Genomic DNA, 56,402 nt, shown 5'->3' on the forward strand with positions numbered 1-56,402 from the left:
CGCTCCGACGCCTTCAGCGCGCCGAGGACGCAGATCCGAGCGCGTTCGCCTGAGGACCACCCCTTGACCCGCGTACCCCAAGGGGGTACACCTGGATCCAACAACTACCCCCTAGGGGTATCACTATCAGCGAAGGAGCGCACCATGGCGACCACCGAGTTCAACGTCACCGGCATGACCTGCGGGCACTGCGAGATGTCCGTGCGCGAAGAGGTCGAGGAGATCCCCGGCGCCTCCGTGAGCCAGGTCAGCCACGAGACCGGCCGCCTCGTCGTCGAGAGCGACCAGCCCGTCGACGACGCCGCAGTGAAGGCCGCCGTCGAGGAGGCCGGCTACTCGGCCGAGCGCGCAGCGTGAGCGCCGCCGCCCGCCTCGGGGCCTACCTCGCGGCGCTGGCGGCGGTCTTCGCCGCCGCCTTCTTCATCGGCGGCGCCGTCGTGCCTCAGAGCACCGTGGATTCCTGGACCCAGCAGGCCGAGGAATCCTCGCACTCGCAGACCCCTGACGAGTTCGAGAGCCCCGCCGATCCCGATCACTGACCCCCGGTCCGCCGCACCGGGCCGGGGAGAGCACCGACTTCCAGGAAGAAGCACCCATGACCACCTCCGCGCCCACGGACTCCAGCGCCCAGCCGCAGTCGCCGGGTCCCGACGTCGAGCTGCTGCTCGGCGGGATGACCTGCGCGTCGTGCGCCAACCGCATCGAGCGCAAGCTGAACAAGCTCGACGGCGTGAGCGCCTCGGTCAACTATGCGACCGAGAAGGCGCGCGTCTCCGTGCCGGAGGGCTATGACAGCCAGCAGCTGATCAGCACGGTCGAGCAGGCGGGCTACACGGCCGAGCTGCCCAAGCCCAAGGGTGCGGACACCCAGAAGGACGACGACGAGGGCGAGGACCCCGAGCTGACGTCGCTGCGCCACCGGCTCATCGGCGCGGGCGTGCTGGGCGTTCCGGTCATTATCCTGGCGATGATCCCCGCACTGCAGTTCACCTACTGGCAGTGGCTCTCGCTCACCCTGGCCGCCCCCGTGATCGTGTGGGCCGGCTGGCCCTTCCACAAGGCCGCCTGGACCAACCTGCGCCACGGCTCGGCCACCATGGACACGCTGATCTCCATGGGCACGATCGCCGCGTTCCTGTGGTCGCTCTACGCCCTGTTCTTCGGCACCGCCGGAGTCCCCGGGATGACGCACGCCTTCGAGCTGTCGGTCGAGCCCACGGACGGCGCCAGCGCGATCTACCTGGAGGTCGCCGCCGGCGTCATCTTCTTCATCCTGGGCGGGCGCTACTTCGAGAAGCGCTCCAAGCGCCAGGCCGGCGCTGCGCTGCGCTCGCTCATGGAGCTGGGCTCCAAGGAGGTCGCCGTCCTGCGCGACGGCGCCGAGACCCTCATCTCGATCGATGATCTCGCCGAGGGCGACGAGTTCGTCGTGCGCCCCGGCGAGAAGATCGCCACCGACGGCACCGTGGTCTCCGGCTCCTCCGCCGTGGACGCCTCCATGCTGACCGGCGAGTCCGTCCCGGTCGAGGTCTCCGAGGGCGACGACGTCACCGGCGCGACCGTCAACACCGGCGGGCGCCTGGTCGTGCGCGCCACCCGCGTGGGCTCGGATACCCAGCTGGCGCAGATGGCCCAGATGGTCGAGGACGCGCAGTCCGGCAAGGCCGAGGTGCAGCGCCTGGCCGATCGGATCTCCGGCATCTTCGTGCCGATCGTCATCGCGATCGCCGTGGCGACCCTGGGCGTGTGGCTGGGTGCGGGCTTCCCGATCACCGCCGCCTTCACCGCCTCGGTGGCCGTGCTGATCATCGCCTGCCCCTGCGCCCTGGGACTGGCGACCCCCACCGCGCTGCTCGTCGGCACCGGCCGCGGCGCGCAGCTGGGCATCCTCATCAAGGGCCCCGAGGTCCTGGAGTCCACCCGCAAGGTCGACACCGTCGTGCTCGACAAGACGGGCACTGTCACCACCGGACGCATGACGCTGAAGAGCGCATATGTCGACGATGGAATGGATGAGCAGGAGCTGCTGCGCATCGCCGGCGCCCTGGAGGACTCCTCCGAGCACCCCATCGCCCGGGCCATCACCCGCGGCGCCCGCGAGCGCGTCGGAGAGCTGCCTGCCGTGGAGAGCTTCCAGAACCTCGAGGGACGCGGCGTGCAGGGCGTCGTCGACGGCCGCCTGGCGGTCATCGGCCGCGAGACCATGCTCGAGGAGTGGTCCCTGCAGATGCCCGAGGCCCTCGCCCGCGCCAAGGAGCAGGCGGAGTCGGACGGTGAGACCGCCGTCGTCGTGGCCTGGGACGGTGCCGTGGGCGGCGTCCTGACGGTCGCCGATGCGGCCAAGGAGACCAGCGCCGAGGCCATCCGCCAGTTCCGCGACCAGGGTCTGACGCCCGTGCTGCTGACCGGCGACAACCAGGCCGTGGCCGAGACGGTGGCCGCGGAGGTCGGGATCGAGAAGGTCATCGCCGGCGTCCTGCCGCAGGACAAGGTCACGACCATCCAGCAGCTGCAGGACGAGGGCCGCGTGGTCGCCATGGTCGGCGACGGCGTCAACGACTCCGCCGCCCTCGCCCAGGCCGATCTGGGCATGGCCATGGGCACCGGCACGGATGCCGCCATCCAGGCCGCCGACATCACCCTAGTGCGCGGGGATCTGCGCGCGGCCTCGGATGCCGTGCGCCTGTCGCGCAAGACCCTGGGCGTGATCAAGTCCAACCTGTTCTGGGCCTTCGCCTACAACATGGCCGCGATCCCGCTGGCCGCCTTCGGACTGCTGAACCCCATGCTCGCCGGCGCGGCCATGGCATTCTCTTCCGTGTCGGTGGTGGCCAACAGCCTGCGGCTGCGCGGGTTCCGCAGCCGCTCCGGGGCCGCACCTGCCGCCGCGACGGCCGACGAGCGGGAGTCCGCCGCCGCATGAGCATCCCGAACGACCAGGAGACCAGCACCATGAGCACCGATCAGGACGCCGCCGACGAGGCCCTCGTGGAGCAGACGGCGGAAGCCACCGCGGGCATGGCCCCGGACAGCGAGCTCGATCAGGACGGCCATGCCCACCACGGGTACATGTCGGACAAGCAGCGCTACCTGGCCCGCCTCAAGCGGATCGAGGGTCAGGCCCGCGGCATCCACCGCATGATCGACGAGGAGAAGTACTGCATCGACATCCTCACGCAGATCTCCGCGCTGAACTCGGCCCTGCGCAATGTGGGCCTGGGCCTGCTCGACGACCACATGCGCCACTGCGTCCTCGACGCCGCCCAGGCAGGCGGCGAGGAGGCCGACGCCAAGATGCAGGAGGCCTCCCAGGCCATCGCGCGACTGATGAAGGGCTGAGACCGGGCTCAGGCGCCCCCGAGGGGTCGCGCCCTGCCCGCGAGCGCACGGACATCACGACGGCCCCGGCAGATGCCAGGGCCGTCGTCGTCGGTGCTGTCGTGTTCAGTAGTTGGCAGGCGGGTCAGAGGCGGGGAAGGACTCCCGCTCCTCCTCTTCCAACAGCTGCTCCTCGCGCTCGGACTCCGTCTGGGCGGGATGCTCCTGCTCGACGGGTTCCTGCGGGTTCTGCGATGCACTGGTCTCGCTCATGACCTGCTCCTTCTGTTCGACGATCACCTCTCCATTATCGGGCCTCCGCCCAAACGCGCGATCCGTCAGTGACCCGGCAGATCGGCACCGACCTTCTCCGCCTTCTTCAAGTGCTGGCCTGGGATAGCCTCAGCGCATTCGGCCTCCTGTGTCTGCGCCGGACCAACCGCACGACGAAAGCGACCCCGCCTTGTCTCGCACCACCCTCTTCCACGGCGCCACGGTCTTCACCGGAGAGGCCGCCTCCCCCACCGCCCGCTCGTTCGCGGTGCAGGACGGCCGCTTCCTGGCGGTCGGGACGCAGGAGGAGGTGCGCGCAGTCGTCGGGCCCGACGCCGTGGAGGAGGACCTGCACGGGGCCTTCGTGCTGCCGGGGTTCTGGGAGTCCCACGTGCACATGACCATGCTGGGCGAGGCCCTGGACAAGGTCTCCCTGCGCGAGTGCGCCACCCTGGACGAGATCCAGCAGCGCATCGCCGAGGCGCGAGCCGTCGACCCGCAGGCCACGCAGATCCTCGGCGCCAGCTGGTACCCGCATGCCTTTGCGCCGGGTCAGCAGCCCACGGCCGCCATGCTGGACGCGGTCGTCGCCGACATCCCCGTGATCCTGGACGCCAACAGCCTCCACGCCGCATGGGTGAACACCGCCGGCCTGGCCGCGCTGGGCATCACCCGGGACACCCCGGATCCGCTGGGCGGTCAGATCGTGCGCGATGCCGCCGGCGAGCCCACCGGCCTGCTGCTGGAGAACGCCGCGATCGAGTACGCCTGGGGGTACCAGGCCGCGCACTCCACCGAGGCGGATCAGGACCGCTTCCTGGACAACGCCTTCCGCTCCTACCTGGCCAGCGGCACCACGGGCGCCACGGACATGGGCCTCAGCGACTCGGACCTGGCGGTCTTCCGTCGTCGGCTGGAGCGCGACGGCCGCCTGCCCTTCCCCGTCGACGCCCACTGGATGCTGCGCCCCACCGGCGACCCGGAGGCGGATCTCGCGGAGGTCGAGCGGGTGGCCGCGATCCGCGACGAGATGGCCGCCGAGTTCGGCACCCAGTGGCTGCGGATCGTGGGCGTCAAACTCATCCTGGACGGAGTGATCGACGCCTGCACCGCAGCCATGCGCGCCCCGTACGTGGGCGGCGAACTCCCCGACCCCCTCTGGGAGCGAGAGGCGGCCCTGCTGGTGGCCACCGCCGCCGACGCCCGCGGCCTGCAGCTGGCGCTGCACGCGATCGGCGACCAGGCCAGCACCCTGGCGCTCGATCTGGTCGAGGAGTGCGTGCGCGTCATTGGGCCCCGGGAGGGACGACGCCCCCGCGTGGAGCACCTGGAGTCGGTGGCTCAGGACACCATCGAGCGGATGGCGGAACTCGGGGTCACCGCCTCCATGCAGCCGGTGCACTGCGACCCCGCCGTCCTGGACAACTGGAGGGCCATGCTCGGCGACGACCGCGCCGTGCAGGGCTTCCCCTGGCACCGCTTCCGCGAGGCCGGCGTGCCGATCGCCCTGGGCACCGACGCCCCCACCGCTCCGCATCAGGCCGCGCGCAATCTGTTCATCGCCCTGACAGCCCGCTCCGCGTTCGACGCCGGCCGGGATCCGTATCAGCCGGAGAGGGTCTTCGCCCCGGCCGACGCCCTGGAGGCGCTGACCTCAGCCGGCGCCCGGGCCTCCGGGCGCGACGGCACCGGCCGGATCGCCCGGGGACTGGCGGCCGACTTCTGCGTGCTGGATCACAACCCCCTGACCGATGACCCCGATGAGCTGCTGAAGCTGCAGGTGCAGCGCACGGTCACCGGCTGATCCGGCTGTCAGCCCTGCTGCTCGGGCTCGGACGGCATCCACACCTCGGACTGCGAGTCCTCGGGGTAGTAGTGGCCGCCCGGGATGGTCTGCAGCTCGATGAGCATCCCCCACGGAGCCTTCACGTAGACGCTGCCGTTGCCCGGGGTGTCCTCGTGACGGCTGTTGCCGTGGATCTCCGAGAGCGCTTCACCGCCGGCTGCGACCAGGCGGTCGCGGGAGCCCTCGAGGTCGTCGCAGTACAGGGAGATGTGGTTCAGCCCGAAGTCGGCCAGACCCGCAGCCTCGCGCTGCTCCCCGGAGATCTCGAACATCTCCAGGCCGGGGCCCTCGCCGATGACGATGAAGCGCTGACGCCGGATCGCAGCCCCCGACGGCAGACCGAGCTGACGCTCGACCTCCGCTCCCTGACGGGGTTCGTCGTCCGGGGTGAGGCCGTCATAGGCGACCTTCGCCCCGAGCCCCTGGACCAGGAAGTCGGTGGCAGCGTCCAGATCCGGGACCGTGACGCCGATGTGCTGGATGCCGCGCGGAAGCGGCTGCTTGCTGCTTGTCATGCTCACCAGCCTACTGAGCACCGTTCACGCACTTCCGACACGGGTCTCACCGTCGAGCCGGGTCTAAGCTTCAGCTCACACAGGCACGGCACGACGTCGGCCTCCATCGGGAGCCGCAGCCGCCTTGAGCCTAGGAGTCTCCATGTCCCTCACCGACGCCCAGACCGCGCGCACAAGTCAGGACCTGCGCCGCCATCTCGAGGTCTCGGACCTGACGCGTCAGCAGCTGTGCGAGTGGCTCGACCTGTCACCGTCCGAGCTCGAGCACGTCCTGCAGATGGACGGCCACGCCCACCCCGTGACGACCTGGCTGGTCCGCGATGCGCTCGACCAGGCGGTCGCCGAGTCGGGTGCCGACGCCCGCGGCTGGTCGGTGCTCACGGCAGCCCGGCGCCGTGAGGCCCGCCTGTGGTTCCGCCTGCAGGACGTGCCGCCTCGCGGGTGACTCCGGGCAGCCGCCCCCCCCTCACCGACCCCATGCGATCCACAGCAGCAGGAGCGTCAGCAGGAACCCCGTGACCATGTTCAGCCACAGGAAGCGCCGCCATCCGCGGCGAGTCAGCTCGCAGCGCTCATCGGGCACGTCATGGAACGGGAGGATGCTCACCAGATACGGCACGGCCAGCAGCCCAGCCAGCGCCGCGGGCCAGTCCGCCGCGGCCATCACGAGCCCGGCTGCGGCATAGAGCCCGATCGCCACCCGGACGGTTCTGCGAGCGCCGAGAGCGCTGGCGATCGAGCCAATCCCCGCCTCCCGGTCGGCGGCAACATCTTGCACGGCCCCGAAGGCCTGGGAGGCCATGCCCCACAGGAAGAACGCGAGCAGGCAGACGGCGGCCGTCGTCGTCAGGGGCGCGCCCGTGAGTGCCAGACCGAACGCCGCCGGGCCCACGAAATGGGCGGACGACGTCATGGAGTCCAGCACCGGACGCTCCTTGAACCGCATGCCTGGAGCGGAATATGCGACGACGGCCGCCAGAGTCACCGCGAGCACGGCTGCGGAGACCCAGGACCCCCACCAGAGCAGCGCGAGCACGAACGGGATCGGCAGCAGGCAGGCCCACCACAGCGTCAGCCGGTGCCAGCGGGAGGCGAGCACGATGCCCTCGACCCCGCCCTTGCGGGGATTGCGCAGGTCCGATTCGTAGTCGAAGACGTCGTTGATGCCGTACATCAGCAGGTTGTAGGGGATCAGGAAGAAGACCGTGCCCACCACCAGCTCAGCAGTGAATCCCCCACCGGCCATCAAGTAGGCGGCCGCGAACGGATACGCGGTGTTGACCCAGCTCAGCGGGCGGGAGGCGCCCACGAGCTGCCGGGCGGCTGCCGCCGTTCCATCGGTGCGCGTCATCGGCTGCTCCTCTCCCGTTCGCCGTCATCCGCCGGCCGAGCGAGAAGCTCCCACAGGGAGGGCAGCAGCAGACCCGCGGCGACCGGCCAGGCCAGGTCCTCGATCGGGGCCAGCCCCACGGACCAGCCGAGCAGCTGCGCCTCGTCGTATCGGAAGAGATCCACCGCGATCATGAGGCTGTCGAACACGACGGTCAGCAGCAGCAGGCCGAGGATCGTCAGGGCCGTCGTCGCCCACCAGGCAGCCCCGAGGCGTCGCCGCCAGGAGACCAGACCCGCCACGACGGCCGTCGCGGCCACGAACAGCGCGGCGAGGGCGGCATAGGTCATGAAGCACCTCCGCGCGTCGTCGCGGCCCTCTCGAGGGCCAGCGCCACCAGCCCCCGCAGCACGAGCGTGAGGTAGCAGAGGAAGGTGATGAAGACGATCTCCTCCAGAGGCAGCTCGGGCGCCAGCATGACCCCGGTCATCGGCCCCTGCCCCTTGCCGTAGTGCCCCGAGGCGATGGCCGCGAGATCCCAAAGCAGGAAGACCGCGATCCCTGCGATGACGGTGAGCGCGCCGGCTCGCGGCGCCCGCCACAGCACCAGATGGAAACGGCGGTCGAGCAGTGCCATGCAGCCGGTCGAGATCAGCAGGGCGCCCAGGTAGATCAGACCCGTCAAGGCAGCTCCCGCGCGATCCGGTCTGCGACGATCTCGGCGCTGATCAGGCACATGGGCAGCCCGATCCCCGGGATCGTGCTCGACCCGGCGTAGTAGAGCCCGTCCACCTTCCGGGAGCGGTTGCCGGCGCGGAACATGGCGCTCTGGCCGAGGGTGTGCGCCGGACCGAGCATGCTGCCTCGCCAGGCCCCCAGGTCCTCGGAGAAGTCCGCGGGGCCCACGGTGCGCCGCACCACGATGCGCTGGGCCAGGTCCTCGTGGCCGGACCAGCGAGCCACCTGGTCGATCGCGGCATCGGCGATGGCCTCGATCCGCGGATCACCGCCGCCGTCGACGCCTCCGCGTCCCAGCTGCGGGTCGGCGGGCATGGGCACGAGCACGAACAGGTTCTCCTGACCCGCCGGCGCAGCCGACGGGTCGGTGGCCGAGGGCCTGCACACGTAGACCGAGGCAGGTTCCGGCACGCGACCGTCCGCGATGGCGGCGAAGTTGCTCCGCCAGTCCCGGGTGAAGAACAGGCTGTGGTGCGGCATCCGCTCCAGCGCACCGTCCACACCCAGCATCACGAGCACCGCGCCCGGACCGCTGGTGCGCCGGGCCCACCAGGACTCGGGGTAGGTCTGCAGGTGCCGGGGCAGCATCGTGGTCTCCGTGCGGTGCAGATCCGCCGTGGACACGACGACGTCCGCCTCCAGAACCCGCTCGAGACCCTCGGCATCGCGGAAGCGCACCCCCGTCGCCTGTGCACGTGTCCCGCGACGGCCCCCTGCGCCCGTGCGGATCTCCGTGACCTCCGCCCCGGTGTGCAACCGGGCTCCGGCAGCCCGAGCCAGTCGCTGCAGGACGGCCATGAGCTCGCCGAAGCCGCCCTGCGGGTAGAGCACCCCGCCCGTGAGGTCCATGGCGCTCATCAGGTGGTACAGCGCAGGCGTCCTGTCCGGCGATGAGCCCAGGAAGACGGCGGGATAGCCCAGGACCTGACGCAGCCTCGGGTCCCGGAATCGTCGTGCCGTGAAGCGCTCGAGCGACTGCAGCAGCAGCGGGCCGAGCCGGTGCGCCGATCCCAGGACGCGGCGGTCCATGAAGGGCCGCAGCGAGTCGAAGGATGTGTAGAGGAAGCGGGCCAGCGCCAGCTCGTAGGTGGACCGGGCGGAGTCCAAGTAGCGCTCCAGGACCCGGCCGGCACCGGGCTCGATCTCCTCGAACCGCTCGATGTTGGTCCGGACATCGGCCGCGATGTCCAGAGGCTCGTCGTGGCCCTCGAAGAACACTCGGTACCCGGGATCGAGCTGCTGCAGATCCAGCTGCTCGTCGACGCTCGTGCCCATCAGCTCGAAGAACCGCTCGAAGACCTCCGGCATCAGGTACCACGAGGGCCCGGTGTCGAAGCGGAAGCCGTCAGCCTCCCACGTTCCGGCTCGGCCGCCGAGGCTCTCCCCTGCCTCCAGCAGATCCACGGACCAGCCGCGCCGGGCCAGCAGCGCGGCCGTGGCCAGCCCCGAGATGCCCCCGCCGACGACCACAGCCCGACGTTCCCGGCTCATGGGCGGCCTCCCAGCGCACGCAGGATGATGACCGCCTTGCGCGCATCGGGCACCCGGATCCTGGTGCGCCGGATCTGCGCGGCAGGGGTGCGGCGCAGGCGCCGTGAGAGCTCGGCGAACAGCCCGTGGGCGGCACGGACCGCTCGACGGCTGTCGGGCGGCAGCTGGTCGATCGCCTCTGCTGCCACCGCCAGGTCGGCATCGATGTCATCCAGCAGCTCGTCGCGCCGGCTGTCGGTGAATGCCTCCGGATCCAGGCCGGGGAAGTACGTCCGCCCCAGCAGGTCGTGATCATCGGCCAGATCCCGCAGGAAGTTGATCTTCTGGAAGGCAGCGCCCAGTCGCTGCGCCCCGGGGGCCAGCCGCTCGTAGGCACCGCCGTCCTCGCCCAGGAAGCAGTGCAGGCACATCAGCCCGATCACCTCGGCGGAGCCGTGGACGTAGTCGCCCAGGCTCTCGTCGTCGTGGGTCCGCAGTCCCAGATCGGCACGCATGGAGGCGAAGAACGGGCCGGTCAGCTCCGGACCGATGCCCCGCCGTCGTGCCACGGAGGCGAAGGCCTGGACCACCAGATTGGCGCTGCGCCCGTGCCGCAGGGCACGGAGGGTGTCGGCCTCGAGCTCCTCCAGCAGCTCGGAGCGCAGCTGCGGACTCAGATGCGGATCCGGGTCATCGACGATCTCATCGGCCACGCGCACCAGTGCGTAGAGGCTGCGGATCTCGGAGCGAGTCGGCTCGGCGAGCAACCGGACAGCCCACCCGAAGGACGTCGAATAGCGGCCGATCACCTCTGCGGCACTCGCCGCGGCCACCCGGTCGTAGCGCGACACCGGCCTCACCGCCGTCATGACGCCTGCTCCCGGAGCGGAGCCGCACCGAACTGACCTTCAGCGCTGTGCGTCGTCATGGCCGAGGCAGCCGATGCCCTGACCCGCTCGATCAGCTGCGCCACGACTGCCTCCAGCTCTGCCGGCGCGGAGGCCCGGGCGGCCAGTTCGAGGGCCTCGTCGAACTGCTGCTCGGCCAGATTCTGGACGGCAGACCTCGCCCCGCACTCGGTCAGCAGGTCACGGGCTCGCGCTGCCTGATGCTCGCCCAGGTCCGGGTCCCCGATCAGCGCGCTGAGCTCCGCCCAGCACGACGTGCCTCGAGCCAGGGCCAGCAGCGCAGTGGGCTTGGCCTCGCGCAGGTCCGAGACGACGGTCTTGCCGGTGAGCTCCTGGCGGCCGAAGACCCCCAGCAGGTCGTCCAGCAGTTGGAAGCCGATGCCGACCAGTCGGCCGATCGCGCTCAGCTGCTCCAGCAGCTCCGACGGGGCGTCGGCCAGCACGGCCCCGACCTGCATGGGCAGCTGGAAGGAGTAGGCGCTGGTCTTGAGCTCACTCACGCGCAGGGCGTCCTGGAGCTGCAGCGCGTGCCCCTCGCCGACGCGGCTCAAGCACACGTCGGCGAGCTCGCCGGAGGCCGTGGCGTGGACCGCCTCCTCCAGCAGCTCGAGCAGGTGCTCGGTCTGGGCGACCGAGACACCGCTGCGGGTCATCAGGCGCATGGCCGAGACCAGCGCCAGATCGCCGGCCAGGATCCCTGCTGCAGAGCCCTGCCGCTGCACCGCGGCCGCGCTCGCACCCGCCCTGCGGGCATGGACTGCGAAGGCTCCGGAGACGTTGGGGCGCCCGCGGCGGGTGTCGTCGCCGTCGATGACGTCGTCATGGACCACGAACGCGGTGTGCAGCAGCTCGACCGCCGCCGCAGCCCGGGCCGCCGACTCGCTCTGGGATCCTCCCAGGGCCGCGTGGACAGACAGGACGAGGTCCGGACGCAGGCCCTTCCCGCCCCAGGCTGCGTCACGGAGCTGTGCCCACAGCAGACGGTGCTCGGGTCCTAGCCGTGCGGAGCGCTCCTCGCCGCGGCTCCAAGCCTCCTGCAGTTCGCGCCGCACAGGCGCCGACTTCTGATGACTCATCACGGACGTCAGCATCGCATGAAATACCTAGCTTGCCTAGGTAAATACTGGGATACCCTTCTGCTCATGACCCGGCCCCCAGAGCAGGGATCATCGAGCGACTCCTACTGGTACGACGACTCTGCCCCCGAGCGCGAGCTCCTGCGCGCCATGCGCCGCCTTCAGCGCGCCCGTCGCCATATGCACCACCGAGTCACCTGCGAGATGGAGCTCAATCCCACGGACGTGAAGGCCCTGCAGCTGATCATCGCCGGCGAGCGCGCTGACGACCCGCTCACCGCCTCCGCCCTGGCGACCGAACTGGGGATCTCCACCGCCTCCACCGCCAAGCTGCTCAACCGCCTCACCAGCACGGGGCACCTCCGGCGCGAGCGCCACCCTCGCGATGGGCGATCCGTGACCGTGGTCGCCCAGCCGCTGGCTCACGAACGAGTCCGGGCCGTCATGACAGAGCCCCACGATCGGATGCTCGAGGCGGCACGACGGGTCCCGCAGGAGTCCAGGCAGGCGGTGCTCGACTTCCTGGAGGACATGGCCCAGGCCTTCGAGGGATCCGCAGAGCCGCCGCACCAGGGTGTCGATCGCGGAAACTGAGGGTCTGGGCTGAGCACAGGGCAGCCCCTGACCACGGATGACATCAGGGGCTGCCAGGAGGCGCCGTCCGTGTCAGAACCCCTCGTTCGCCATGTTGGCGAAGCGGGAGTAGTGCCCCTGGAACGCCACCACGATGGTCTTGGTGGGGCCGTTACGGTGCTTGGCCACGATCACATCCGCCTCGCCAGCGCGCGGCGACTCCTTGTCGTAGACGTCATCGCGATGCAGAAGGATGACCATGTCGGCATCCTGCTCGATCGAGCCCGATTCGCGAAGATCCGAGACCATCGGCCGCTTGTCGGTGCGCTGCTCGGAACCACGGTTCAGCTGCGACAGGGCAATCACGGGGACGTCGAGCTCCTTGGCCAGCAGCTTCAGCGCACGCGAGAACTCCGAGACCTCCTGCTGGCGCGACTCGACCTTCTTGCCCGAGCTCATCAGCTGCAAGTAGTCGAGCACCACGAGCTTGAGGTCGTGCTTCTGCTTCAGGCGACGGCACTTGGCGCGGATCTCCATCAGCGACATGTTCGGGGAGTCGTCGATGAACAGCGGAGCAGAGTCGAGTTTGCCCATGGTGGAGGCGATCTTGCCCCACTGCTCGTCCTGGAGAGTGCCCTTGCGCAGATCCTGCAGGCTGAGGGTGGCCTCGGCCGAGAGGATCTTCAGCGCGATCTCATTGCGCGCCATCTCGAGCGAGAAGATCGCGGTGGTCATGTTGTTCTTGATCGCCGCCGAGCGCGCGATATCGATGGCGAAGGTCGAATTGTGCGTGGGGATGAAGCCGCGTCCCGCGAGGAACAAGTGCTCGGGGTGATCCACCTGCAGGCACCGGACCGGCACCGAGGCCACTGGCTCCACAGCGACGATCGCCCGATCGACTCCCGGCTCTATGCCGCCGTCATGGCACAGCGGCAGTCGAGCATCAGCCGGGACGCGCACGGCATGGCGCTGCGCCGAGGCTGCGATCTGCCCCGTGGTCACCACTCCGGCCGACTCCGCGTCAGCCGCATCGGCCCCGACAAGCACGGCAGCACGCGTGTGCGTCAGCCACTGATGCTCCTCGTCGGCAATGATCTCGCTGCCGTCGTCGAAACGGACCCGGTAGCAGGGCCGATCGAGCATCACGTCGGTGGCGGCCGTGACCGTGGTGGGTGCGCCATCTGCGGCGAGCACCTGGTCGCCCACGGAGACCTCTCCCATGGTCGTCCACCCGGTGGGCGTGGGGATGGGGGTGTCGAGGGCCAGCGCCTTGCCCATAGCAGGCCTGGCCGCGATCACGATCATCTGCCCGCCCTGCAGCCCGTGGGTCAGCTCGTCGAACTCCACGAACCCGGTGGGCACGCCGTGCATGCCGGAGCGCCCGCCGGCGTCCTCGATCTCCTGGACGGTGGACTCCACGACGTCCTTGAGGACCACGTAGTCCTCCGAGTTGCGCCGCTCCGCCACGGTCATGATCTCGGACTGGGCCTCGTTGACCAGGACCTCGACCTCGCCATCCTGCGAGTAGCCGAGCTGCACGATCTTGGTGCCGGCCGTGACCAGGCGGCGCAGCACGGCGCGCTCCTGCACGATCTCGGCGTAGAACCCGGCGTTGGCCGCGGTGGGCACCGAGGAGATCAGCGAGTGCAGGTAGGCCGGCCCGCCGGTGCGCTCGAGCTCGCCGCGCTTGGTCAGTTCGTCGGCCACGGTGATGGCATCGGCGGGTTCGCCCTTGCCGTAGAGGCTCATGATGGCCTCGTAGATGGACTCGTGCGCCGGCTTGTAGAAGTCGTTGCCGCGCAGCACCTCCACGACGTCCGCGATGGCGTCCTTGGACAGCATCATGCCGCCGAGCACGGACTGCTCGGCGACGTTGTCGTAGGGGGGAGTGCGGATCTCTTCGGACACGGCAGGGCCTTTCCAGCGTGGACTGCGGCCAGGACGACGACGGCCGCCCGGCCCGCCCATTCTGGCCCACGGCGCAGACGTCACAGGCCGCCGTCCGAGAACATCTGAAGTTACATGAGTGGGCTTTATCCACTGACTGTGGACAACTTGTGGACACCCTGTGGGGCGCGCCGTGCACGACTGTGCGCAACCCGTGCAGATCTGCCCCTCCACCTGTGGATATCCACAAGCTGAGGCTTCATGAACGAACGGTGAATCCCCAGGTCAGAGGGATATTTACCGGGTTCTCCACGGCGTGTGCACAACTCTCCACAGGTCCTGTCCACACCGGACGTGGACATTCCCACAGAGCTGTGACGTCGGGCGCCATGTGGAGCAGCAGTGGTGCTCAGGACCCCATGGCCAGCTGCAGCAGCAGGATCAGGGTGGCCGGGCTGATCAGCACGGAGAGGATCATCACGATCACGTTCCACGGCCGATGCCGCCGATACGAGATCACGCTGGCCAGTGCGGTCAGGAACGCCCCCACCTCCGCGATCGTGGCCACGATCAGCCCCCCGAAGAACGTGAGGGTCATGGCCGCACCGGAACCGGTGTTGCCCAGGCCGAAGCCGGCCAGGAAGGCCGCGAGCCCCACGATCCACAGGATGACGGCGATCGGCAGCAGCCGCGGCTCGGCCCGCCCCTTGCGGCGCGTTTGAGAGACAGGAGCCGTAAAGGCGCGAGCGGCTGCGGTCTGCGATCGTGCACTGCGGGAGCTGGGGGCCATGGCGGACATGGTGCCATCCCGTGCTGGACGCCCGCGCCCGGGAACGTGAGCGACAACCCGCAGGCAACCACTGATGACGCGTCACCTTTGTCGCTATCCTGGAGACATGACGACGCCCTCCGACACCGACCCCCGCAGCCTCCCCGCAGATCCTGACCACTCCGGAGGCTCCCCCTCGAGCGCGGGTGCGGCCGGAACGGGCAAGGACGTCGACTGGCTCTCCGAGCATGAGGAGACCGTCTGGCGCCGCTGGCTCGCCGTGAGCAGCCGCATCCCCGCCACCCTGTCCTCGCAGCTGCAGTCAGACTCCGGGCTCTCCCTGCAGGACTACGACGTCCTGGTCATGCTCAACGACAGCGACAGCTCCTCCTGCCGCATCACCGAGCTCGCCGGACTGCTGGACTGGGAGCGCTCGCGCATGTCCCACCACCTCACGCGGATGGAGAAGCGCGGTCTGATCGCCCGCTGCGCGGCTCCGGACGACGGCCGGGCGCAGCTCGCCCAGCTCACCGAGACCGGCCGCCAGGCCCTCGCCAACGCCGCCCCGGGCCACCTGGGCGCAGTGCGCAGGTCGTTCTTCGACGCCCTCGACGCGCAGGACATCGATGACCTGGACCGCATCACCTCCCGGATCGCCCGCAAGCTCGACATCCGCCGCCCGGACTGCGCACCGATCGACTGACCCGCGCAGGCCGGCTGCCGCCCTGCGCGGACACGGCCTGGCGCGTCACGACGACAGCGCGTTCGTCGTTCCCGCCGTCCCTCAAGCACAGCGGACCTAATGGTTGACATGTCACCTATATAGACGCATACTGTTCCGTGAAACGTCACGCGATCACCAGACATCTGCCGGTAATCGCGATGCGCACCCAAAGAGCGAGCACCATGCAGTTCGGCATCTTCACCATCGGCGACGTCACCCCGGATCCCACCACCGGCAAGGCGCCGTCCGAGGCCCAGCGCATCCGGTCGATGACCAAGTACGCCCTCAAGGCGGAAGAGGTGGGACTGGACGTCTTCGCGACCGGCGAGCACCACAACCCGCCGTTCGTGCCCTCCTCACCCACCACGCACCTGGCCTATATCGCCGCCCAGACCGAGCGCCTGCGCTTCTCCACGGCCACCACGCTGATCACCACGAACGACCCCCTGAAGATCGCGGAGGACTACGCCTTTCTCCAGCACCTCTCCGGCGGCCGCATCGACCTGACCATGGGCCGCGGCAACACCGGCCCGGTCTACCCGTGGTTCGGCAAGGACATCCGCCAGGGCATCCCGCTGGCCATCGAGAACTACCACCTGCTGCGCAAGCTGTGGCGCGAGGAGGTCGTGAACTGGCAGGGCAAGTTCCGTACCCCGCTCAGCAGCTACACCTCCACCCCGTGGCCGCTGGATGACACCCCGCCGTTCGTGTGGCACGGCTCGATCCGCTCCCCCGAGATCGCCGAGCAGGCCGCCTATTACGGTGACGGGTTCTTCCACAACCACATCTTCTGGAACATCGAGCACACCGCCTCGATGGTGAATCTCTACCGCCAGCGCTTCGAGCACTACGGCCACGGCGCCCCCGACCAGGCGATCGTGGGCCTGGGCGGGCAGATCTTCGCCGCCGAGACCGAGGCGGAGGCCAAGCGGGTCTTCCGCCCGTACTTCGACAATGCCCCCGTCTACGGCCACGGCCCGTCGCTGGAGGACTTCTCCCGCATGACCCCGCTGAGGGTCGGCACTCCGGATCAGATCGTGGAGCGCTACCTGGGCTACGCCGATCAGGTGGGCGACTACCAGCGCCAGATGTTCCTGTTGGACCACGCCGGCCTGCCCGAGGAGATCGTGCTGGAGCAGATCGAGATCCTGGGTCGTGAGATCGTCCCCCGCCTGCGTGAGGGCTTCGAGGCCCGCCGTCCGGCACACGTGCCGTCGGATCCGCCCACCCACGAGGCCCTGCGTGCTCAGGGACCGGAGTCCAAGCACCGTCAGGTGATCAACGCGCAGCCACAGGATGAGGAGGAGTCGGACTGATGCCGCGCCAGCTCATCGTCGTCTCGGCGGGACTGTCCTCGCCGTCGTCCACGCGCCTTCTCGCAGATCGGATCGCCCAGGCCATCGAGTCCCAGGTGGGCGCCCGTGGAGAGGCTCTGGAAGTCCACCACGTGGAGCTGCGGGACCTCGCCCTGCCCCTGGCCCAGACCATGACCACCGGAGGGCTGCCCGCTCCGCAGCTCGATGAGGTCAAGCGGCTGGTCGCCGGGGCGGACGGCCTGGTGGCCGTCACGCCGATCTTCCGGGCCTCCTATTCGGGGCTTTTCAAGATGTTCTTCGACGTCCTGGACGACGAGGCCCTGATCGATCTGCCGGTGCTCATCGCCGCCACGGCAGGCACCCCGCGCCACAGCCTGGTCCTGGACCATGCGCTGCGCCCGCTGTTCTCCTACTCGAGGGCGGTCGTGCTGCCCACGGGCGTGTTCGCCGCGACCGATGACTTCGGCGCCGGCGACACCGCCGGCCTGGAGTCGCGGATCGCCCGAGCGGCCGCCGAGATGGCGACGGCACTGGTGGCCGACCCCGCGGGGGTGGCGGGCTTCCTGCCCACCGAACCCGCCCAGGCTCCGCGTCGCAGCGGTGTGGACCTGGGTCCGGTCACGGACTTCGCGAGCCTCCTCAAGGGCCACGACGGCTCCTGACGGACTCACCGCGCACCTAGAGGCCCTCTGAACTGCCCATATGTCGACTGTGACATATGGGCAGGTCTTGTCTCGAGGGACGGAGCGGACCGCCGCCCTGTCGGCATCCGGCCCTGCCGCCTACAGTGGACGACGGACACGGGGTGCGCCGCCGGCGCTGAGATCAGACCCGTGGAACCTGCTCCAGATCGCACTGGCGAAGGGATGTCCCTGATGAGCTCCACCATGAACAACCAGCCCCAGCCCGCTGTCGAACCTGCCGGCCCGTGGACCCAAGCGCTGTGGGCGGCCGGCGGGCAGACAGCAGCCGCGATCCAGGACTCGCCGTTCGTGCGCGCCCTGCTGGAAGGCACCCTCAGCGACACCCGGTTCACGTTCTACCTGGCTCAGGATGCGCTCTACCTGGCCGGCTACGCCCGTGCGCTGGCCGCCCTGTCGGCGCGCTGCGACCACACCCCCGACCAGCTCGCCTGGGCGCAGGCCTCGGTCGGCTGTCTGACGGAGGAGGCGCAGCTGCACCGCACCTGGATGGCCTCCCGGCCGGGAGCCGCTCACGAGCCCGCCAGCACCGTCACCGCCGCGTACACGGACTTCCTGCTGGCGGCGACCATGGGTCAGGACCGCGCCGTGGGCGCCGCCGCGGTGCTCCCCTGCTTCTGGCTCTACGCCCAGGTGGGGGCCACCCTGCCGGACGTGGAACCCGATCACCCGTATGCCGCGTGGCTGGAGACCTACCGCGATCCCGAGTTCGTGGCGGCCACGGCTGCGGCCCTGGAGCGCGTCGAGCGGGAGCTCGCCCAGAGCTCGGACTCAGGCCGCGCGGCGGCGCAGCGGGCCTACCTGGCGGGCTGCCGCCACGAGCTGGCGTTCTTCGACCAGGCGCTGACCCAGGACGAGCCGATGACCGACCGCCGCTGAACGCCGGCGCGGTCCGAGCGCCTCACCACGGACCCTCCGGTGCCGCGGCGCGGATTCGGTCACGTGGCGGCCGCGGCGTCGTCGGGCCGACGGCGGCGTGATGTGGTCCCGTACTCCTCCGGCTGCCACTGCGTCAGGGGGCCCGTGTGCGGGTCCTCCGGGGCCTCGGCCAGCCAGATCCAGTCGTGGATCCACCGCGGCGGGGCCGGCGCCCACCCGTTGGCCCGTCCTGTCGATCCGCATGAACGCCGGCACCGGGACACCGCGCACCAGGGTGGCGTCGAGCAGGATCGCGAACGCGGTGCCCAGCCCGAACAACTGCATGAAGCTCACCTGTGAATGCGCCCGATCAGGAACAGCTCGTAGTCCATCGACGGCCCGAAGGCGATGGCGTCACCACGCCGAGCACCGTCGACAGCGCCAGAACGTTCATCACCAGCGCCTGATCGCTGAGCCCGTCCGAGGGCCCGGGCACGCGCAGCGAGTACCAGTCCTCGGACTCCAGCTGGTTGTCCATGCCCGGCGGGGCGGGCGAGACGAGCCCGCCGTCCACGTAGGTGCCGGTGATGGCCATGACGTTGTCCACGCCGTCGATCTGCGAGGCCTCCACGGAGTAGGACTCCAGATCTTCGATCTGCACGTCCGAGCTCACGATGCCGACGGTGGCCGCGGAGCTCGAGCAGGTGAAGTCCTCGCGCAGGATGTCGCCGGCCGCGCGGGCGTCGTGCCCCTCGCGCAGCACGCGATCATCCGGGGAGGAGAACTGCGCCGAGAGCATGGGCGCAGCCATGAGCACGAGTGCGGCCAGCACCGACGCGCCCGTGAGGATCGGCCTGCGATAGACGAGGTCGCCCACCCGGCCCCAGAACCGCGACGGCCCCGACAGCGCCCTGACCGGACGCCCCTTGCGTCGGATCGTGAGAGCGTCGATCCGCGTGCCGATCAGGGCCAGCAGCGCGGGCAGCACGACCAGCGCGCCGATCATCGCCGCCACGACGGCGGACTCGGCGGCCTGCTCCCCTTCGGGGGCGCGCACCAGGACGACCAGGTTGGCTTCCCCGCCGACCTCCTCGTGCACGATCTGCTGGGCGCGGGCGGATTCGGAGGCGGGATCGGCGTAGCCTCCGCCGATCAGCACCGAGAACACTCGGAAGCCGAGGACCGCGAACACGGCGAGCGGCAGGCTCGCGATCAGCGTGGGGACGGTGCGGTTCCAGGCGAGACGTGTCAGCATGGCGCACCGCCGGGAACGTAGCACGGGCGTGAGAGGCAGCGTCATGCCCGCTCGGAGCGCGGTGGGCCGTCCGGGAGGACGGGTCCATGCAGGTGGATCTCGTCTGCCCTGCAGTGCGGCTCCGAGCTCCCAGGCCGCCTGGATGATGACCGCGCAAGGGATGACAGGCCATCAGTGCTGTGAGCATCCGTGCCCCTGCCCCGTCAGCGCCGAGGTCAGCCGTGCATGACGATGAGCCGCGGCCCCGTGCGGGGCAGCGGCTCATCGTGAAGGGGACCGCCTCAGCGGCTCACCTGAAGGATCAGGCGGGGACGACCTCGAACTCGATGTTCGCGTTGACGTCCTCGTGCAGGCGCACGGTGGCCTGGTAGGTGCCGACGGTGCGGACCTGCTCGCGGATCTCGACCTTGCGCTTGTCGATCTCGCCCAGGCCGGCGGCCTTGACGGCCTCGGCGACCTGCTCGGCCTTGATCGAGCCGAACAGACGGCCCTCGGCTCCGGCCTTGGCCGGGACCGTGACGGTGGCCGAGGTCAGCGAGGCGGCCAGCGCCTGCGCGTCCTCGAGCGAGGCGAGCTCACGGGCCGCGCGAGCGGCCTTGATGGACTCGATCTGGCGCTCGGCGCCCTTGGACCACTGGGTCGCGAAGCCGCGCGGGAAGAGGTAGTTGCGGGCGTACCCGTCCTTGACCTCGACCACGTCACCGGCGGAACCGAGGTTGGACACCTCGTGCGTCAGGATGATCTTTGCCATGAGTGTGTTCCTTTCCGATCAGCGGCCGGAGCCGGCGTAGGGGAGCAGGGCGACCTCACGGGCGTTCTTGACGGCCTGGGCGATCTTGCGCTGCTCCTGGACGGAGACGCCGGTCACGCGACGGGCGCGGATCTTGCCGCGGTCGGAGATGAACTTGCGCAGCAGCGCAACGTCCTTGTAGTCGATCTCGGTGACGCCTGCGGCCTTGAGCGGGTTCGCCTTCGGCTTGGGCTTGCGAATCTCATGCTTCGCCATCGTGGTGCTCCTTCTGAAGCGTGGAGCCCGCAGTGCTCTGCGGGATGGAAATGTGTTCTGTCTCCCGGTTCACCGCCGGGTCGGTGCGAGGACTCAGGCGCTCGGGCCGCCGATCAGAACGGCGGCTCGTCGTCCTGTCCGGTGCCCCAGTCGTAGCTGCCGCCGGCGGACTGGCCCCAGGGATCGTTCTGCGGGGCCGCCTGCTGGCGCCCACCGCCCTGACCGCCCTGGTTGTAGCCGCCGGAAGGCTGGCCGCCGCCTCGGTTGCCGCCGAAGCCGCCGCCGTTGTCCCAGCCGCCACCGCCGCCGGAGGGCTGGCCGCCGCCGCTGAAGCCGCCGCCCGACCCGCCTCCGCGGGACTGGCGGTTGACCTTCGCCGAAGCGAAGCGCAGCGACGGGCCGATCTCATCGACGTCGAGCTCCATCACCGTGCGGCGATCGCCTTCCTTCGTGTCGAAGGAGCGGGACTTGAGCCGTCCCTGGGCGATGACGCGCATGCCCTTCTGCAGCGTCTCGGCGACGTTCTCCGCCGCCTCCCGCCACACCGAGCAGCGCATGAACAGCGTCTCGCCGTCCTTCCACTCGTTGGACTGACGGTCGAACTGGCGCGGGGTCGACGCGATCGTGAAGTTCGCGACGGCCGCTCCCGACGGCGTGAAGCGCAGCTCGGGCTCAGCGGTCAGATTGCCGATGATGGTGATGATGGTGTCGCCGGCCATGGGACTCTCCTTCCGGAGAACTCGCGGTGATGGGGCTGGTGCTCCCCCATCCTCCTCCGCCGCTCAGGACGGGGTCGGTGGGATCGCACTCGATGCAGCTCGCGCCGTCACCGGCGCGGGGGTGCTCAGGCCTCGGCGGTCTCGGCGACGGGCTCGCCGTTGACGTCGTGGTGCGGGTGGATCCGCTGCTCCTCGGGACGGATGATCTTGGTGCGCATGATCGCCTCGTTGAGGTTCAGCACACGGTCGAGCTCCTGAGAGGTAGCGGGCTCGGCGTGGAAGCGCACGACGGCGTAGATGCCCTCGGACTTCTTCTGGATCTCGTAGGCGAGACGGCGGCGACCCCAGATGTCGATGTTGTCGACGGTGCCGTTCTCACGGGTGACGACCTCGAGGAACTTCTTCAGGGTCGGCTCGACCGCGCGGTCGTCGACCTCCGGGTTGATGATGACCATCAGCTCGTATTCGCGCATGGAAAGAACCCACCTCCTTCGGGCTGGAACGGCTGCGGTCTCTCCGCAGCAGGAGGTTCAATGCGTGTCCGTGGCAGTCAGCCCCGACGGGGCCCTGTCCGCACAGACTGATCGACTGTACACCACCGCCGATCTGCGGTCCATGGCGGCTGCGGCATGCGACCTGCCGTCAGCACCGGCCGCGCTCAGCGCAGCGCGATCTCGATCCGGGCGTCCCGGCCGTCGGAGGTGACGTCGACGTGCACGGGGAAGCGGACGATCTCCTCGACCTGCCGACCGTCCTCCCGATAGGACAGTCGCGCCTCGGCCTCCGCCTGCTCGTCGGCGACCCAGTCGAGCGCAGAGTCGGTGGTCTCATCGGGGATGAGCCACAGCGGCGGACGTGAGACCAGCTCCCACTCGACCTCGGTGATCTCGGTGCCCGGCTCCGGGGCCTGGAGGCCGGCCTCGGGGGTCTCGATCTCGGCATCGTCCGAGGCGCCGGCGCGCGGCACACCGCCCTCGGCCCAACGCCTCGAGACGGGGCAGCCCTGGGGGCTCACGGAGCTGGAGCGCATGCAGTCCTCGAGGCTGTGAGCGATCTCCTGGTCCGCCTCGGCCCACAGCTGCGGGGAGGGCTCCAGCTCCACGACGACCTCCTGCGGCTGCGGATCCCCGAGCAGCACCTCCACCGGGGGGATCGACTCGGCCAGGACGTAGTGATCGCCCTGGGGCAGGTCCACGACGAACCGGCCCGGCAGGGCTTCCCACTGCCACTGGCCCCCGGCGCCATCGGCCACGGTGCGGTCCTGGGGGTCCAGTCCGATCCGCTCGCCGTTGATGGCGATCTCCCGGACGCCGGGCGCGGCCACCGTCAGCGTGCTGGCATCCACGGAGTCCAGCTCCCAGCTGTCGTTGAGGGGCCCGGTGCGCCGGAGCCGATGCACGGACCAGGTGAACTCCTCGCCCTGCTCGGCGCCCTCCGGCACCTGCCCGTCCGGCCAGTGCACCGATGCAGTGACCTGGGCCCGGTCGCCGTCGCGCTGGACCTCCACGATCTTCCATGCGTCGATCCGGCCCTCGGCCTGCCTGTATGCCGCGTTCGGCATGCTCTCCGCGCCGGTGCCTCCGCGAAAGTCGCCGAACAGGGCGAGGGCCTGGCGGGAGCGTCCGTCGACCATGGCGTCGAGCCAGTCCTCGACCGGCTCCTCCGGGTCCCGGTCCACGATGAACCAGTTCAGGGCTGTGCCGCCGGCGCTGATGAGCAGGACCACGACGATCAGCCACGTCCACAGGGACCGGCGCAGCCGCCGTCTGCGCCGCCGCTCGTCGGGATTGAGCTTCGGGGAGGCGAGCTCGGGCCGCGTCTCCGCAGAGGCGCCGGCCGGAAGGTTCATGCGTTCCTCGCGGCCACGCCGATCTGGGTCGCACGGCGGCCTCGCTGCATGTCCACGGCGACGATGACGATGAACCAGATGAGGAACAGGTAGCGGGCCGCAGACAGCAGCGCCTGCGGCGACCAGCCCCAGTCCCCGAACAGCGGCTGGGTCTCCCATGTGCCGCCCGGGGCATTCATGGTGGCCCAGTAGCCGACCTCCACGGCCTGCCACAGGAAGAACTCGATCCAGCTGCGCCGGGCCAGGATCACCAGCGGCACGAGCCAGACCGACTGCAGCAGCGACCAGTCCCGGTTGAACAGCAGGAAGACGGCCAGCATCATCAGCAGCACCTGGACGATGCTCGGCTCCTTGCCGGCCAGCACGGTCACCAGCAGCACCGCCACGGCCCCGAGCAGGATCGCGATCATGGAGACCTGATCCAGGTTCGCCGGATCGATCGACAGCCCGGTGCTCGGCGCACCCAGGGCGTTCCACACGCTCCAGCCGGAGTCGTTCGAGACCGGCGCGCTCATGGTCTGGCCCACGCGCTCGCGCCAGCGGTCGAACTCCTGGACCATGAACGGCCCGTTGACCATGGCGAAGACGATCAGCGAGACCACGATCGCGCTGACGAAATCGCCGATGTAGCGGTAGCGGGCGGCCAGAAACAGGATGGCGATCAGCACGAGCAGCGGCAGGAAGCTGACAGTGGCGCCGAGCCCGATCCACACGCCTGCCACCCCCGGCGAGCCCCGGATGTAGGAGGCGACCGCCAGCATCATGAACATCACGGCCCACAGGTCCCAGGACGTGAAGCCGACCAGCAGGACGGTGGGGGCGAAGGCCAGGACCACGGGGTCCGAGGGCTGCTTGCCGGACAGCGAGGCCACCGCCGTGATGGTCACGACCCACACGAGGGCCGTGAGGAAGACGGTGAGGTCCAGGACCGTGTTCGGGGTGATCTCGAAGCTGAAGGCCTCGGCCAGACCAGTGGTCATCCAGCCCAGGATCGAGGTGAACATGCCCACGACGATCGGCTGATCGCCCGTGGGGCCTCCCGTGAAGAAGCCGGAGAGCATGCCCCCGGGCGTCACGGAGAGATCGCCGGGCTGCAGCTCGGCCGCGCACAGGCCCGGGAAGCGGGAGTCCACATTCCACTCGGGCACGCGGCACGGGACCCGCAGCAGGAACGAGACCAGCACGGCCAGGATGCCGAGCACGAAGACCACGAGCCCGTTGGTCGTGCCCTTGGTGGGGCGCCGATCAGCCATGGCGTCCTGCCCCTTCTGCTCCGGTGTCTGGGACCCCGGCAGCGCTCGGGAGCCGCACGGGGGAGGATCCGGCACTGCGATCCGCGCTCAGGATAGCCGGGGCGGCCTCGGTCTCGTCGACGTCCGCGCTGATGCCTTCCGGATCGTGGACCGGCCGGCCCCGCAGCAGACGCACGACGACACGAGCGCACAGCCAGAGCACCGCCAGCATGTGCAGCACCACGGCCGCTGCGTAGAAGCGGCTCATCGCCTCCTCGTCGGGCTGGTCCGTGATCATCGAGTGCAGCCAGCTGAAGATCGCGATCCAGTGCACGACCTCGATGACCTGCCAGACGGCGTACTCCCGCAGACGGGGGGCCGCCAGGATCACCAGCGGCACGAGCCAGAGCACGAACTGCGGGGAGTAGACCTTGTTGGTCAGCACGAAGGCGGCCACGATCAGCAGGGACAGCTCCGCGAGCGAGGGCTCGCGCTCGGCCTTCAGTCCGAGCACCAGGATCCCGGCGCAGCACAGGGCGAACGCCCCGTAGGCGATCACGTTGAGCGACTCCGCCGCCAGCGGCTGCGCGCCCAGCTCCGGCGCCCACACGACGTTCCACACGTGGTAGATCGACGAGAACCCGGCACCGCGCTCACCCGAGAAGCTCCAGAACCAGCTCCACTGCTGGCGGTCCCACAGGGCGAAGGGCACGTTGACGACCACCCATGCGACGACGGCCGAGACGACCGCCTTGACCGCCGGGCGCAGCTCGCGCCGGCGCAGCGCCAGCACGATCACCGCCCCGAGCATCACGAACGGCCACAGCTTCAGAGCCGTGCCCAGTCCCAGCAGCACGCCGCCGACGGCCCAGCGGCTGCGCTGGAAGGCCAGAAGCGCGGCTACCGAGGTCAGCACCGGCCACAGATCCCAGTTGATCAGGGCCGTGGCGGCCACCGCCGGGGAGACGGCCAGCGCCGCGGTGTGGACCGTGGAAGTGCCCATGGCCGCGACCATCACCACGACGGCGAGCCACACGAGCAGCAGCAGCCCGGCATTGAGATCGAAGTAGATGTTCTGCACCGTCGGCACGGGCAGCCCCTCGCCCAGGCCGTAGGCGGCACGACCCGTCGCCGTGGCGATCAGGCTCTGCAGAAGCGGGTACTCCAGCAGCGCGGAGGGATCCTGCGACAGGTAGGCGAAGCTCCCGTCGGACATCCCCCGGGTCGTGAACAGGTAGCCGATGTCGGAGTAGCAGACGAGCTGCTGGGTGTGCGCCCCGTTCCACCCCAGCTGATGGCACGAGAAGCGCAGCAGCCAGGCCACGATCATGGTCCAGGTGCCGAGCCCGAGCAGCAGCCACAGCCACTGCCCGGAGCGCATGCCGCGCGGCGACCGCCAGCCCCTCCGGCCCGTCTCGGACTGCGCGGGTGCGCTCACTGGCTCTCCCACCAAGCCCTCAGCCGCTTCTCGGCCTCCTCCTCGCCCAGAGAGCCCTCGTCCAGGCGCAGCTCGAGCAGGTGCTTATAGGCCTTCCCCACCTGCGGCCCCGGGGGGATGCCCAGGATCGCCATGATCTGCTCGCCGTCGAGGTCGGGGCGCATGGACTCCAGCTCCTCCTGATCGGCCAGCTGCGCGATCCGCTGCTCGAGCTCGTCGTACGTCCGCGCCAGGCGCGCGGCCTTGCGGCGGTTGCGGGTCGTGACGTCAGAACGGGTGAGGCGGTGCAGGCGCTCGAGCTGGGGGCCGGCGTCGCGCACGTAGCGGCGCACCGCGGAATCGGTCCACTCGGCGTCGCCGTAGCCGTAGAAGCGCATGTGCAGCTCGACCAGGCGAGTGACGGCGGCGATCGTGTCGTTGTCGAAGCGCAGCGCCTTCATGCGCTTCTTCACGATCTTGGCCCCCACCGTCTCGTGGTGGCGGAAGGTGACCGCGCCGTCCGGGCCGAAGCGCCGGGTCGCTGGCTTGCCGACGTCGTGCAGCAGCGCCGCCAGCCGCAGGACCAGGTCCGGGCTCGGCACGGGGCCGTCGGGGCCGGTCTCCAGCTCCGCGGCCTGCTCCATCACGGTCAGCGAGTGCTGGTAGACGTCCTTGTGATGGTGGGCCTCGTCGGTCTCGAGCTTCAGCGCGGGCACCTCCGGCAGCACGACGTCGGCCAGGCCGGTGTCGACCATGATCTCCACCCCGCGGCGCGGGGCCCTGCCGCAGATCAGCTTGATCAGCTCCTCGCGCACCCGCTCGGCCGAGACGATCTCCAGGCGCTCGTGCATCTCCGTCATGGCCGCCAGCACCTCCGGGGCGACCTGCAGGTCGAGCTGGGAGGCGAAGCGGGCTGCGCGCATCATCCGCAGGGGGTCGTCGTCGAACGACGAATGCGGGGAGCCCGGGGTACGCAGCACGCCTGCCGCCAGATCCCGCACGCCGCCGTGCGGGTCCACCAGCTCCATCGAGGGCAGCCGCAGCGCCATCGCGTTGATCGTGAAGTCCCGGCGCACCAGATCGTCCTCGAGGCTGTCGCCGAAGGCCACGACGGGCTTGCGGGAGGAGGGATCGTAGGCCTCGGCCCGGTACGTGGTGATCTCGAGCTGCTGATCACCCCGGCGCATCCCGATCGTGCCGAAGTCCCGGCCGATCTCCCAGGTGGCATCCGCCCATCCGCGCACCGCGGCCAGGGTCTGATCGGGAGTCGCGTCCGTGGTGAAGTCGAGGTCCGTGGCGACCCGGCCCAGGAAGAGATCGCGCACGGGACCGCCCACGAGCGAGAGGTCGTGGCCGGCTGAGGCGAAGCGGCGTCCAGCCTCCAGGACGACGGAGGGGACGGCGGAGGTGTCGAGCTGCTGGGTCATCGACCCCATCATTCCAGACCCCCGGCCCCGCCCGTCGGGGCGCGTCGCTGTGCGCCCGAGGACGTCGGAGGCTCCACCTCTTCCCAGACTGAGCCGTTAGTGTTGAGCGCATGGCTTTCCCCGTACCCAGCGCACCCAAGAGACGGCCCTCCGGGCCCGTCGCTGCGCTGCCCACGGTGGAAGAGGTCTCGGCCGGCGGCATCGTCGTCGACTTCGACTCACCGGATCTGCCGGTGGCGATCATCGCCCGGATCAACCGCGGTGGCCGCCTCGAGTGGTGCCTGCCCAAGGGGCACCCGGAGAACCAGGAGACCGACGGCGTCGCCGCGGTCCGCGAGATCGAGGAGGAGACCGGGATCGCCGGGAGGGTGATCTCTCCGCTGGGCAGCATCGACTACTGGTTCTCCGTCTCCGGGCACCGCATCCACAAGACCGTGCACCATTTCCTCCTGGAGGCGGTGGGCGGCGAGCTGACCACCGAGAACGACCCCGATCACGAGGCCGTGGATGTCGCGTGGGTCAAGATCGACGACCTCGGGCGCCGCCTGTCCTTCCCCAATGAACGGCGCATCGCGGATATCGCCCGCGAGTTCATCATCCACCAGCTCTGACCTCCCCTCGGGCGCCTTCCCACAGGCTGCCCGGCCCCAGCACGGGCGGCCCTCGGCGCCCGACGTCCTCGAAGGAGACCACGTGGCTCGATCCGGTGCCATGTCCAGCGCCATCATGGCCTCCGGCACGCTCGTCTCGCGGATCCTGGGCTTCGTCAAGACCATCCTCATCACGGTCGCGATCGGCTCGCTGACCTCGGTCGCCGACATCTTCCAGATCGCGAACAACCTGCCGAACTACATCTACGTGCTGGTGGCCGGCGGTGTGTTCAACGCGGTGCTGGTCCCCCAGGTGATCAAGGCCTCCAAGGCCTCCTCCGACGACGGCGCCGACTACATCTCCCGGCTGCTGACCCTGGCAGTGATCGCCCTGGCAGGCATCACGCTGGTCGTGGTGGCCTGCACGGTGCCGATCATCCGGGTCATGACCCAGGACTGGTCGGATCAGCAGCTCGCCCTGGGCACCACGTTCGCGCTGTTCACCTTCCCGCAGATCTTCTTCTACGGCCTCTACACGGTCGTGGGCCAGGTGCTCAACGCCAAGGGCGCCTTCGGCTGGTACATGTGGGCGCCCGTCGTGAACAACATCGTGGCGATCGCCGGCCTGCTGATCTTCATCCGGCAGTTCGGCAGCTTCGCCCAGGCGGAGCACTCGCTCGAATCCTGGACCAGCTCCCAGACCCTGCTGCTGGCCGGTGTCACGACCCTGGGCGTGGCGCTGCAGGCCGTCGCCCTGTTCTGGCCGCTGCAGCGCCTCGGCCTGGGCCTGCGCCCCAAGTTCGGCTGGCGCGGCATCGGGCTCTCCCAGGCGGCCAAGCTCTCGGTGTGGACGCTGGCCACGGGCGTCGTCGCCAACCTCGCGTTCCTCGCCCTGACCCGCACCGCTTCGATCCCCACGGGCTTCCGCGAGCAGTACCTTCAGATGGACCCGCCGCAGCACATCGCCGGCAGCGCGTCGCTGGACCAGGCGGCCATGCTCTACTCGCTGCCCCACGGCGTCATCGGCCTGTCGATCGCCACGGTCCTGTTCAACTCCATGGCAGCGGCCTCCGCCCAGGGCGACGACGAGACCCTCAAGGCCTCGCTGTCCCAGGCCCTGCGCTACTCGGGCATCGCCACGATCTTCTGCACGATGGCCATGATCGTGTTCGCCGGCCCGCTGGGCATGCTCTTCTCCGGCGGCGTCCCCGAGTCCGGTGCGGTGATCGGGCAGGTCTTCGCGGTGATCGCGATCGGCGCCCCGTTCATGACCACGGCGTTCATGCTCGGCCGCCTCTTCTACTCCCGCGAGGACGCGCGCACCCCGTTCATGGTCCAGCTGGCTGTCTCGATCCTCACGGTCGCGGCCGCGGTGATCATCAGCCAGACCATGCCTCCGCACCTGGTCGTCTTCGCCGTGGCCGCCTGCTACGCCGGGCAGAACATCCTGATGACGCTGCTGTACCACGTGATCGCGGTGCGCACGATCGGCGACTACCGCACCGCCGAGGTCATCGACACCCACATCCGCGCGATCGCCGCTGCTCTCGTCACCGCCGTCGCGGCGACCGTCGTCCTGTACGCCATGGGCGGCTGGGACCCCGAGGGCTGGCCGTGGTCCTCGCAGCTCAGCGCCATCGGCACCCTCGCCATCGGCGGTCTCGTCAGCGCCGTGATCTACCTGTTCATGCTCAAGGTGTTCAAGCTCAAGGAGCTGCCCGAGCTGATGGCCCCCCTCACGGCGCGCCTGCGCCGCTGAGGTCCTCATCGGCTCGCATGGACCCCCGAGTACACTGCGACTGACCCGCCGCTCCCTACCCCGTTCTGCCGCTGACTGCGGCGGACCCGCAGATCCACAGGAGACCTCGTGGCCCAGCCCATCAGCCTCGGCACCGTCCTGGGTGGTCGCTACATCGTCCTCGACGAGGTGCAGACCACTTCCGACGGCGATCACGTGCTCGGCGGCAAGGACCAGATCCTCGGCCGCGAGGTCACCATCCTCGTGCCGTCGGAGGCGCACACGGCCCGCGTGGTCGAGAACGCGCGCACCATGGCCATCGGCGCCGTGGATGCCGATCTGCACATCCTGGACCTCGGCCAGTCCGGAGCCACGCCGTACCTGGTGACCTCGTTCGCCGCTCCCGCGGTGCTGCTCGAGGAGCTGCTGGCCGAGCCGGGCACCGTGGACGACGACACCCTCTCCGACGACATCTTCGGCCGCCCCCGCTCCTCGAGCTCGGCCGGCGCCTACATCCTCGACGACGGCGAGCCGGATGCCCCCGAGTACGAGGACACCGCCGAGCAGGACTTCGGGCGCTGGGACGATCAGGACGACATCGAGACGGCCCCGGCCGCGCCCAAGGTCGAGAAGCGCCTGGGCCGCCCGCGGCGGGCCTCCGAGGCCTCGACCCGCGCCACGCTGTTCGACCGCGCCGCCGCGGGCCGCGGCACGGAGCCGCAGCAGCGCACGCAGTCAGCCAGCGGGTCGATCGACCCCAGCTACGACGGCGACAACCGCTTCGACTCCTACGAATACGACTATCAGGGCGCCCCCGGTGGCTCATCGCGGCCCAAGGCCGAGCAGTCGCCGTCCTCCCGAGGCTCCGGCGCAGCGGCCGCCTCCACCTCCCGAGGCAGCTCGTCCGCCGGAGGCAGCTCTCAGTCCCGCCGGTCCGGCGGCAAGGGCCGGCTCGCGCTGATCTTCGTGCTGCTCCTGCTGCTGATCCTCGTGGGCGCGGGCATCGTGTTCGGCGGTCTGGGCAGGATCTTCGATTCCGGACAGGTCTTCGGCCCGGAGCGGGACAAGGCCTCCGCGTCCGCCTCTGCCTCCGCCTCGCCCACTCAGCAGCAGGTCGCAGCCCCCACCACCGTCACGCGCCTGGTGCCGGACAACCCCACCCTCATGGCCGATCAGGACTCCGCCCTGAACCAGACCATCGACGGCGATCCCGAGACCACCTGGGTCAGCTACGGCTTCACCGGGGCCGATTTTGGCCAGCTCGTGTCCTCCGTGGCCCTGGCGGTGCGCTTCGAGGAGCCCACCCCCATGCACGAGCTCACGATCCGGCAGGACAGCGGCACGGGCGGCGCGTTCACCGTCTACGCCTCGGACAGCCCGTCGCTCGATGGTGCCGTGGAGATCGGCCAAGGCTCGTTCGACAGCCCCGAGACCACCGTGGAGCTCTCCGACGAGGCCGCAGAGGACGATCATTCCTATCTGATCATCGAGTGGACCGAGCTGCCGAACGTCGAGGAGCCGATCGCCGACTACTCCTACGGTCTGCGCATCGCCGAGATCGAGGTCTCCTGAACCCTGCGCCGCCCATGATGCGCTGACGGGCCGTCAAGTCAGGTTGCCACGGTTGCCGGAATAGTCCCGCGGCCCTCCCGGTTATGCGGGACAGACGATGGATCACAGCGCCGACCGGCGCGCACGGTCCGCACCTGTTCCGCCCGGCAGCCGTCGGGCCGCAAGCACCGCACACGAAGGAAGAAGGACTGCGAACGTGAGCCCAGACTTCAGCCCCGCGATCAGCCTCGACCTCTCCTCGAGCGCCCCGCAGGCCGCGGAGGCCGAGGCGGGTGACCCGAGCGCCACGGTGCACGAGATCGTCATCGTGGGCTCGGGCCCGGCCGGCTACACCGCTGCCATCTACGCGGCTCGTGCGAACCTCAAGCCGATCGTCCTGGCCGGGTCCGTGACCGCCGGCGGCGAGCTCATGAACACCACCGAGGTCGAGAACTTCCCCGGCTTCCAGGACGGCATCATGGGCCCCGAGCTCATGGGCACCATGCAGGCCCAGGCTGAGCGCTTCGGCGCCGACGTCCGCTACGAGGACGCACTGTCCCTGAAGCTCGACGCCGACATCAAGGAGATCACGGTGGAGGGCGGCGAGGTCCTGCGGGCCAAGGCCGTCATCCTCGCCACCGGCTCCGCCTACCGCGAGCTCGGCCTGGAGGACGAGAAGCGGCTGTCCGGCCACGGCGTCTCCTGGTGCGCCACCTGCGACGGCTTCTTCTTCCGCGAGCAGAACATCGCCGTGGTGGGCGGAGGGGACTCCGCGATCGAGGAGGCCACGTTCCTGACCAAGTTCGCCTCCAAGGTCACGATCATCCACCGCCGCGACGAGTTCCGCGCCTCCGAGATCATGCAGCAGCGCGCCTTCGAGGACCCCAAGATCGAGATCCTCTGGAACAAGGAGGTCCTCGGCATCTCGGGCGAGTCCAAGGTCGAGGAGCTGACCCTGCGAGACACCGTCACGCAGGAGGCCTCCGCGCTTCCGGTGACCGGCCTGTTCGTGGCGATCGGCGCCGATCCCCGCACCGGCCTGTTCGCAGACCAGCTCGCGATCGATCCCGACGGCACCGTCCAGGTCGACGGCCGCTCGTCCCGGACCTCGCTGCCGGGCGTCTTCGCCGCCGGCGACGTCCTGGATCCCACCTACAAGCAGGCCATCACGGCCGCCGGCTCCGGCTGCGCCGCGGCGATCGACGCCGGGCACTACCTGGACGCCCGCGCCGGCTGATCCCAGGCCCTCCCACAGACCCTCACCACCCCAGAAGGAGCACACCATGAGCAACGCAGCAGCCGTCAACGAGTCCGACTTCGAGGCCGAGGTCCTCCAGTCCGACAAGCCCGTCATCGTCGATTTCTGGGCCGAATGGTGCGGTCCCTGCCGCATGGTCGGCCCGGTCCTCGACTCGATCGCCGAGGAGCACGACTCCGTGAAGGTCGTGAAGGTCAACGTCGACGACAACCAGGCCATCGCGGCCAAGTACGGCATCACGTCGATCCCGGCCGTGTACGTCTTCCACAACGGCGAGGTGGCCAAGCAGTCCATCGGCGCCAAGCCCAAGTCGGCGCTGGAGAAGGAGTTCGCCGAGTTCCTCGGCGCCTGATCCGCTCACTCACCCCACGGCCCCCGGTCAGTTCGCAGCTGCGGCCTCACCGGGGGCCGTCGGCGTGCTGCCTGCCTCCGATGAGGTGCACTCACGCACCGCGTACCTCTAGTATTCAAGGCATTTCCTCCGTCGACGACTCCGTAAGGTCTCCATGTCCGACTCCTCCGCCGCCTCCCTGAGCCGCGGCCACAGCGACCGCCGCGTGCGCGTCCTGCGCGAGCGCCTCATGCGCGCCGGCCAGCTGCCCCAGGACACCGAGCTGAACGGTCCTCAGGCCACCGAGTTCGACGCTGCGCTGGAGACAGCGGTCAAGGCCTTCCAGCAGAGCCGAGGGCTCATCGTCGACGGCACAGTGGGCCCGGAGACCGAGCGCAGCCTCAGCGAGGCGCAGTACACCCTGGGGGACCGCCCGCTGCAGTGGGACCGCCAGGAGCCCATGCGCGGCGACGACGTCGAGCGGCTCCAGCACAATCTGTCCCTGCTGGGCCTCTACTACGGGCACCTCAACGGCTCCTTCGAGGAGAAGACCCATCTCGCGGTCCTTGAGCTGCAGCAGAGCCTGGGCCTGGAGCGCACCGGACGGGTGGATCACCGCACCATCGAGGCGCTGGCGCGGATCAACAAGAACATCACGAACTCCAAGGCCTTCTCCCTGCGCGACTTCCACAACCTGGAGTCCGCCAACGGCGCCGTCCGCTCGCGCAGCATCGTCCTGGTGCCCAGCTCCATGATCGGCGAGCACCCTAGCCCCGCGGAGGCTCCCGCCTCAGACCGGCAGCGCAGCCGCGGGCTCTCCCTGGATGTCGCCGCACGAGCCCATGAGCTGCTCACAGACATCGGCGCCCATCCGGTCGTCGTGACCGATCAGCCGCTGCGAGCCCCCGACGGCACCGCGGTGGAGACTGCTGAGAGCCTCCACAAGGCCCTGGAGGGCCTCCAGCAGCCCGTGGTGGTCGTGCTCGGCTGCGACTGGAACCGCTCGCCCAGCGCCGCCGGTGTGGCCTCCTACTTCTGGGGGGACTCCTACCCCCAGCAGGAGGCGCTGTCCCCGATCGGGCAGCGCGGGGCCTCGCTGATCCAGCGCGAGATGGTGGCACGGACCGGTGCCCTGGATCTCGGATGCCACGGCCGTCAGTGGATCATCCTGCGCACCACGCCGGCCCCCACGATCTTCCTGGACATGGGCTACCTCTCCAATCCGAACGAGTCCGAGGATCTGGAGCGCGGGGAGTATCGAGCGCATATCGCTCAGGCCATCGCTGTGGGGCTGCAGCGCATGTTCGCCCAGTCGTCCCAGGATCACCCCACCGGGACGCTCAGCACCGCCGATATCGCCCGTGAGCTCGCGCGGCGCCCACAGGCCTGAGCGACCGCAGACCGAGACAGGCTCTGCATGTGATCTAGGTCACATGCAGAGCCTGTCGTCGCCTGATGCTCAGTTGCTCTCGTCGGACTGCTGAGCCTGCGGATCCAGCACGGAGATGATCCGGTTGAGATCCTCCACCGAGGCGAATTCGATCGTCATCCGCCCCTTGCGAGCCCCCAGGTTGATCTTCACGCTGGTGTCCAGCTTGTCCGAGAAGGCATCGGCGATGTAGTCCAGGCGCTCCCTGTGTCGCTCCTGAGCCCTGGCAGCGGGGCGGCGTCCGGGCTTGCCGCGCTTGGACAGCGAGGCCGCCTCCTCCGCAGCACGCACAGACATCCCCTCAGCCACGATGCGCTGGGCGAGCCGCTCCATCTCGGCCGGGTCCTCCAGGGCCAGAAGGGCCCGGGCATGTCCTGCCGACAGCACGCCCGCAGCCACCCGTCGCTGAACCAGCGGTGGCAGGCGCATCAGGCGCAGGGTGTTGCTGATCTGCGGCCGAGACCGTCCGATGCGCCGTGACAGCTCCTCCTGCGTGGCACCGAACTCCTCGAGCAGCTGCTGGTACGCGGCAGCCTCCTCTAGCGGGTTGAGCTGGCTGCGGTGCAGGTTCTCCAGAAGGGCGTCGCGCAGCAGGTCGTCATCCGCGGTGTCGCGGACGATCGCCGGCACAGTGTCCAGGCCAGCGCGCTGAGTTGCTCGCCAGCGACGCTCGCCCATGACCAGCTCATAAGGCGGGCCGTCGGCCTCACGAGAAGGCCGCACAACGATCGGCTGCAGCACGCCGAGCTCACCGATGGAGTAGGCGAGCTCCGCGAGCTCGTCCTCGTCGAAGACCTGGCGAGGCTGCTTCCGGTTCGGGTGGATGCTGTCCACGGGAACTTCGGCGAAGGCGGCGCCAGGCACCGAAGCCAGATCGGAGAGGTCCAGATCACCGTTGTCTGGCTCGTGATCTGAGCCTGTCTCAGCCGTATTCGAAGGGGCCACTTCAGCGGTTCCCGAAGCTTCCACAAAAGAGGTCCCACTCCCGGCTGCGTCCAGCGGGGACGTTCCACGTGAAACGTCCGAATTCGAGTCATTGGCCGATGCAGGTGCCGAGGCCTCGGCCGTAGCAGGAGCCGTCTCGAGCGGCGCCTGCTGTTCCACAGAAGAGGGCTCCTCGGCTGACTCCAGATGATCCGCCGCCTCATCAGGGGAATCAGCCGTGTCCGCTGAGGCCGGCGTGGGCGTGAAGAACATGTCCGACGGGCGGTTGTTGCCACCGCGATTCTGCAGCGCCGCACCCATGTCCAGACGGGACTTCATTGCACTCTGGCGAGCACTCGCTGAGATCGCTCGACGACGTCCGGCCGTTCCACGTGAAACGGAGGCCGTCTCCGACGTTGAGGGCCCTTCTGGGGCATCGCGCACCGCGTCTTCAGCCGGCTTGGTCTCCTCTTGCGTGACTGCGGCGGCCTCTGCGGAGGCTTTGGCAGTCTTTTCCTTCTTCTTCGAGGACTTGCCGGACCCGTTCGACTTCTGCTGAGTCGCGGGAGCATCTCCCTCAGCGGTTGCCTTTTCTGCAGTGACCGCATCTGCCGACTGGCTCTTGGCTTTGGGGCGGGAAGAGGCGGAGACGGGTGTCTTGGAGCTCGATCGCTGAGGCTTCTCAGTTCCGGTATGGTCCGGCGCTGATGCCGGCGACGTCACCGCCGCTCCGCCATGTTCCGCCCGCGATGACGTCGCCGCCGAGGCACCGCCCTGCGCAGACGCGGAAGACGCACTGCCTGATATGGTGCTGGGATCCGTCGGCTCCGACGCTGACTGCTCGACTGGTGCACTGGGAATCAGGGCCCCGAGACCCCTCCCGAGACCCCGCTTGCGCTCCGCCATGGACAACAACTCCTCTACTGGACGACCCCGACAGTCTACGGAGCTGCGGCACAGTTTGGCGCGTTTCACGTGGAACATCATGCTGTTTCGCGGGTGATTCGCGTGGGGCTCCGGCTGATCACTCGCCCTGCCAGGCTGAATAGCAGTGTTCCCCGGCTTGTTCCACGTGAAACATCACCTGGAGGCGCGGGTTCGACAGTCCGATGTGACTCGTGTCAGTACCTAGATCTCACCGGCTCTAGTGCACACATGTCATGCCGCCAAGTAGTCGGTTCGATGACCCACAATCGGTGCGCGCAGACCGGCGGACGGGCGCCGAATGCCGCAGCGGGGCAGTCATGCTGACTGCATCCAGCCACTAGCCAACGGATCGCGATTGGTCGTGCGCACAAGGATCCCAGCAGACCGCATGCCGCCAGCTTGACGATTCCACGAAATATCCGGCATTACCCGGTTTCACATGCAGGAGCGGATGCCAGCTGTGAGGCGACATCCATCCCCGGCTCGGTTCACTGCCCAAATATCTGGAGTCTGCGTCCCCCCGGAGAGGCATGGGGCTGGTCTGCACAAGGGACTCTGGGCATGTTTTACGTGAAACACGGTGGACGGCGCGCCCGTGAGCACGCCCGAAGCACCTCCAGAGAGCGAGCTGCTGCCTCGGTCCCTGCCTGGGAGTGCGAGATTTCACGAGCCTTGACCATCGAGGCAGACGAGGCATCACAGCATGGCGCCGGACGTCCCTGTTCCATCGGAATCAGAAGCGCATCACCCGGTAGGGCCCTGCTTTAGGACACCCTCCCGTCGAGTCCAACGTCCGAGCCGATGCCACCGGCTCAGCGGGTACACGCCCGTGCCCTCTACCCGCCTGCGTCTCGTGGTCATGAGGCCTGGCACTTCAGTTCGGGTGCCAGGAATCTCGCCACCTCACACCTAGCTACCTACCCAGCTACCCAGCTACCCAGCCTGGACAGGCCAACCGCTGTCGCCCCACATGACCGACTACGGGCACCATGACGCGTTCCACGTGAAACGGAGGTGAATTGGCGCGGACTGGTCCCGGACCGAAGCGAATACCTCATACCGTCACTCAGCCCATACTCTCGGTGACGAATCTCGAGTACAGCGCTGCCAGTAGTGCTTGAGTGACGATCGCACCAAGCCCGACACCCGAGCACCGCACCTGAGTTCAGCAGCCCACGCGAGACATCCAACACCGACATTGTCTCGGCCGGACATCTGCCAGTCCCGCATCGAGGTGCACCGATTCAGAGGCTCGAGCACCAGTCAGCCACTGAAGGATCTCAATCGGCAGCTGCGCCCCGACACATGGCTGGCCTGCTCCTGCACCTGGCTGTTCGTCACCCGTGGTCATTCATCATGGCGCGCGACTGCCACCACGATGTTCCACGTGAAACAACGTCATGGCCCCGAGACTGGATGCGTCCAGCACCCGCACTGTGCGCCAGTCTGGGACGTACTACGGGCTCCGTTCCACGTGGAACGGAGCCCGTTTCGACTCTCAGGATCATGCCGATATCAGAAGGCAGTCACTTGCCCTTCGGCACTCCGCGTGCCGCGATCTCGGCCGCGGCCTCAAGATAGGACAGCGCCCCCGTGGACTGCGGGTCGTAGTTCAGCACCGATTGCTGGTAGCTCGGTGCCTCCGAGATCCGCACGGAGCGGGGGATCATGGTCTCCAGCACCTGCTCCGGGAAGTGCTCACGCACCTCATCGGCCACCTGAGACGACAGGTTTGTGCGGCCGTCGTACATGGTCATGAGGATGCTGGAGACGACCAGATCGGGGTTCAGGTGCTTCTGGATCATCTCGATGTTCCGCAGCAGCTGGCTCAGACCCTCGAGTGCGTAGTACTCGCACTGGATGGGGATGAGGACCTCGCTCGCGGCGACGAAGGCGTTGATGGTCAGCAGGCCGAGGCTCGGCGGGCAGTCGATGAACACGTAGTCGAGCCGCTCGAGACCCTGCTCCTCGCGGTCCTTGGCGTACTGATCGAGAGCTCGGGACAGTCGCTGCTCGCGCGCGACCATGGAGACCAGCTCGATCTCCGCGCCGGCCAGATCGATCGTGGCGGGTGCCACCACGATGCGCTCCGACTCGGGGGAAGGTGCGACCACCTGGGTCAGTTCCATCTCATCGACGAGAACGTCGTAGACACCGTCGACCTCGGAGCTGTGCGGGACACCCAGCGCGGTGGAGGCGTTGCCCTGCGGATCGTTGTCGACCACCAGAACGTTCAGACCCTGCTTGGCCAGCCCGACCGCCAAGTTCACCGCGGTGCTGGTCTTGCCCACGCCGCCCTTCTGATTGCTGACCGTGACCACGCGCGTGCGCTCGGGGCGCTGGAGCTGCACGTGCTCGAGTCGGCGACGTCGCTGATTCTCTTCCACGAGCTTCCTTCCGAGGGGGGTGTCTCCCGCGCCTTGTGCCCCGGCAGTCCCGCCGGGGTCATGTCCTGCTCTCATCCGAGATCCGCGGTCCGGCTGCACGGCCGATTCCTGGGAGATCGGATCCGGAGGAAGACCGAAGTCATAGCCGTGAGGCCTGTCGTTCTGGGTCATCACGTCGCCTTCCTCGGTTCTTTGTGACTTAGATCACATTCAGTGTCGCAGCGGTCGGCTGACGGAGCCCACACTACCCAAGACGCTTCCCGGCTCCGTCGACCCAGCACAGCGCCCTGACGAGGGCTCACAGGACCACGCGCACCACCGTGGTCGGCTCCTCGAGCAGCTCGGCGCCCACGGTGAGCACCTCGGTCTGCGCCGCCCGGTACCGCTTGAGCTGCTTGCGTGCCTTGTCGATCTCCTGCTGCGCCGTGCGCCCCTTGAGCGCCAGCAGCTCTCCTGAGCCCTGCAGCAGCGGCAGCGTGAAATCGAGCAGCCCTCCGAGCGCGGAGACAGCGCGTGCTGTGACCACATCCGGCGTGGATCCGCCCGGAAGCTCCTCGACCTGCTCGCCCCGAGCCCGCAGGACCTGCACGTTCTCGAGCTGCAGATCCTGGCCGATCTCGTTCAGCCAGGTCACCCGGCGCTCGAGCGGTTCGATCAGCGTCAGCTCCAGATCAGGCCGGGCGATCGCCAGGCACAGACCGGGCAGCCCCGCTCCGGAGCCCACGTCTGCCACACGGACGGCCTGCGGGATCAGTGACTCCACCACAGCGCAGTTCAGCACGTGCCGCCCCCACAGTCGCGGGGCCTCCCGCGGGCCGATCAGTCCGCGCACGATGCCCGACGAGGCCAGGTGCTCCACATAGCGCTGAGCCAGGGCAAGTCGGTCGCCGAACAGCTCCTCAGCCGCCGCGGCCTCCCTTCCCTGCAGCTCAGGCGCCGGCTGAGCGACAGCCCCATCGGACTCGTCGCCCACCCTGCGATCACCGGAGTCGCCCGAATGCTGCTGCGTCATCGCTCAGCCGTTCGCGGAGACGACGATATGGCGTCCGGGGCCCTCGCCCTCCGACTCGGAGTGCATGCCCTCCTCCGCCACGACGTCGTGCACGATCTTGCGCTCATAGGGGCTCAGGGGATCCAGGTGCACCGGCTCGCCTGTCTCCCGCACGCTCTGCACGGCACGACGGGCCAGCTCCCGAAGCTGCTCAGCGCGGGCCAGCCTGTGCCCGGCGATGTCGAGCACCAGACGGCTGCGCTGCTCGGTCCCGGCCAGCACCGCCAGACGCACGAGCTCCTGGAGAGCCTCGAGCACCTCGCCGTCCTTGCCCACGAGCAGGTCGAGGCCGTCGTCGCCCTCCTCCTCCGTCACGACGGAGAGGTAGGTGCGACCGTTCCGGACCTCGATGTCGATATCGCCGTCGAGGTCGGCGAGATCCAGCAGCTCTTCGAGGTAGTCCGCGGCGACCTCGCCCTCCTCCACGAGGGGATCGAGATCGTCATCGTCCAGGGCGCTGCGGTCCGCGGGGGTCTCGGCGGCTTCGTGGTCCTGAGGGACGTCCACACCGGCGACGACCGCCGAGGCATCGACCTTCTGCCCGGGCTCGAGGTCCTGGACCTCCACGCCCTCGGGCGCAGTGTCCTGAGCCTGCTCGCTGTGCTGGTTCTCGCTCATTCGTCTCTCCTGACGGAAGTGGTGCAGAAGCCGTCTCGACAGTATGACCCGAGCGGCGCTGAGAGGGCCGGTCTCAGGAGCCGGACTTCTTCTTGCCCTTGCCGGACTTCTTCGCGCCTGAAGCGCCCTTGGAGATCGGCGACGACGAACCGCTGGTCGGCTCCCCGCTGATCACCGGACCCTGGGCCTCCTCCGCAGCCTGGGTGTCGTCCCGCGAGGCCTCGAGCGGGCCCTGGTCCTTGACGCCCTTGGCCTTCTGGCGCTTCTTGCTCATGGGCTGCTGGCGCTGGCCGGCGGCCGCCTTGGCGCGAGCCTCCTCGACCTCCGCCTCATGCTCCTCCTTGGTCTTGCCGACCGGGGGGAGGCCCTTGGCGGCGCGGCGGTCGTTGAGCTCGCGCTCGGCCTGCGAGCCGGGGGTGGGGTTGTTGCGGATCACCCAGTACTGCTGGCCCATGGACCAGAGGTTGGACACGGTCCAGTAGATGAGCACGCCGATCGGGAAGTTGATGCCCGTGATCAGGAAGATGATCGGGAAGATGTAGATGATCATCTGCTGCTGGCGGTACATCGGAGAGCTCTTGGTGGCCTCCGAGACGTTCTTGGACGCCAGCTGCTTCTGCGAGATGAACATGGTCACCGTCATGGCCACGACCAGCAGCGCCGCGATGATGATCGTGGCGGTGTGGTTGCCGTCGCCGGGCGAGCGCAGCGTGGAGAACAGCGGGGCGCCGAACAGGGTGCCGTCGTAGAACTGGTGGATCTTGTCCGAGGACAGCACCAGGATGCTGTCGTCCTCGGCCGCCGCCCGGGGCACTCCGTTGAGCACCTGGAACAGGCCGAAGAAGATCGGCATCTGCGCGATGATCGGCAGGCAGGAGGCCAGGGGGTTGACCCCGTGCTCCTTGTACATGGCCATCTGCTCCTGGGCCATGGCCTGGCGCGAGACCTGATCCTTCTTGCCCTTGTACTTGGCCTGCAGCTTGGCCATCTGCGGCTGGATCTCCTGCATGCCGCGCATGGAGCGGATCTGGCGCAGGAACAGCGGGATGGTCAGGGTCCGCATGACCAGAGTCAGCCCGACGATGGCCAGGACCCAGGTCCAGCCGCTCGCGGCGTCCAGCCCGATCAGGGTGAACAGCTCGTGGAACAGCCACAGGACCGCCGAGACAACCCATTTGAAGGGCCAGAGGATGATGTCGAAGATGTTCATCGTGAGGAAGCTCCTTGAGCCGTCTGCGCGGCAGCCTGGTCTGCGCCGTGCTGGTGCGCCGACGTGGTCTCGTGTGCCGGATCGCGGGGTGTCAGCATGGCTTCGCGATCGGCCGGGGTGGGGTGGTTGAGCAGGATGATCCGCGGCAGCTCAGTCTCGGAGGAGAACCGGCGGCCGCCCCGCGGCACCCTGTCGATCCCGCCTGCCGCCCAGGGATGGCACCTGAGCAGTCGTCGCACGGTCAGACCTAGGCCCCGGACCGCTCCGTGGCGAACCACCGATTCCAGGCCGTAGGCCGAGCAGCTGGGGAAGTGCCTGCAGACGTCCCCGTAGAGCGGGGAGATGAGCATCCGGTAGAGCTTCAGCCCCGCGATGATCAGGTTCTGCGGCAGCAGCCACACGGCCTGGACGGCGCCCTGGGGACGCACGAAGTCCGACGGCGCCTGCTCCCAGAGCTGCTCATCGCTCAGGACGGCAGTCTCGTGGCCGGTGCGCTCAGCGGTGCTCACGCCGGCACCTCGGCCTTGCCGGCCGCCTTGCGCCAGGCTGATTCCCAGTCCCGGCGCAGATCTGCGAAATCGGCCTCCGCGGCGGCCGGCAGGGCCCGCACGACGACATCGAAGCCGACCGGGCGGCTCTGCAGCGTGGCCCCGACGAGCTCACGCAGCCGCCGCTTCACGAGATTGCGGCAGACCGCATTGCCGACGCGCTTGGATACGACGAAGCCCGCCCGGGACGGCTGGTCCCCGGACGTGGCACGCACATAGACGACGACGTTCCGGCGCCCCTGTCGGGCACCGGAACGTGTGGTCGCTGCGAAGTGCGTGGAGGTGCGCATCCTGTGCTGTGCGGGAAGCACGCGCTCACCCCTTCGATCTCGGCGGCGTCTGCGGACCGGGAGGCTCTGCAGTAGTCAGGACTCACCCGAGCCGCGAGTGCGGCGAGAGGACTCAGGCGGAGAGGGAGGCGCGGCCCTTGGCACGACGCGCTGCGAGGATGCCGCGGCCGGCACGGGTGCGCATGCGGGCGCGGAAGCCGTGCTTCTTGGCGCGACGACGGTTGTTCGGCTGGAACGTGCGCTTGCTCATTGATCTTCTCCGGATGCAGGACGGGCGTGCCCCTGCCCGATGCGGGTCCGGCGCACGCTGTCCGTTGCAAGTGCACGAGCGCGCTGCAGGCCGTCCGCCTGAGGAAGGGGTCCACCGCTGTGGTGGTCGATGGCTGTGCCGCCGCGAGGCGCATGGCACCGGGCGCAGGTCAGACACAGGACTGATCGATTGTAGGCGCGACGAGTGAGGCGGTCAACCGAACCCTCGGCGATCGCCTCCTGCCCACATGCTGTGCACGCCCTCCGGAAATTCCTGTGGATAACCGGATCCCCGCCCTTGCCAGCAACGGTGCACTCTCGCTCGTGTAACTACACGATTGTAGTTCCTATGAGCCCGGATCGAGGCTAGGTCACGGCTTCGGACGTGCTCTAGGCTGACCCTCGCACTCGACCCCCGAGCGGCTGTCCACCGCTGTGAACAACTCTGTGGATGACCGATCGCGAGCGCATCCGGGCCAGGCCCGGCAGCAGACATCGCCCCCGAATCCCGGAGTCCCCGCCACCGTGAGTCCTCAGCAGAACCCGGAGCTCGACGCCCGTTGGGCCGAATGCGTCCGCGCCATGACCGAGGATCCGCAGATCTCACCGCGCCACCGCGGGTTCCTGCGACTGGCGAAGCCCAGGGGCCTCATGGGCACCACACTGCTGATCGCCGTGCCGAACGAGCTGACCCGCGAGGTCCTGCAGTCCAAGATCGCGCCTGCGTTCAACCAGGCCGTCACGAACTCGTTCGGCAAGGACACCCTGGTGGCACTGGTCGTGGACACCGATCTGGAGGAGGTCTCCGAGCAGGAGATCGAGTCCGCCTCCCGCGCCTCGCTGCCGCCGCTGAGCGAGCTCGAGGCCGAGCGCGGACATTCCGCACCGCCGCCTGCCGTTGCGGAGGAGGCCGCAGCGGATTCCCTGTCCACCACGAGCTCCGAGTACTCCGGGGCGGTGAACTCCTTCCGCTCCCCGTCGTCGCGACCGGCGGCACCGAGGCCCGCGTCGCCGGAGCCGGCTCGTCGTCCGCTCCCCGAGCAGACCGGCCCTCAGGAGGATCCCTCCGCGCAGCCCGCCGCCGAGCCTTCGGTCGAGGAGACCGGCCATCAGGACACCTTCGTCCCCGCGGCCCCGGAGGGCCGTTCGGCCGCTGAGGACCACGGCACCGCCGGCGCGGCCTCGGCCGAGTGGGATTCGAGCGCACGGCTGAACCCCAAGTACGTCTTCGAGTCGTTCGTCATCGGCCAGTCCAACCGCTTCGCCCATGCCGCCGCCTTTGCCGTCTCCGAGACGCCGGCCAAGGCATATAACCCGTTGTTCATATACGGCGACTCGGGATTGGGCAAGACCCACCTGCTGCACGCGATCGGGCACTACGCCAAGCGGCTCTACCCGGGCATCGCGGTGCGCTATGTGAACTCCGAGGAGTTCACCAACGACTTCATCAACTCGATCCGCGATGACGAGGGCTCCTCCTTCAAGGAGATCTACCGCAACGTCGACATGCTGCTGATCGACGACATCCAGTTCCTGGCGGGCAAGGAGCACACGCAGGAGGAGTTCTTCCACACCTTCAACGCGCTGCACAACCACGAGAAGCAGATCGTGATCACCTCCGATCTGCCGCCCAAGCAGCTCACCGGATTCGCCGATCGCATGCGCTCGCGCTTCGAGTGGGGCCTGATCACCGATGTCCAGCCGCCCGAGCTCGAGACCCGCATCGCGATCCTGCGCAAGAAGGCCGATGCCGACGGCACCCAGGCTCCGCCGGAGGTCCTGGAGTACATCGCCTCGCACATCTCCACGAACATCCGCGAGCTCGAAGGCGCCCTGATCCGCGTGACGGCCTTCGCCTCGCTCAACAGGCAGGACGTGGACCTGCCCCTGGCGGAGCTGGTGCTCAAGGACCTGATCACCGATGACGACGGCGAGATCACCGCGGCCACGATCCTGGGCCAGACGGCCGCCTACTTCGATATCTCGCTGGATGAGCTGAAGTCCAAGTCGCGCACCCGCACACTGGTCACGGCGCGGCAGATCGCCATGTACCTGCTGCGTGAGCTCACGGACATGTCACTGCCCAAGATCGGCCAGGAGCTCGGCGGCCGCGATCACACCACGGTGATGCACGCCGATCGCAAGATCCGCACGCTGATGGCCGAGCGTCGGCAGATCTTCAACCAGGTCACCGAGCTGACCAACAGGATCAAGCAGCAGCGCCACAGCTGATCACCCCGCGGCGCGGACGCGCTGCGCTCCACCTCCAGCCTCAGGCCCCGGGCCCGCGCCAGCGGACTCGGGGCCTGAGTGCTTCGATACTCCATCCACAGGGCCGCGAGGCCTGGATGCGGGACGGGAGCTCTGTTCTCCACAGCTGTGGGAAGGCCTGTGGACGGGCTGTGCACGACACGATTCCACCGCTTGTGGACAGCGCTGTGGAGAGATCGGCGGTGCCGGTGGACAGCCGCGGCAGATCAGGGGATCGGCCTGTGCACGCACTCGGAATCACAAGGATGTGATTACACAGGCCGGAAGCGATCCGTGGATGGCCGTGCACAGCCGGCCCACAACCCTGATCCGCGTCAGATCAGCCGATCGAGCTCTTTTCCACAAGATCCACAGAGGTTATGAACACTACTGTCCATGAATACCCCTCGCCGGACAACGAACGCCCCGACGCCCGATCCGAGCCCGGCGCCCTCGTGTAATTACACGTTCCGCCGCGGTGGCAAGGCCTCTCTTCCGCAGCCTCGACCCGGGCTCGAGGCTCCACACCTCGAAGATTCTTGGAATTACAGGAACCTCATGCCCCGGAGCGCACTTCCGCCTCCCCGGAACAGGTACCTGGATGGCACACGGCACAGCGCGCCGATAGCATGCACTCGTCGTCTGTCCGGGCTTGCGCACCGGACGCCGCGCGGACGGCATCTGCGAACGAAAGGCGCCCCCACCGTGAAGTTCTCCGTCGAACGCGACGTTCTGGCCGAGGCCGTGACCTGGACCGCCCGGTCGCTGTCTCCTCGTCCGCCCGTCCCGGTGCTCTCCGGCCTGCTGCTCAAGGCGGAGAATGGACAGGTCTCCCTGGCCGGATTCGACTACGAGATATCTTCGAGGGTCTCCATCGACGCCCAGATCGAGGAAGAGGGCACGGCCCTGGTCTCCGGCCGCCTGCTGGCCGACATCTGCCGCTCGCTGCCCTCGGCTCCGGTGGATGTCATCACCGATGACGGGAAGCTGACGCTGATCTGCCGCTCCTCGCGCTTCAACCTGGCCGCCATGCCCGTGCAGGACTACCCGGAGCTGCCCGGGCTGCCCGAGGTCTCCGGAGTCATCGACGGCGCGGAGTTCGCCCAGGCCGTCGCCCAGGTGAACATCGCCGCCTCCAAGGACGACACCCTCCCGATCCTCACCGGCGTGCGGATCGAGATCGACGGCGAGCGGATGACCCTGCTGGCCACCGACCGCTACCGCCTGGCCATGCGCGAACTCACCTGGCGGCCGAACAGCAGCTCGCTGCAGACCGCTGCACTGATCAAGGCCAAGACGCTCAACGACGTCGCCAAGACCCTCGGTCCCGCAGGCGAGATCAATCTCGCCCTGTCGGACAGCACTGAGCTCGTGGGCTTCGAATCCGGCGGCCGTCGCACCACGTCGCTGCTGATCGACGGCGAGTACCCCAAGATCCGCTCGCTGTTCCCTGAATCCACGCCGATCACCGCCTCGGTGCGCACCTCCGAGCTGGTGGAGGCCGTCCGCCGCGTGTCCCTGGTGGCCGAGCGCAACACCCCGGTGCGGCTGGCCTTCAACGATGGCCAGGTGGCTCTGGATGCAGGCACCGGCGAGGACGCCCAGGCCTCCGAGGTCATCGAGGCGAACCTGCAGGGCGAGGACATCACTGTCGCCTTCAATCCCACGTACCTCTCGGAGGGCCTGCACGCCTTCCACTCCGAGTACGTGCGGTTCTCCTTCACCGCTCCGCCCAAGCCCGCGGTGCTCTCGGCGCAGAAGGAGCAGGACGGGGAGGACGACGTCACCTACCGGTACCTGCTGATGCCGGTCCGTCTCCCGAGCTCCTGAGTCCCGAGCCTGCGTGCACGTCGACTCGCTGTCTCTGGCGGACTTCCGCAGCTATGAGCAGCTCCAGCTCGAGCTGATCCCCGGGATCACCGTCCTGCTGGGGCCCAACGGAGTGGGCAAGACCAACGTGGTGGAGGCGATCGACTACGCCGCCACCCTGACGTCGCACCGCGTCAGCGGCAATGCCCCGCTGCACAGGGCCGGCACCGAACGCGCCATGATCCGCACCGGGATCCGCCGGGCAGGGCACCGCACGAACCTCGAGTTCACCCTGGCCGAGGGCCGAGCCCCTACGGTGCGCATCAACCGCGGAGGCTCGGTGCGCGCACGGGAGGCCCTGGGCATTCTGCGCACCGTGCTGTTCTCGCCGGAGGACCTTGCTCTGATCAAGGGCGAGCCCTCCGGGCGGCGGACGTTCCTGGATGTGCTGGGCTCCTCCATGCGACCGGCCCTGGCAGGAGTGATCTCGGACTACGAGAAGACCGTCCGACAGCGCAACGCCCTGCTGAGGTCGGCGCGGAAGGCTGGTCGCTTCACCCAGGCCCACGAGGCCACTCTCAGTGCCTGGAACGACCAGCTGGCGACCTACGGCGCAGCCGTCCTGCAGGCGCGGCTGCAGCTCGTCCTGGCGCTGGAGCCCGAAGTCCGCCGGGCCTATGGCCGTCTGTCGGATGGCCCTCGGATGCCGCAGCTGCGCTATCGCTCCTCGATCCTCCCGGAGGCCGCCGAGGGCAGGGCCGATCAGCTGGCGCATTTCAGCACCGCCGATCTGCGCGAGCTGATGCTCGAGGCCTGCGCCGAGACCCAGGACCAGGAGATCGAGCGCGCAGTGTCCCTGGTGGGACCGCACCGCGACGAGCTCGAGATCCAGCTCGGCGACCTGCCCGCCCGCGGCTACGCCTCGCACGGGGAGATGTGGTCCTGCGCCCTGTCCCTGCGGCTGGGCTCCTGGTACGTGCACCTGGACGACGACCGCTCCGAGGGCTCATCCCCCGTGCTGATCCTCGATGACGTCTTTGCCGAGCTGGATGCCCAGCGCCGCAGTCGCCTGGCCGAGATGGTCTCGGATGCTGAGCAGGTCCTTGTGACCGCCGCTGTGGAGGAGGATGTCCCGCAGGAGCTGCTCGAGGCCGCCTCGGGACTCACGCTCGTGCGGGTCTCACCCGGCAGGGCCGTCGTCGAGCCGGGGGCGCAGGGCTCTGCCTCCGGACTCGGCGACGATGCCGAGGGCCCCAGGCAGATCGAGCGTCCATGATCCCCGCTCAGCAGCCGCGCTCCGAGCGCGACCGTGACATCGTCGATCCGGCCGCCGCCGCTCTGATGCGCGTGCGCCGCGGCGCTGAGGCCCGTGGCGAGGGGCGCCTGCACGGTGCGGCTGCCAAGGCCAACCTGCGCAGCTTCGGCGCGGCCATGGAGGCCGTCACCGCCAGCCCGGTCCGTCGCCGCGATGCCGAGCGCGACCCCCGCCAGCTGGGCGGCTACTCGGGTGCGGGAGCCTCGCCGCGAGATCCGCAGGGCATCGGCGGCGTCATGGACCGGCTGGTCTCCGGGCGCGGCTGGCGCACCCCGGTGGCCGTCGGGTCGGTCATGACCCTGTGGCCGGAGCTCGTGGGGGCCTACGTGGCCGAGCACTGCGTCCCGGAGTCCTTCGAGGACACCGTGCTGCGCGTGCGCTGCTCCTCGACCGCGCAGGCGGCGAACATGCGGATGCTGCAGTCGCAGGTGCTGACGACCATCGAGAAGCGCCTGGGCCCCGGGATCGTCACGCGCCTGGACATCGTGGGCCCGGCGGCGCCCAGCTGGCGCAAGGGCCGGCGCTCGATCCGCGGACGAGGCCCCCGCGATACCTACGGCTGATCCGGCACCTGCCGAGGCTAATCCGCGGCGAGCCCGTGGATGGCCTGCAGAGTGCTCAGCACGTCCTGAGACGACTTCCGGGTCAGCAAGCACCCCCGGAGGCACTCCTAGGCGGGTTCTCGTCCCGCTGACAGCGTGTTCAGGCCGTATCGCACCCGGCTATCGCGCTGATCCGGTATGATGGGGCCGGATTATCGACGCAGCGCTCGAGCGCGCAGACCCCGCGGCCCCCCGAATGCTCCGGTGCGTCCCGCTCGCTCGCTGTCGTCGGGAGTGCCGCATGCGCCCCCGGACCCCGTGCTCCAGGACCCTCGCGGCCTCCGCCATGACCATCAGGAGGAACCAGCAGCCCGTGTCAGAGGACAAGAGCACCGACGGCGGCTACGGCGCCAGCGACATCACCGTCCTGGAGGGCCTCGAAGCGGTCCGCAAGCGCCCAGGCATGTACATCGGATCCACCGGACCCCGCGGCCTGCACCACCTGGTCTACGAGGTCATCGACAACTCCGTGGACGAGGCCCTGGCAGGGCACGCGGATCACATCGAGGTCGTGCTGCGCGCCGACGGCGGCGTGGGCGTCACGGACAACGGCCGCGGCATCCCCGTGGACATGCACCCCACGCAGGGCCGGCCCACGGTCGAGGTGGTCATGACCATCCTGCACGCCGGCGGCAAGTTCGGCGGGGGCGGCTACGCCGTCTCCGGCGGTCTGCACGGCGTGGGCATCTCGGTCGTCAACGCGCTGTCCTCCCGCGTGGAGACGGAGATCCGCCGCCAGGGATACGTCTGGCGGATGAAGTTCGCCGACGGCGGCCGCCCCCAGGGCGAGCTCGAGCGCGGCGAGCAGACCGAGGAGACCGGCACCACCCAGACCTTCTGGGCGGATGCGGAGATCTTCGAGTCGGTCGAGTACGACTTCGAGACCCTGCGGGCCCGGTTCCAGCAGATGGCGTTCCTGAACAAGGGGCTGCGCATCACCCTGACCGATCAGCGGCGCCTGGACGACGCCGGCGACGAGGTCGCCGGCGAGTCCGCGCGCACCGAGATCATCACCGAGGTCGAGGGCCAGGACGCCTCCGAGGTCCCCACCGCTCAGGCCCCGGATGCCCAGACCGAGGCTGCCCCGGCGGAGACCGCCAAGGCGCCGGCCCTGAACACCGTGGGCGTGACCGCCGACGGCCACCGCCGGGTCGTCTACTGCTACGAGCACGGCCTGCTGGACTACGTCCGCTTCATCAACAGCGGCAAGAAGGCCGAGCTGGTCCACGACGAGATCATCGACTTCGAGACCGAGGACGTGGAGCGCTCCATCTCGGTGGAGATCTCCATGCAGTGGACCACCGCCTACAGCGAGTCGGTGCACACCTACGCGAACACGATCAACACGCACGAGGGCGGCACCCACGAGGAGGGCTTCCGCACGGCGCTGACCACGGTGATCAACCGCAAGGCCCGTGAGTTCAAGCTGCTGCGCGACAAGGACGACAACCTCACCGGCGAGGACGTCCGCGAGGGCCTCACGGCCGTCATCTCGATCAAGCTCGGCGACCCCCAGTTCGAGGGCCAGACCAAGACCAAGCTCGGCAACTCCGAGGCCAAGCCGTTCGTGCAGCGCGTGGTCGCCGACGAGTTCGGCGACTGGATCGAGCGCAATCCGAACTACGCCAAGGACATCATCCGCAAGGCCATCGGCGCCTCGCAGGCTCGTCTGGCGGCGCGCAAGGCTCGCGAGACCACGCGGCGCAAGGGCCTGCTCGAGTCCGGCGGCATGCCGGGCAAGCTCAAGGACTGCTCGTCCAAGGACCCGTCGAAGTCCGAGATCTACATCGTGGAGGGCGACTCGGCAGGCGGCTCCGCCGTGCAGGGCCGCGATCCGGCGCATCAGGCCATCCTGCCGCTGCGCGGCAAGATCCTGAACGTCGAGCGCGCCCGCCTGGACCGTGCGCTGTCCAATGCCGAGGTCCAGTCCATGATCACGGCCTTCGGCTCGGGGATCGGCGACGACTTCGACATCGAGAAGGCGCGGTACCACAAGATCGTGCTCATGGCCGATGCCGATGTGGACGGTCAGCACATCACCACGCTGCTGCTGACGCTGCTGTTCCGGTTCATGCGCCCGCTGATCGACCACGGCTTCGTGTACCTGGCGCAGCCGCCGCTGTACCGGATCAAGTGGTCGAACGCGCCGCACGACTACGTCTACTCGGATGCCGAGCGCGATCGCGCGATGGCCGAGGGCCAGGCGGCGGGCAAGCGGATCCCCAAGGACAACGGCATCCAGCGCTACAAGGGCCTGGGCGAGATGTCCTACACCGAGCTGTGGGACACCACCATGGATCCCGAGCACCGCACCCTGCTGCAGGTGACCATGGAGGACGCCGCCGCGGCCGAGCAGGTCTTCACCATGCTCATGGGCGAGGACGTCGAGTCCCGCAAGGAGTTCATCCAGCAGAACGCCAACGACGTCCGCTTCCTCGACATCTAGTCGGAGAGGGGCATATGCCGGATAAGGCATGTGCTGTCGTCGTCGCCGCGGGCGATGAGCGGCGGATCAGGCTCGAGCACCAAGGCCCAGCAGCCGAGCAGACGCACAGACGCCCTCGGGCGTCAGGAGAAGGACGGAAAGCGCACGCATGAGCGACGAAACCCAGGGCACGCCCGAGGAGCCCGAGAACCAGCCGGGCGCCGAGGTCGAGGCCGCCACGATCATCGGCGATCGCGTGGAGCAGGTCGACCTGCAGACGGAGATGCAGCGCTCCTACCTGGACTACGCGATGGCGGTCATCGTCGGGCGCGCGCTGCCGGATGTCCGCGACGGCCTCAAGCCGGTGCACCGCCGCGTCATCTACACGATGTACGACGGCGGCTACCGTCCGGATCGGTCCTTCAACAAGTCGGCCCGCGTAGTCGGCGATGTCATGGGCCACTACCACCCGCACGGCGACTCGGCGATCTACGACGCCCTGGTCCGACTGATCCAGGACTGGGTGCAGCGGTACCCGCTGGCCCTGGGCCAGGGGAACTTCGGCTCCGCCGGCAACGACGGCGCCGCAGCCCCTCGATACACCGAGACCAAGATGGCTCCGCTGGCCATGGAGATGGTCCGGGACATCCACGAGGAGACCGTCGACTTCCAGGACAACTACGACGGCAAGTCGCGCGAGCCCACCGTGCTGCCGGCGCGGTTCCCGAACCTGCTGGCCAACGGCTCCGCCGGCATCGCCGTGGGCATGGCCACCAACATCCCGCCGCACAACCTGCGCGAGCTGGCCGACGGCGTGCAGTGGTACCTGAAGAACCCGGAAGCCAGCCGCGAGGAGCTGCTCGAGGCCCTGCTCAAGCGCGTGAAGGGCCCCGACTTCCCGGGCGGCGCGCAGATCCTGGGCCACAAGGGCATCGAGGACGCCTACCGGACCGGGCGCGGCTCGATCAAGATGCGCGCGGTCGTCTCCGTGGAGGAGATCCACGGGCGCACCTGCCTGGTGGTCACCGAGCTGCCGTACATGGTCAACCCGGACAACCTGGCCATCAAGATCGCGGACCTGGTCAAGGAGGGCAAGATCGGCGGCATCGCCGACATGCGCGACGAGACCTCGGGCCGCACCGGCCAGCGCCTGGTGATCGTGCTCAAGCGCGATGCCGTGCCGAAGGTCGTGCTCAACAACCTCTACAAGCACACGCCGCTGCAGGAGAACTTCTCCGCCAACATGCTGGCCCTGGTGGACGGGGTGCCGCGCACCCTGTCGCTGGATGCCTTCATCTACCACTGGGTGCGCCACCAGATCGAGGTCATCGTCCGGCGCACGCAGTTCCGCCTGCGCCAGGCGCAGGAGGAGGCGCACATCCTGGTGGGGCTGCTCAAGGCCCTGGACGCCCTGGACGAGGTCATCTCGCTGATCCGCCGCTCGCCCACCCCGGATGAGGCCCGCACCGGGCTGATGGAGCTGCTGGGGATCGACGAGGAGCAGGCCCAGGCCATCCTCAACATGCAGCTGCGGCGCCTGGCCGCGCTGGAGCGGCAGAAGATCCAGGACCGCTTCGCCGAGCTCGAGCAGATGATCGCGCGCTTCGAGGCGATCATCGCCTCGGAGGACCTGCAGCGCCAGATCGTCTCCGAGGAGCTGGAGGAGACCGTCGAGAAGTACGGCGACGACCGCCGCACCGAGATCCTGTTCGGCTACGACGGCGACATGTCCATGGAGGACCTGATCCCCCAGGAGGACGTGGTCGTCACGATCACCCGCGGCGGCTACGTCAAGCGCACGCGGATCGATCAGTACCGGGCCCAGCGCCGCGGCGGCAAGGGCATCCGCGGGGCGAACCTGCGCGGCGACGACGTCGTCGAGCACTTCTTCACGACCACCACGCACCACTGGATCCTGTTCTTCACCACCCACGGGCGCGTGTACCGGACCAAGGCCTACGAGCTGCTCGAGGCCGGCCGCGACGCCAAGGGGCAGCACGTCGCCAACGTCATGGCCTTCCAACCCGGTGAGCAGATCGCCCAGGTCATGGAGCTGTCGACCTACCAGGACGCCCCGTACCTGGTGCTGGCCACGCGCAGCGGCCTGGTCAAGAAGTCGCGGCTCGAGGACTACGACACCAACCGCACCGCAGGCGTCATCGCGATCAACCTGCGCGACGACGACGAGCTGGTCTCGGCCAAGCTCGTGGATTCCGACGACGACATCTTCCTGGTCTCGCGCAACGGCCAGTCGCTGCGCTTCCAGGCAGACGACGAGGCGCTGCGACCCATGGGGCGTGCGACCTCGGGCGTGACCGGCATGAAGTTCCGCGATGACGACGAGCTGCTGGCCGCCGACGTCGTGGAGGAGGGCACCGAGAGCTACGTGTTCGTGGTGACCGAGGGCGGCTACGCCAAGCGCACGGCTGTGGAGCAGTACCGGCGCCAGGGCCGCGGCGGACTCGGCATCAAGGTCGCCAAGGTCGGAGATGAGCGCGGCAAGCTCGCCGGCGCCCTGATCGTGGGAGAATCCGACGAGGTCATGGTGGTCATGGCCTCCGGAAAGGTCGTGCGCTCCGCGGTCTCCGAGGTCCCGGCCAAGGGCCGCGACACCATGGGAGTCATCTTCGCCAAGCCGGCCACCCAGGACTCGATCGTCGGTGTGGCCTGGAACGCGGAGCGCCACATCGAAGATGCCGTCGAGGAGGCCGTCGAGAACGGCGCGGCTGAGAACCCGGATCCGTCAGCCGATGCTGCGGATGAGGATGTCGTAACGTTGGACGAAGTCGACAACGGAGGTAACGAATGAGCCCCGAGGCACGCTCTGGCCCGGCCGGACGCTCGAAGTCCGGTGGTGCTGGTCGGGGATCCTCTCCCAGCCAGGCCAAGAAGGCGGGCGGCGCCAAGAAGACGGCGTCATCCAGCAGCCGCACCCCCCAGCGGTCCTCGACCAAGGGGCTGGTGCGTCCCGCACCGCGGGCCAAGGTGCGCCGCGCGCGCCTGGTCGTCTCGCGCGTGGACACCTGGTCGGTGCTCAAGCTCGCGTTCCTGCTCTCGGTTGCGCTGGGCATCGTGGTGGTCGTCGCGGCCGTGCTGATCTGGATCCTGATGGACATCACGGGTCTGTTCAACGGCATCAACGAGCTCGCCGCCATGCTGGCGGGCCCGGGAGGCAGCACAGAGGTCCAGGAGATCGTCTCCCTGGGGCAGGTGGCGATCTTCGCGACCATCCTCTCGGTCATCAACGTCATCCTGCTGACGCTGCTGTCGGTCATCGCCGCCATGCTCTACAACCTGGCCGCCGGCCTGATCGGCGGCATCGGAGTCACGCTGACCGACGACTGACCTGCGCGGCGCCGCTGACGGGGATCCTCGATTGGTCCCGGTCGCGGCGATCGTGTAGAGTCCCTATTCGTTCCGCGACGGACAGACCCTGTGGTCTCCCGAGCGGACGTGATCGGTCCGCCGGTCACGGGCGTATAGCTCAGACGGTTAGAGCGCTTCGCTGATAACGAAGAGGTCCCAGGTTCAATTCCTGGTACGCCCACGGTTCAACGGCATCCCAGTGCATCGGAGACCGGCATGAAGAACGCTCTCACGGCGATCGTGCTGGTGGCCGGTGCCGCCGGAGCAGGAGTCGCCGCCTGGCGGCTGCGCTCCGCAGATGCCGATCGCGCCGCTTGGCGCGAAGCCGCAGATCCCGTCGACTGAGTTCAGCTCGACAGGATGCTCCGGGGGCATGGCGCAATTGGTAGCGCATCTGCTTTGCAAGCAGAGGGTTAGGGGTTCGAGTCCCCTTGCCTCCACCGGATTCCATATCGACGACGGCCCCGCCTGATGGCGGGGCCGTCGTCGTGCGTCGACCTCAGATCTCCAGGAGCTGCCCCGTCATGGCCGTGATCGTCTTCCTCCACGCCCACCCGGACGACGAGTCCTCGCAGACCGCCGGCACGATGGCCCGCGCGGCGGCGGAGGGTCACCGCGTGGTCGAGGTCTTCGCGACCAACGGGGACTTCGGGACGCCGCTGGAGGCCGCCGACGACGCCCAGGAGGTGCTCTCGGTGGCCGATCACCGCCGCACTGAGGCTGCCGCGGCCGCGCGGGTGCTCGGCATCTCGCGCGTGGAGTGGCTCGGCTTCCACGACTCCGGGATGACCGGCTGGGCGCAGAACGACGGCGAGGCCTGCTTCCACCGCGCAGACGTCGATGAGGCCGCCCAGGCCGTCGCCGCGATCCTGGACGAGGAGGGCGCTGACGTGCTGGTGGGCTACGACTGGCACGGCGGCTACGGGCACCCCGATCACGTGAAGGTCCATCAGGTCGCCCACCGCGCGGCCGAGCTGGCGGCCGAGCGGCCGCGGCTGCTCGAGCAGTCCATGAACCGGGACCGGCTCCGACAGCTGCGCGATCAGGCTCTGGCGGCTGGGGCCTCCCCGGACGAGGTCATGGACCCGGACGGCCCTGCCGATGACGGCAACGGCTTCGGGATCCCGGCCTCCGAGCTGCACTGGCAGCTGGAGCTGGATGACGAGCTGCTGGAGCTGAAGCGGCGCACCATGCAGTGCCACTCGTCCCAGGCGGATGTGCAGGGGATGCTGGCCATGCCGGCCGAGCACTTCCGGGCGTTCTTCGGGGTCGAGTCCTACCGGGAGCCGGGCCTGGAGCAGGAGCTGTCCTCGCAGTGGCCGTTCGCCTGAGGAGGGCGTCGCTGAGACCTGCATGAGCTGCGGTGCCAGCTGATGTTCAGGATCTGGGCATCACCTGAGATACTCATGGCGCAGATCACGTCATCAGAAGGGTGAGTCATGTCCGCACCGAAGGAGTACCTGGGGCCCATGCCCCACATCGATCCGGATGAGCAGCTCACCGCGATCCGTCGCTGGAAGATCATCGGCCCGGGCCTGGTCGTGGCCGGAACGGGCGTGGGCGCAGCCGACCTGGTCGCAACCCTGACGGCGGGCTCGCGCTACGGCTACGCCCTGCTGTGGGCGGTCATCGTGGGCACCATCGTGAAGATCGCGCTGGTCGAGGGTGCGGGGCGATACTCGCTGGCCACCGGCCGCACGATCTTCGAGGGGTGGCGCTCGCTGGGGAAGTGGACCGCCGTCTACTTCGCGCCCTACATCATGATCTGGGGCTTCGTGTACGGGGCCACGGCGATGTCCTCGGCAGCTCTGCCGATCGTGGCGCTGTTCCCCAACAGCATGCCTCTGCCGGCCTGGGCCGTGCTGATGGGCCTGGCCGGCTTCCTCATGGTCTGGTTCGGCAAGTACGCGCTGGTCGAGAAGCTGACCGCGGTGATGGTGGGCATCATGTTCGTGGTGGTCGTGGGCCTGGCGGCGATCGCCGCTCCGAACATCCCGGACATGATCCGCGGCCTGGTGCCCATGATCCCCGAGGGCGGGCTGGTCTACACGCTGGCGCTCTCCGGCGGCATCGGCGGCACGATCACCCTGGCGGCCTACGGATACTGGCTACGCGAGAAGGGATGGGCCAGCCCCAAGTGGATGCGCGTCATGCAGCTCGACAACACGGTGGCCTACGTGGTCACCGGCATCTTCGTGCTCTCCATGCTGATCGTGGGCGCCGAGGTGCTCTATGCGGCGGGCATGTCCATCTCCGCCAGCGACGCCGGGCTTCTGGATCTGGCCGAGGTCCTCGACGACCGCTACGGGGACGTCATCGGCACGGCG

Annotated in this window: 54 protein-coding genes, 2 tRNA genes and 1 riboswitch (1 of these 57 cut by a window edge); of the genes, 29 read left to right on the top strand and 27 right to left on the bottom strand. The window is 68.9% G+C overall.

Annotated elements, in window-relative coordinates; translation table 11 throughout:
- Nucleotides 1-144 precede the first annotated feature (144 nt).
- The 4 genes from M3E84_RS00845 (at nucleotide 145) to M3E84_RS00860 (ending at nucleotide 3,339) form a co-directional block, all read left to right on the top strand.
- Nucleotides 145-357, top strand: coding sequence for a heavy-metal-associated domain-containing protein (locus M3E84_RS00845; protein WP_006214316.1), 213 nt, complete (start codon nucleotides 145-147; stop codon nucleotides 355-357).
- The gene (locus tag M3E84_RS00850) at nucleotides 354-539 is read left to right on the top strand and encodes a hypothetical protein (protein ID WP_259894030.1); all 186 of its coding nucleotides are present in this window, start codon (nucleotides 354-356) and stop codon (nucleotides 537-539) included. Before M3E84_RS00845 ends, M3E84_RS00850 begins: the two co-directional genes overlap by 4 nt.
- 56 nt (nucleotides 540-595) lie before the next feature.
- Nucleotides 596-2,923 carry a cation-translocating P-type ATPase gene (locus M3E84_RS00855; protein ID WP_259894031.1) on the top strand — a complete coding sequence of 776 codons (2,328 nt, stop codon included), beginning with the start codon at nucleotides 596-598 and terminating at the stop codon, nucleotides 2,921-2,923.
- Nucleotides 2,924-3,018: 95 nt separating this feature from the next.
- A complete protein-coding gene (locus M3E84_RS00860) occupies nucleotides 3,019-3,339 on the top strand; it encodes a metal-sensitive transcriptional regulator (RefSeq protein WP_053448350.1) in 321 nt (106 codons plus the stop codon).
- Between the two features lie 105 nt (nucleotides 3,340-3,444).
- On the opposite strand, the gene M3E84_RS00865 is transcribed toward M3E84_RS00860, so the two are convergent.
- Nucleotides 3,445-3,591, bottom strand: coding sequence for a hypothetical protein (locus M3E84_RS00865; RefSeq protein WP_201023894.1), 147 nt, complete (start codon nucleotides 3,589-3,591; stop codon nucleotides 3,445-3,447).
- Between the two features lie 190 nt (nucleotides 3,592-3,781).
- Here M3E84_RS00865 and M3E84_RS00870 point away from each other — a divergent pair, with 190 nt between their 5' ends.
- Nucleotides 3,782-5,395, top strand: a complete 1,614-nt coding sequence (locus M3E84_RS00870) for an amidohydrolase (protein ID WP_259894032.1) — start codon at nucleotides 3,782-3,784, stop codon at nucleotides 5,393-5,395.
- Between the two features lie 8 nt (nucleotides 5,396-5,403).
- Here the strand turns inward: M3E84_RS00870 and M3E84_RS00875 are convergent, their stop codons facing one another.
- Nucleotides 5,404-5,952: a VOC family protein gene (locus tag M3E84_RS00875; RefSeq protein WP_259894033.1), complete on the bottom strand. Its 549-nt coding sequence runs from the start codon at nucleotides 5,950-5,952 to the stop codon at nucleotides 5,404-5,406.
- Between the two features lie 142 nt (nucleotides 5,953-6,094).
- On the opposite strand from M3E84_RS00875, the gene M3E84_RS00880 reads away from it, so the two are divergent.
- Nucleotides 6,095-6,397, top strand: coding sequence for a DUF2316 family protein (locus tag M3E84_RS00880; protein WP_259894035.1), 303 nt, complete (start codon nucleotides 6,095-6,097; stop codon nucleotides 6,395-6,397).
- A 21-nt stretch (nucleotides 6,398-6,418) separates the two neighbouring features.
- Here M3E84_RS00880 and M3E84_RS00885 read toward each other — a convergent pair whose 3' ends face one another.
- Genes M3E84_RS00885 through M3E84_RS00910 form a run of 6 tightly spaced genes read right to left on the bottom strand, consistent with a single transcriptional unit; the run spans nucleotide 6,419 to nucleotide 11,474 of the window.
- On the bottom strand, nucleotides 6,419-7,303 hold the full coding sequence (locus M3E84_RS00885) for a prenyltransferase (protein ID WP_259894036.1): 885 nt from the start codon (nucleotides 7,301-7,303) through the stop codon (nucleotides 6,419-6,421).
- Nucleotides 7,300-7,632, bottom strand: coding sequence for a lycopene cyclase domain-containing protein (locus M3E84_RS00890; protein ID WP_259894037.1), 333 nt, complete (start codon nucleotides 7,630-7,632; stop codon nucleotides 7,300-7,302). The genes M3E84_RS00885 and M3E84_RS00890 overlap by 4 nt, the downstream gene beginning before the upstream one ends.
- A complete protein-coding gene (locus tag M3E84_RS00895; RefSeq protein ID WP_311200407.1) occupies nucleotides 7,629-8,018 on the bottom strand; it encodes a lycopene cyclase domain-containing protein in 390 nt (129 codons plus the stop codon). The genes M3E84_RS00890 and M3E84_RS00895 overlap by 4 nt, the downstream gene beginning before the upstream one ends.
- Entirely contained in the window at nucleotides 7,964-9,511 is a 1,548-nt protein-coding gene (gene crtI, locus M3E84_RS00900) for a phytoene desaturase family protein (protein WP_259894039.1), read from the bottom strand. The genes M3E84_RS00895 and crtI overlap by 55 nt, the downstream gene beginning before the upstream one ends.
- Entirely contained in the window at nucleotides 9,508-10,359 is an 852-nt protein-coding gene (locus M3E84_RS00905; protein WP_259894040.1) for a squalene/phytoene synthase family protein, read from the bottom strand. The genes crtI and M3E84_RS00905 overlap by 4 nt, the downstream gene beginning before the upstream one ends.
- On the bottom strand, nucleotides 10,356-11,474 hold the full coding sequence (locus M3E84_RS00910) for a polyprenyl synthetase family protein (protein WP_259894041.1): 1,119 nt from the start codon (nucleotides 11,472-11,474) through the stop codon (nucleotides 10,356-10,358). The genes M3E84_RS00905 and M3E84_RS00910 overlap by 4 nt, the downstream gene beginning before the upstream one ends.
- A gap of 66 nt (nucleotides 11,475-11,540) precedes the next feature.
- Here M3E84_RS00910 and M3E84_RS00915 point away from each other — a divergent pair, with 66 nt between their 5' ends.
- Nucleotides 11,541-12,068 (top strand): MarR family winged helix-turn-helix transcriptional regulator, encoded by a 528-nt coding sequence (locus M3E84_RS00915; RefSeq protein ID WP_259894042.1) that lies wholly within the window; start codon nucleotides 11,541-11,543, stop codon nucleotides 12,066-12,068.
- A gap of 72 nt (nucleotides 12,069-12,140) precedes the next feature.
- Here the strand turns inward: M3E84_RS00915 and dnaB are convergent, their stop codons facing one another.
- Both dnaB and M3E84_RS00925 read right to left on the bottom strand, forming a co-directional pair.
- Nucleotides 12,141-13,955: a replicative DNA helicase gene (gene dnaB / locus M3E84_RS00920; RefSeq protein WP_259894043.1), complete on the bottom strand. Its 1,815-nt coding sequence runs from the start codon at nucleotides 13,953-13,955 to the stop codon at nucleotides 12,141-12,143.
- A 388-nt stretch (nucleotides 13,956-14,343) separates the two neighbouring features.
- Nucleotides 14,344-14,724: a hypothetical protein gene (locus tag M3E84_RS00925; RefSeq protein ID WP_259894044.1), complete on the bottom strand. Its 381-nt coding sequence runs from the start codon at nucleotides 14,722-14,724 to the stop codon at nucleotides 14,344-14,346.
- A gap of 106 nt (nucleotides 14,725-14,830) precedes the next feature.
- Here M3E84_RS00925 and M3E84_RS00930 point away from each other — a divergent pair, with 106 nt between their 5' ends.
- From M3E84_RS00930 to M3E84_RS00945, 4 genes are all read left to right on the top strand, one after another.
- Nucleotides 14,831-15,406 (top strand): MarR family winged helix-turn-helix transcriptional regulator, encoded by a 576-nt coding sequence (locus M3E84_RS00930; protein WP_259894045.1) that lies wholly within the window; start codon nucleotides 14,831-14,833, stop codon nucleotides 15,404-15,406.
- Between the two features lie 203 nt (nucleotides 15,407-15,609).
- Nucleotides 15,610-16,743: an LLM class flavin-dependent oxidoreductase gene (locus M3E84_RS00935; protein ID WP_259894046.1), complete on the top strand. Its 1,134-nt coding sequence runs from the start codon at nucleotides 15,610-15,612 to the stop codon at nucleotides 16,741-16,743.
- Nucleotides 16,743-17,405 (top strand): FMN reductase, encoded by a 663-nt coding sequence (locus tag M3E84_RS00940; RefSeq protein ID WP_259894048.1) that lies wholly within the window; start codon nucleotides 16,743-16,745, stop codon nucleotides 17,403-17,405. The genes M3E84_RS00935 and M3E84_RS00940 overlap by 1 nt, the downstream gene beginning before the upstream one ends.
- Nucleotides 17,406-17,534: 129 nt before the next feature.
- Nucleotides 17,535-17,627, top strand: a riboswitch (TPP riboswitch).
- On the top strand, nucleotides 17,619-18,323 hold the full coding sequence (locus tag M3E84_RS00945) for a hypothetical protein (protein WP_259894049.1): 705 nt from the start codon (nucleotides 17,619-17,621) through the stop codon (nucleotides 18,321-18,323). Its footprint overlaps the riboswitch before it by 9 nt.
- A 349-nt stretch (nucleotides 18,324-18,672) precedes the next feature.
- Here the strand turns inward: M3E84_RS00945 and M3E84_RS00950 are convergent, their stop codons facing one another.
- From M3E84_RS00950 to M3E84_RS00990, 9 genes are all read right to left on the bottom strand, one after another.
- The gene (locus tag M3E84_RS00950) at nucleotides 18,673-19,557 is read right to left on the bottom strand and encodes a hypothetical protein (protein ID WP_259894050.1); all 885 of its coding nucleotides are present in this window, start codon (nucleotides 19,555-19,557) and stop codon (nucleotides 18,673-18,675) included.
- A gap of 301 nt (nucleotides 19,558-19,858) precedes the next feature.
- Complete coding sequence (rplI, locus tag M3E84_RS00955; protein WP_259894051.1) at nucleotides 19,859-20,308, bottom strand: 50S ribosomal protein L9; 450 nt, start codon at nucleotides 20,306-20,308, stop codon at nucleotides 19,859-19,861.
- An 18-nt stretch (nucleotides 20,309-20,326) separates the two neighbouring features.
- Nucleotides 20,327-20,563 (bottom strand): 30S ribosomal protein S18, encoded by a 237-nt coding sequence (gene rpsR / locus M3E84_RS00960; RefSeq protein WP_006214361.1) that lies wholly within the window; start codon nucleotides 20,561-20,563, stop codon nucleotides 20,327-20,329.
- A gap of 113 nt (nucleotides 20,564-20,676) precedes the next feature.
- Nucleotides 20,677-21,282 carry a single-stranded DNA-binding protein gene (locus M3E84_RS00965; protein ID WP_259894054.1) on the bottom strand — a complete coding sequence of 202 codons (606 nt, stop codon included), beginning with the start codon at nucleotides 21,280-21,282 and terminating at the stop codon, nucleotides 20,677-20,679.
- Nucleotides 21,283-21,407: 125 nt separating this feature from the next.
- Nucleotides 21,408-21,755 carry a 30S ribosomal protein S6 gene (gene rpsF, locus M3E84_RS00970; protein ID WP_024289509.1) on the bottom strand — a complete coding sequence of 116 codons (348 nt, stop codon included), beginning with the start codon at nucleotides 21,753-21,755 and terminating at the stop codon, nucleotides 21,408-21,410.
- Nucleotides 21,756-21,940: 185 nt separating this feature from the next.
- Entirely contained in the window at nucleotides 21,941-23,131 is a 1,191-nt protein-coding gene (locus M3E84_RS00975; RefSeq protein WP_259894055.1) for a hypothetical protein, read from the bottom strand.
- Complete coding sequence (locus tag M3E84_RS00980; protein WP_259894056.1) at nucleotides 23,128-24,384, bottom strand: glycosyltransferase 87 family protein; 1,257 nt, start codon at nucleotides 24,382-24,384, stop codon at nucleotides 23,128-23,130. Before M3E84_RS00980 ends, M3E84_RS00975 begins: the two co-directional genes overlap by 4 nt.
- Nucleotides 24,377-25,801: a glycosyltransferase family 87 protein gene (locus M3E84_RS00985; protein WP_259894057.1), complete on the bottom strand. Its 1,425-nt coding sequence runs from the start codon at nucleotides 25,799-25,801 to the stop codon at nucleotides 24,377-24,379. Before M3E84_RS00985 ends, M3E84_RS00980 begins: the two co-directional genes overlap by 8 nt.
- Entirely contained in the window at nucleotides 25,798-27,207 is a 1,410-nt protein-coding gene (locus M3E84_RS00990) for a CCA tRNA nucleotidyltransferase (protein WP_259894059.1), read from the bottom strand. Before M3E84_RS00990 ends, M3E84_RS00985 begins: the two co-directional genes overlap by 4 nt.
- A 110-nt stretch (nucleotides 27,208-27,317) precedes the next feature.
- Here M3E84_RS00990 and M3E84_RS00995 point away from each other — a divergent pair, with 110 nt between their 5' ends.
- From M3E84_RS00995 to M3E84_RS01020, 6 genes are all read left to right on the top strand, one after another.
- Entirely contained in the window at nucleotides 27,318-27,818 is a 501-nt protein-coding gene (locus M3E84_RS00995; protein ID WP_259894060.1) for an NUDIX hydrolase, read from the top strand.
- Nucleotides 27,819-27,900: 82 nt separating this feature from the next.
- Nucleotides 27,901-29,556 (top strand): murein biosynthesis integral membrane protein MurJ, encoded by a 1,656-nt coding sequence (murJ, locus tag M3E84_RS01000; RefSeq protein ID WP_259894062.1) that lies wholly within the window; start codon nucleotides 27,901-27,903, stop codon nucleotides 29,554-29,556.
- Between the two features lie 108 nt (nucleotides 29,557-29,664).
- Complete coding sequence (locus tag M3E84_RS01005; protein WP_259894063.1) at nucleotides 29,665-31,107, top strand: hypothetical protein; 1,443 nt, start codon at nucleotides 29,665-29,667, stop codon at nucleotides 31,105-31,107.
- A 196-nt stretch (nucleotides 31,108-31,303) separates the two neighbouring features.
- Nucleotides 31,304-32,323 carry a thioredoxin-disulfide reductase gene (gene trxB / locus M3E84_RS01010; RefSeq protein ID WP_259894064.1) on the top strand — a complete coding sequence of 340 codons (1,020 nt, stop codon included), beginning with the start codon at nucleotides 31,304-31,306 and terminating at the stop codon, nucleotides 32,321-32,323.
- Between the two features lie 46 nt (nucleotides 32,324-32,369).
- Nucleotides 32,370-32,696 carry a thioredoxin gene (gene trxA / locus M3E84_RS01015; protein ID WP_259894066.1) on the top strand — a complete coding sequence of 109 codons (327 nt, stop codon included), beginning with the start codon at nucleotides 32,370-32,372 and terminating at the stop codon, nucleotides 32,694-32,696.
- 154 nt (nucleotides 32,697-32,850) lie between these two features.
- Nucleotides 32,851-34,065: a peptidoglycan-binding protein gene (locus tag M3E84_RS01020; protein WP_259894068.1), complete on the top strand. Its 1,215-nt coding sequence runs from the start codon at nucleotides 32,851-32,853 to the stop codon at nucleotides 34,063-34,065.
- Nucleotides 34,066-34,134: 69 nt separating this feature from the next.
- Here M3E84_RS01020 and M3E84_RS01025 read toward each other — a convergent pair whose 3' ends face one another.
- From M3E84_RS01025 to rpmH, 8 genes are all read right to left on the bottom strand, one after another.
- Nucleotides 34,135-35,349, bottom strand: a complete 1,215-nt coding sequence (locus tag M3E84_RS01025; RefSeq protein ID WP_259894097.1) for a ParB/RepB/Spo0J family partition protein — start codon at nucleotides 35,347-35,349, stop codon at nucleotides 34,135-34,137.
- Nucleotides 35,350-37,481: 2,132 nt separating this feature from the next.
- On the bottom strand, nucleotides 37,482-38,342 hold the full coding sequence (locus M3E84_RS01030) for a ParA family protein (protein WP_259894070.1): 861 nt from the start codon (nucleotides 38,340-38,342) through the stop codon (nucleotides 37,482-37,484).
- 298 nt (nucleotides 38,343-38,640) lie between these two features.
- Nucleotides 38,641-39,354, bottom strand: coding sequence for a 16S rRNA (guanine(527)-N(7))-methyltransferase RsmG (gene rsmG, locus M3E84_RS01035; RefSeq protein WP_259894072.1), 714 nt, complete (start codon nucleotides 39,352-39,354; stop codon nucleotides 38,641-38,643).
- A gap of 3 nt (nucleotides 39,355-39,357) precedes the next feature.
- Nucleotides 39,358-40,011: a R3H domain-containing nucleic acid-binding protein gene (locus tag M3E84_RS01040; protein ID WP_259894073.1), complete on the bottom strand. Its 654-nt coding sequence runs from the start codon at nucleotides 40,009-40,011 to the stop codon at nucleotides 39,358-39,360.
- A 73-nt stretch (nucleotides 40,012-40,084) separates the two neighbouring features.
- The gene (gene yidC / locus M3E84_RS01045; protein WP_259894075.1) at nucleotides 40,085-41,221 is read right to left on the bottom strand and encodes a membrane protein insertase YidC; all 1,137 of its coding nucleotides are present in this window, start codon (nucleotides 41,219-41,221) and stop codon (nucleotides 40,085-40,087) included.
- On the bottom strand, nucleotides 41,218-41,730 hold the full coding sequence (yidD, locus tag M3E84_RS01050; RefSeq protein WP_396415528.1) for a membrane protein insertion efficiency factor YidD: 513 nt from the start codon (nucleotides 41,728-41,730) through the stop codon (nucleotides 41,218-41,220). Before yidD ends, yidC begins: the two co-directional genes overlap by 4 nt.
- Nucleotides 41,727-42,080, bottom strand: a complete 354-nt coding sequence (gene rnpA, locus M3E84_RS01055) for a ribonuclease P protein component (protein ID WP_259894076.1) — start codon at nucleotides 42,078-42,080, stop codon at nucleotides 41,727-41,729. Before rnpA ends, yidD begins: the two co-directional genes overlap by 4 nt.
- Nucleotides 42,081-42,171: 91 nt before the next feature.
- Nucleotides 42,172-42,309 (bottom strand): 50S ribosomal protein L34, encoded by a 138-nt coding sequence (gene rpmH / locus M3E84_RS01060; protein ID WP_259894078.1) that lies wholly within the window; start codon nucleotides 42,307-42,309, stop codon nucleotides 42,172-42,174.
- Between the two features lie 524 nt (nucleotides 42,310-42,833).
- On the opposite strand from rpmH, the gene dnaA reads away from it, so the two are divergent.
- The 12 genes from dnaA to M3E84_RS01120 form a co-directional block, all read left to right on the top strand.
- Entirely contained in the window at nucleotides 42,834-44,540 is a 1,707-nt protein-coding gene (dnaA, locus tag M3E84_RS01065; RefSeq protein ID WP_259894080.1) for a chromosomal replication initiator protein DnaA, read from the top strand.
- 723 nt (nucleotides 44,541-45,263) lie between these two features.
- Nucleotides 45,264-46,388, top strand: coding sequence for a DNA polymerase III subunit beta (gene dnaN, locus M3E84_RS01070; RefSeq protein ID WP_259894082.1), 1,125 nt, complete (start codon nucleotides 45,264-45,266; stop codon nucleotides 46,386-46,388).
- A gap of 13 nt (nucleotides 46,389-46,401) precedes the next feature.
- A complete protein-coding gene (gene recF, locus M3E84_RS01075; RefSeq protein WP_259894084.1) occupies nucleotides 46,402-47,643 on the top strand; it encodes a DNA replication/repair protein RecF in 1,242 nt (413 codons plus the stop codon).
- A complete protein-coding gene (locus tag M3E84_RS01080; protein WP_259894086.1) occupies nucleotides 47,640-48,245 on the top strand; it encodes a DUF721 domain-containing protein in 606 nt (201 codons plus the stop codon). The genes recF and M3E84_RS01080 overlap by 4 nt, the downstream gene beginning before the upstream one ends.
- Before the next feature lie 325 nt (nucleotides 48,246-48,570).
- On the top strand, nucleotides 48,571-50,730 hold the full coding sequence (gene gyrB, locus M3E84_RS01085) for a DNA topoisomerase (ATP-hydrolyzing) subunit B (protein WP_259894088.1): 2,160 nt from the start codon (nucleotides 48,571-48,573) through the stop codon (nucleotides 50,728-50,730).
- Between the two features lie 148 nt (nucleotides 50,731-50,878).
- Entirely contained in the window at nucleotides 50,879-53,518 is a 2,640-nt protein-coding gene (gene gyrA, locus M3E84_RS01090) for a DNA gyrase subunit A (RefSeq protein WP_259894089.1), read from the top strand.
- Nucleotides 53,515-54,054 (top strand): DUF3566 domain-containing protein, encoded by a 540-nt coding sequence (locus M3E84_RS01095; protein WP_259894090.1) that lies wholly within the window; start codon nucleotides 53,515-53,517, stop codon nucleotides 54,052-54,054. The genes gyrA and M3E84_RS01095 overlap by 4 nt, the downstream gene beginning before the upstream one ends.
- A 128-nt stretch (nucleotides 54,055-54,182) precedes the next feature.
- Nucleotides 54,183-54,256, top strand: a tRNA-Ile gene (locus tag M3E84_RS01100).
- Nucleotides 54,257-54,291: 35 nt separating this feature from the next.
- Nucleotides 54,292-54,420: a DLW-39 family protein gene (locus M3E84_RS01105; RefSeq protein WP_259894091.1), complete on the top strand. Its 129-nt coding sequence runs from the start codon at nucleotides 54,292-54,294 to the stop codon at nucleotides 54,418-54,420.
- A gap of 22 nt (nucleotides 54,421-54,442) precedes the next feature.
- Nucleotides 54,443-54,515, top strand: a tRNA-Ala gene (locus M3E84_RS01110).
- Between the two features lie 84 nt (nucleotides 54,516-54,599).
- Complete coding sequence (locus M3E84_RS01115; protein ID WP_259894092.1) at nucleotides 54,600-55,406, top strand: PIG-L family deacetylase; 807 nt, start codon at nucleotides 54,600-54,602, stop codon at nucleotides 55,404-55,406.
- Nucleotides 55,407-55,514: 108 nt separating this feature from the next.
- Nucleotides 55,515-56,402, top strand: partial view of an Nramp family divalent metal transporter gene (locus M3E84_RS01120; RefSeq protein ID WP_396415529.1) — the 5' portion only. The gene runs 423 nt beyond the window's last position; 888 of the gene's 1,311 nt are visible here — the first part of the coding sequence; the start codon lies at nucleotides 55,515-55,517; its stop codon lies off the right edge, out of view.

Source organism: Kocuria sp. p3-SID1428, assembly GCF_025149945.1.
Classification (GTDB): Bacteria; Actinomycetota; Actinomycetes; order Actinomycetales; family Micrococcaceae; genus Kocuria.

Coding starts and splice junctions, on each gene's coding strand:
- M3E84_RS00845 (WP_006214316.1), top strand. CDS start 145: ATGGCGACCACCGAGTTCAACGTCACCGGCATGACCTGCGGGCACTGC.
- M3E84_RS00855 (WP_259894031.1), top strand. CDS start 596: ATGACCACCTCCGCGCCCACGGACTCCAGCGCCCAGCCGCAGTCGCCG.
- M3E84_RS00860 (WP_053448350.1), top strand. CDS start 3,019: ATGGCCCCGGACAGCGAGCTCGATCAGGACGGCCATGCCCACCACGGG.
- M3E84_RS00865 (WP_201023894.1), bottom strand. CDS start 3,591: ATGAGCGAGACCAGTGCATCGCAGAACCCGCAGGAACCCGTCGAGCAG.
- M3E84_RS00875 (WP_259894033.1), bottom strand. CDS start 5,952: ATGACAAGCAGCAAGCAGCCGCTTCCGCGCGGCATCCAGCACATCGGC.
- M3E84_RS00880 (WP_259894035.1), top strand. CDS start 6,095: ATGTCCCTCACCGACGCCCAGACCGCGCGCACAAGTCAGGACCTGCGC.
- M3E84_RS00885 (WP_259894036.1), bottom strand. CDS start 7,303: ATGACGCGCACCGATGGAACGGCGGCAGCCGCCCGGCAGCTCGTGGGC.
- M3E84_RS00890 (WP_259894037.1), bottom strand. CDS start 7,632: ATGACCTATGCCGCCCTCGCCGCGCTGTTCGTGGCCGCGACGGCCGTC.
- crtI (WP_259894039.1), bottom strand. CDS start 9,511: ATGAGCCGGGAACGTCGGGCTGTGGTCGTCGGCGGGGGCATCTCGGGG.
- M3E84_RS00905 (WP_259894040.1), bottom strand. CDS start 10,359: ATGACGGCGGTGAGGCCGGTGTCGCGCTACGACCGGGTGGCCGCGGCG.
- M3E84_RS00910 (WP_259894041.1), bottom strand. CDS start 11,474: ATGAGTCATCAGAAGTCGGCGCCTGTGCGGCGCGAACTGCAGGAGGCT.
- M3E84_RS00915 (WP_259894042.1), top strand. CDS start 11,541: ATGACCCGGCCCCCAGAGCAGGGATCATCGAGCGACTCCTACTGGTAC.
- M3E84_RS00925 (WP_259894044.1), bottom strand. CDS start 14,724: ATGGCCCCCAGCTCCCGCAGTGCACGATCGCAGACCGCAGCCGCTCGC.
- M3E84_RS00930 (WP_259894045.1), top strand. CDS start 14,831: ATGACGACGCCCTCCGACACCGACCCCCGCAGCCTCCCCGCAGATCCT.
- M3E84_RS00935 (WP_259894046.1), top strand. CDS start 15,610: ATGCAGTTCGGCATCTTCACCATCGGCGACGTCACCCCGGATCCCACC.
- M3E84_RS00940 (WP_259894048.1), top strand. CDS start 16,743: ATGCCGCGCCAGCTCATCGTCGTCTCGGCGGGACTGTCCTCGCCGTCG.
- M3E84_RS00945 (WP_259894049.1), top strand. CDS start 17,619: ATGAGCTCCACCATGAACAACCAGCCCCAGCCCGCTGTCGAACCTGCC.
- M3E84_RS00950 (WP_259894050.1), bottom strand. CDS start 19,557: ATGCTGACACGTCTCGCCTGGAACCGCACCGTCCCCACGCTGATCGCG.
- rplI (WP_259894051.1), bottom strand. CDS start 20,308: ATGGCAAAGATCATCCTGACGCACGAGGTGTCCAACCTCGGTTCCGCC.
- rpsR (WP_006214361.1), bottom strand. CDS start 20,563: ATGGCGAAGCATGAGATTCGCAAGCCCAAGCCGAAGGCGAACCCGCTC.
- M3E84_RS00965 (WP_259894054.1), bottom strand. CDS start 21,282: ATGGCCGGCGACACCATCATCACCATCATCGGCAATCTGACCGCTGAG.
- rpsF (WP_024289509.1), bottom strand. CDS start 21,755: ATGCGCGAATACGAGCTGATGGTCATCATCAACCCGGAGGTCGACGAC.
- M3E84_RS00975 (WP_259894055.1), bottom strand. CDS start 23,131: ATGAACCTTCCGGCCGGCGCCTCTGCGGAGACGCGGCCCGAGCTCGCC.
- M3E84_RS00980 (WP_259894056.1), bottom strand. CDS start 24,384: ATGGCTGATCGGCGCCCCACCAAGGGCACGACCAACGGGCTCGTGGTC.
- M3E84_RS00990 (WP_259894059.1), bottom strand. CDS start 27,207: ATGACCCAGCAGCTCGACACCTCCGCCGTCCCCTCCGTCGTCCTGGAG.
- M3E84_RS00995 (WP_259894060.1), top strand. CDS start 27,318: ATGGCTTTCCCCGTACCCAGCGCACCCAAGAGACGGCCCTCCGGGCCC.
- trxA (WP_259894066.1), top strand. CDS start 32,370: ATGAGCAACGCAGCAGCCGTCAACGAGTCCGACTTCGAGGCCGAGGTC.
- M3E84_RS01020 (WP_259894068.1), top strand. CDS start 32,851: ATGTCCGACTCCTCCGCCGCCTCCCTGAGCCGCGGCCACAGCGACCGC.
- M3E84_RS01025 (WP_259894097.1), bottom strand. CDS start 35,349: ATGGGTGCGGCGCTGCAGAATCGCGGTGGCAACAACCGCCCGTCGGAC.
- rsmG (WP_259894072.1), bottom strand. CDS start 39,354: ATGACGCAGCAGCATTCGGGCGACTCCGGTGATCGCAGGGTGGGCGAC.
- M3E84_RS01040 (WP_259894073.1), bottom strand. CDS start 40,011: ATGAGCGAGAACCAGCACAGCGAGCAGGCTCAGGACACTGCGCCCGAG.
- yidC (WP_259894075.1), bottom strand. CDS start 41,221: ATGAACATCTTCGACATCATCCTCTGGCCCTTCAAATGGGTTGTCTCG.
- rpmH (WP_259894078.1), bottom strand. CDS start 42,309: ATGAGCAAGCGCACGTTCCAGCCGAACAACCGTCGTCGCGCCAAGAAG.
- M3E84_RS01080 (WP_259894086.1), top strand. CDS start 47,640: ATGATCCCCGCTCAGCAGCCGCGCTCCGAGCGCGACCGTGACATCGTC.
- gyrB (WP_259894088.1), top strand. CDS start 48,571: ATGACCATCAGGAGGAACCAGCAGCCCGTGTCAGAGGACAAGAGCACC.
- gyrA (WP_259894089.1), top strand. CDS start 50,879: ATGAGCGACGAAACCCAGGGCACGCCCGAGGAGCCCGAGAACCAGCCG.
- M3E84_RS01095 (WP_259894090.1), top strand. CDS start 53,515: ATGAGCCCCGAGGCACGCTCTGGCCCGGCCGGACGCTCGAAGTCCGGT.
- M3E84_RS01105 (WP_259894091.1), top strand. CDS start 54,292: ATGAAGAACGCTCTCACGGCGATCGTGCTGGTGGCCGGTGCCGCCGGA.
- M3E84_RS01115 (WP_259894092.1), top strand. CDS start 54,600: ATGGCCGTGATCGTCTTCCTCCACGCCCACCCGGACGACGAGTCCTCG.